This is a genomic window from Verrucomicrobiia bacterium (assembly GCA_036405135.1).
Taxonomy (GTDB): domain Bacteria; phylum Verrucomicrobiota; class Verrucomicrobiia; order Limisphaerales; family JAEYXS01; genus JAEYXS01.
Window position 1 is genome coordinate 1 of sequence record DASWYF010000038.1, and the last position, 57,671, is coordinate 57,671.

Genomic DNA, 57,671 nt, shown 5'->3' on the forward strand with positions numbered 1-57,671 from the left:
AACAGCGTCTTCAGCGCCACCCGCCGCAAAGCGCGTGGTTACCGCTCCTCCACCTACCTCATCACCATGCTCTACTTCCTCGCAGGCAAACTCCGCCTGCCCCAGCACTGAACCCATTCCACTGAAAACAGCGAAGAACCATATTTTCGGGTGTAATTTCTTCTGTTCCAATTTGTTGCGTTTGAAGGGTTGTTTGGTGTGATTTTTAAATGGAAAATTGACGGGGATTTGGTAGTCTTTGCAGTGCTGACAACTCGTTGTCGGTAAAGGCGGGGCAAAGCCAGTTTCTGGTTCCTAGTTTAAAGTTTCGAGTTAGGAACGCGAACGGCTGAAATCCCAAGTCATCAAGCATAGCGATGTGATTTATTGCATTGGTGTGTCCTGCGTTGGTGGGGAGGTGACAGCCTTATGGAGCCATCATGGGATGATGGAGTGGGAAAGTTTTCAGTGTTCAGTTTTCAGCCGGTTGCACCGGTGGCCAAAACGGAAACACGGAAATAGCCCAGTTCATCTCTGGTAGGATCTGTGGGTGTATCGGGTGTTGGATCGGGGCTCGTAAGCTGGAGGGGGAACGGGACGTCGGTGGGCGTAGGATTTTTATGACTCACTGAGGAATCTCAAAGTACCCACTGCGGAACCAGCCGGGTTTAGAACAGCGCCAGAGTCTGGCCTCCCTGTGAGGAGGAGCCATAGGCCAGATACATCAGCAGGGGGCGGATGGTTTCATTGCTCTTTGACATAGTTCCTTAAGGGGAACGCAGAGTTAAGAATGGTGAATGAAGAAATGGGGGCACACCCTCATCCTCAATCCTTCTCCCGTGAGGGAGAAGGAAGATTTGGGAGGGTGCGCTCGCAAGATTCAAAAGTTCTTTGGCTGCGTTTCTGGCTGAATAGTCGGGTGTTTTGTCGGGGTCGGAGTCACCGATATAAAAATCGAGGACGACGACGAGGACGAGAACGACGACGATTGGTTGTTGGAGTGGCTGGCGAGGGTCGGATCTGGAAGGTGCAGACTGGTAGCTAGAGTACCGCAGGACAGGATGCTATCGAGAAGAGGGAGCATTGACCGGACGAGATGGGAAGGCCGCTCTGGGGAATGGATGAATTATGAAGGATGAAGTATGAGGGGGAAGTTGGGAAACATCGAACATCGAACTCCCAACATCGAACATCGAGAGTGGAAAAGTTAGAGCCTCCTTACGTCGGCTGCTACGGTTTAAAGGAAGCCGTACCGCATGCGGGACGGAACTCTTGCGGGAACGTCCAACTTTGGGCGTTCAACGTTCAGAGATGGGGGGAATGGGTCTTATGTGTCCGATAGGACTTATGGGGCTTAGGGGAAATGAAATCGACGACGAGGACGAGCACGATTGTTGAGACTGCGCGAGTGATTACTCGCGCGGGAGGGTGAAGGAGAAGGTGCTGCCTTGGCCTAGTTCGCTTTCGATCCAGACTTCGCCGCCGTGGGATTGGACGATGTGTTTCACGATGGAGAGTCCTAAGCCTGTGCCACCGGCTTCGCGGGAGCGGGCGCGGTCGATGCGGTAGAAGCGTTCGAAGACGCGGTCTTTCGCATCGGCAGGAATACCGGGGCCGTCATCGCGGACGGAGACTTCGATGAGTTTATCATCGGAGGCGCGACTGGAGACTTCCACGATGCCATCTTGCTTGCCGTATTTGATGGCGTTGTCGATGAGGTTGAAGAGGACTTGCTCGATGCGGTCGCCATCGGCGTGGACCATGGTGTCGGCGGCGATGGTGTTGCGGAGAGTGATGTTCTTTTCCGCAGCGCGGGAGGTGAGGTCATCGAGGACGTGATCGACCAGGGGCGCGAGTTCGAAGGGTTGAAGGTTCATGACGATCTGTCCGGATTCGAGGCGCGAGATGGTCAGGAGGTCTTCGATCAAGAAGGTGAGGCGATCGGCGTGTTTATCGATGGTCTGGAGGAAACGCAGAGCGACGGCGGGATCGTCTTTCGCACCGTCGATCAAGGTTTCGGTGTAGCCTTTGATGAGCGAGAGCGGGGTGCGGAGTTCGTGGCTGACATTGGCGACGAAATCGCGCCGGGTGTTCTCAAGCTGGCGCAGGCGGGTGAGATCGTGGAAGACGAGGAGCATGCCCGCGGGGCGGCCATCGCGGTTTAGCAAGCTGACGATGTTCACTTGCAGACAGCGGAGGTCGATGCCGGGGAGTTCGAGTTCGCCACCGGTGATCTGGCCTTCCACGGCAGCGCGATTGAGAAGCTCCTGCAGGGCGTGCATGCGGAAGGCTTCCATGACGGTCTGGCCACGGATGTCGTGACTGACGCCGAAGACGCGTTCAACGGCTTGATTGACGAGGCGGATCTTGCCATCGCGATCGAGGACGAGGACGCCTTCCACCATGGAGTTGAAGAGGGCTTGTTGCTGGGCGTGTTCGTCGGCGAGGGCGAGTTGCTGCGTTTCGCGTTGCTTGGTGCTATCGGCTCGCAGACGATCGAGAGCGCCTTCGAGGGCCTTCATCTGGCCACGGGACCAGACATAGAGGCCCACGGTGCAGGCAAGGCTCAAGATGGCTAGCGCGATCCACATGGTTCAGCTAAATGAAGGTGATCAACCTTCGACAAAGCGGTAACCGACGCCGCGCACGGTGTCGAGATAACGTGCGGCTTTGCCGAGCTTCTCGCGCAGGCGGCGCATGTGGGTATCCACGGTGCGGGTGTCGATGAGGTTGTCGTATTGCCAGACATCCGCGAGGAGTTTTTCGCGGGATTGCACACGGCCACGACGTTGCGCGAGGACGGTGAGGAGCTTGAATTCCGTGGCGGTCAGTTCCACGCGCTTGCCACCGACGGTGGCGAGGTGGCGGGGGACATCGATGAAGAGTTCACCGATGTGGAAGAGGTCGTTGTTGCTCTCGTCATCCGACTGGGTGCGGCGCATGAGGTTCTTGATGCGCAGGCCGAGTTCACGCGGGCTGAATGGCTTGGTGACGTAGTCATCGGCACCGAGTTCGAGGCCGAGGATGCGATCGATCTCAGCCGCCTTCGCGGTGAGCATGATGATGGGGATGGCCGCAGTGCTGGCATCGCGACGGAGGATCTTGCAAACCTCCAAGCCATCGATCTCCGGGAGCATGAGGTCCAACAAAATCAAATCGGGTGCAACGAGGCGGGCTTTCTTCAAGGCTTCAGCGCCATCAGCCGCGGTGACGACATCGTAGCCGGCGGCCTTGAGGTTGAACTCGATCAGCTCAAGAGCATCCGGCTCGTCATCCACCACTAAAATCTTAGGTTTCACTCGAGCCTTGGTTAACATGCGACCAGTAGAGCATCAATGACGTGGGGGTTACAAGAATGTTACAACGGGGTTACGGCGCCTGTAGGCGCAATGACGAATGACGAAATCCGAATGACCAAAGATGAAATTCGAGGATGAGATGGAGGTTTGATTCCCGCTTGCGTAGGGAATGGGCACTTCTATACTCGGCGCCCACGAATTTCATTGAATTAGAAATATGAGCGCTACGCCTATCCGTGTTGCTGTGACCGGTGCTGCCGGTCAAATCGGTTACTCCCTCCTCTTCCGCATCGCGTCCGGTTCCATGTTCGGACCGAACCAGCCGGTGATCCTGCACCTCATCGAGATCGAACCCGCCCTGCCGACTTTGAACGGCGTGGTGATGGAGCTCGAAGACTGCGCGTTCCCGTTGCTGAAGGGCATCGTGCCGACGGCAAGCCTCGACGAAGGTTTCCGAGGTGTGAACTGGGCGTTGCTCGTGGGTAGCGTGCCGCGCAAGCAGGGGATGGAGCGTAAGGACTTGCTCGGTATCAACGGCAAGATATTCATCGGCCAAGGTCAGGCGATCCAGAAGAACGCGGCGAGCGATGTGCGCATCCATGTGGTGGGCAATCCGTGCAATACGAACTGCCTCATCGCGATGAACAACGCGAAGGACATCCCGGCGAACCGCTTCTTCGCGATGACGCGCCTCGATGAAAACCGTGCGAAATCGCAGCTCGCCAAGAAGGCGGGCGTGGACACGACGGCGGTGACGAACATGGCGATCTGGGGCAACCATTCCGCCACGCAGTATCCGGACTTTTACAACGCGAAGATCAATGGCAAGCCGGTGACGGAAGTGATCTCTGACTCCGCATGGTTGCAGAATGACTTCATCTCCACGGTGCAGCAGCGCGGCGCGGCGATCATCAAGGCGCGCGGTGCTTCCTCCGCGGCCAGCGCGGCGAACGCGGTGGTGGACAGCGTGAAGTCCATCGTGACGCCGACGGCGCAGGGCAATTGGGCGAGCGTCTGCTTGGCCTCTGATGGCAGCTACGGCGTGGAGAAGGGCCTCATCAGCTCCTTCCCGGTGCGTTCCAACGGCCAGACGCTGGAGATCGTGCAAGGCGTGCCGGTGAATGACTTCAGCCGCTCGAAGATTGATGCGACGGTGAAGGAATTGCAGGAAGAGAAGGCGCTGGTTTCCGAGCTGCTGCCGAAATAAGTGAACAGACAGTGATTTCCGAAAACGCCCGGAACCGCTGATGGTTCCGGGCGTTTTGTTTGGGCCAAATCACGCCCTCGACAGGCTTGCTTCGCTTTGCCACGCTTTGCGCACCATGAAAAGCCGTTCATTAGTCACGGGTGCCGCGGGGTTCATTGGCGCTCACGTCGCGGAGGAGTTGCTCAGTCGCGGGCACGAGGTGATCGCGCTGGATGACTTGAGCGGTGGATTCAAGGACAACGTGCCAGCGGGTGCGACGTTCGTGGAAGGCTGCATCAATGATACGGCGCTCATCGACAAGCTGTTCGCGGAGTATAAGTTCGATTACGTGTTCCATCTCGCGGCGTATGCGGCGGAGGGGTTGAGCCATTTCATCAAGCGGTTCAATTACACGAACAACTTGCTCGGCAGCGTGAATCTCATCAACGCCGCGGTGAACACGGGCACGGTGAAGTGCTTTGTGTTCACCTCGTCCATCGCGGTCTATGGGCGCAATCAGGTGCCTATGACGGAAGACGCTGTGCCGCAGCCAGAAGATCCGTATGGCATCGCGAAATATGCGGTGGAACTGGACCTGAAGGAAGCGCACGAGATGTTCGGGTTGAATTACGTGGTGTTCCGTCCGCATAATGTTTACGGGGAGAAACAGAACATCGGTGATCGTTACCGCAATGTGATCGGTATCTTCATGAACCAGATTTTGCAGGGCCAGCCGATGACAGTGTTCGGCGATGGCTTGCAGACGCGGGCGTTCAGTTACATCGCGGATGTGGCGCCGGTCATTGCGGAAAGTGTGACGCGTGAGAAGTGTTGGAATCAGGTTTTCAATGTCGGTGCGGACACGCCTTACACCGTGAAAGAACTCGCGGAAGAAGTCGCGAAGGCGATGGGCGTGCAGCCCAATATCAAGCATCTGGAGGCGCGCAATGAAGTGGTCCATGCGTATTCCTCGCACGACAAGGCCAAGGAATGTTTCGGCGACATCATCCAGAACGTTTCGCTGGCAGACGGTGTTCAACGCATGACGAAATGGGTAAAACAGCACGGTAGTCGTTCGGGGAAAGCGTTTGAGGGGATTGAGGTGTGGAAGAACCTGCCGCCCTCGTGGAAGGCGCTAGCCTCAGCAGGGGAAGTGAAGAAGACACGGATTTCACAAATTAACACAAATTGAATTCGTGAAAATCAGTGCAATTAGTGTCGGTTTGTTCCGTTTTAGTTTAGCATGAAAATAGCGATTTTGGGCATCCGCGGGTTGCCTTCGAGTTACAGCGGGTATGAGACGTTCATCGGGGAGCTGGCTCCGCGATTGGCGCATCGCGGTCATGAGGTGACGATCTATTGCCGGAGCGCATTGTATAAGGAGCGGCCGGAGACGCATCTGGGCATGAAGATGATCTATCTGCCCAGCATCGAGCATAAATTTCTCAGCACGCTCTCGCATACGGCGTACGCGACATTGCATGCCAGCTTGGGAAATTATGACATGGTGTTCGTGGTGAATGCGGCGAATGGCATGTTCGGTTTCATCCCGCAATTATTGGGCAAAGCGTGCATTCTGAATGTGGACGGCATGGAGTGGTTGCGGCCCAAGTGGAACACCGTGGGCAAGTTTGTATTCAAGAATTCGGCGCGGCTCGGTACGTGGTTCTACGATGAGATCGTGACGGATGCGGATGAGATGCATCGCCTGTATGCGCAGGAGTTCGGGATCAATTCCACCTACATCGCTTACGGTGCGAACATCGAGAATTCCACCATGCCGGAAGTGCTGAAGGAATATGGTCTGGAGCCGCAGAATTATTATCTTATCGCGAGCCGCTTGGTGCCGGATAACAACGCGGACCTGATCGTGGAAGCATTCGTGAAGAGCGGTTCGCGCAAGTGGCTGGCGATCGCTGGTGGGGCAGATTACAAGGGCAATACGATCGAGAAAGCCTTCTTGGATAAGTTGAAAGCACTCTCCAATGGTCGTGTGAAGTTCCTTGGTCATGTGGGCAAACCGGGACATGTGAAAGAGCTGCACTGTAACTGCTACGGTTACATTCACGGTCATCAATTTGGCGGTATCAATCCTTCGCTGCTCAAGGCGTTGGGTTATGGGAATCTGATTTTCGCTCTAAATACACCATTCAATTCCGAAGTGCTCGCGGCGGGCAAGCATGGGGTGCTTTACGAAAAGAATTCGGACGATTTGGCGGAGAAGATCAAGGCGACGGAGGCGAATCCTGAACGCGTGGTGGAGTTGCGTCGCACGGCGCCAGAACGCATCAAAGAGCGCTTCACGTGGGAGCAAATCACGGATGAGTATGAGGCGTTGTTCCGTAAGTGGAGTGATGCAAGATAGGTCGGTAAAAGTAAATTGAGGACGAAGGGTATGACGAGCACGAGGACGATTTAGACGCATGAAACCAGTGTTGCTGATATTTGAGCAGAGGATGATGGGGGACGCCATCATGAGCCTGCCATTTGTACGTGCGGCGCTGGAGGGATATGATGTCTATGTGACGTGCACGCCCGCCACGGCGCCAGTTTTTGAGATGGTTTTACCGGCAGACCGTATCATCCCGTGGACACCACCGTGGCTGGCGGATGAAGGCCGCTACGACAAGAAGCGTTGGGCGGAGAGCGGGGTGAAAGAATACACCCGGAAGCTCAAGCAATTGCGCCCGCAGGTGGCCGTTTCTGTGTGGGCGGATACGCGGGTGCATTGGCTCATGGCGATGTCCGGGGCGAAGAAGCGCGTGGGTTTTCCAATGGTGAAGCAGAATTATTATGCGAACCATCTGGCGTGGAGGCAGCGGCAATTACGTTTGGGGAAAGTGCTGTATTATGCCGGTTCACTGGCGATGTTTCGTCCGCTGCTGAACGTCTCCATTGAGCGTCGTAATGAGCAGCAACATCATGTGGTATGCTGGCAACAGATTGCGCAATCGTTGTTGTTGCCTTGGAGTGATGCTGCACCGTGGCTTACACCTCCCGTCGCGACATTTCCCGATGAAGTACAAAGCGCCATCGATGAAGCAAGGACGAATCGCCAGCCGATCTGGATGGTGCATGCGGGTGCTCGTGTAGAGGCGCATCGTTGGCCAGTGGAGAATTTTGACCGCGTGTTGAGAGAGGAGTTGCAAGCCGCCGGTGCGAAGGTGATTTTACTGGAATCGCCCGAAGTATCTTGGCCGGGGACATTGAAGCATACGTTCCCCAGTTGCCGGACGAGAGATATTTTCAGCCTGTTTGCGACCATGGCGCAGGCGGATGCGCTCTTGTGCAATGACACGGGGGTGGCACATGTGGCGGCAGCTTTAGGCAAGCCTGTAGTGGCGGTATTCACGGCGAGCAATCCGGATTGGTTTGCACCATGGGGCAGTCGTCAACGCGTAGTGCGGAGACAGGTGTGTGAATTCCATCCGTGTTTCGGACACTGCCAGCAGCCGAATTTCATCTGTCGTGATGGTGTGACGGTGGAGATGGTGAGCAAGTCGGTAAGGCAGTTGCAGGGAGAGCTTATTGCTAAATGACCAATGGCTAAGCCCGAATGACAAAGGAATGACAAATGGCCAAATCCTAATTGGTCATTGGACATTGATTCATTCCTTGGGCATTCAGATTTCGTCATTTTGTCATTTCGTTACGAGGGGTGCCTTGTGGAATGCAGAGGAATCATGCATCTTGGCCGCAACTGTATGGCCGCAGCTGATCTAGCGACGGAGCCTGAGCAGCCGAAAGCGGCTGCTGGTCCGTCATTTTTAGAAGAGTTAAAGGATTGCTGGCACCAATTTCCTGAGAAGGGGCTGTTCTTTGGGTTGATTATTCCCTGGCTCTTGTTGTTTCAGTTCTTAGGGAATTCCACATTCGGGTATGTGAATTCACCCTCGCTCTATCTGTGGCTTGAAGGGGCTTACAATTCTCCATTTCAAGACGACGATCACGGACCATATATCCCGTTTTTGGTGCTCGGGCTGTGCTGGTGGAAGAGGAAAGAGCTGCTTGCAGCTCCTAAACGATTGTGGTGGCCAGGGTTGATCATTTTAGGAGCAGCCTGTCTTTTGCATGTCTTGGGTTACATCGTGCAACAACCGCGTCTTTCGGTGGCCGCTTTGTTCATGGGGATTTACGGATTGATCGGGGTGACGTGGGGACCGGCATTTTTGCGGGCGATCTTTTTTCCTTACTTTCTCTTTATGTTCAGCGTGCCCATTGGCTCCCTGAGCGGGATGGTCACATTTCCGCTCCGCATGGTGGTAACAAAGGTTGCAGTGGGCATCGCGCAATTTTTGGGGGTGGGCGTGATTCAGGATGGTTCGCGCATCCTGGATGAAGCCGGGAAATTTAACTATGATGTGGCGCCTGCCTGCAGCGGTATACGCAGTCTCGTGGCCATGTTTTTGCTGGCGACGGTATATGCCTTCGTGATCTTCAAGCAATGGTGGCCAAGGCTGATCGTGATCGGCATGGCGATGCCGCTGGCGGTCCTGGGCAATGTGGTGCGGCTGACCACGATCATTTTGGTGGGCAAAGCCTTCGGGCACGATGCCGGTGTGATGATTGAGCAGAAGTTTGGGTTTGTGACTTTTGCCGTCGCTTTGGCCGGGATGTACGGGATCTCCACGGTTTTGGAGAGAGTCGTGTTCAGGAAAAAGAAAACCAAGGAGACTCCTGTATGATGCGCCAGCACATGATCATGGGGGGGGCAGCCTTGGGCCTCATGCTTTTAACTGCGGGATTGATCCATCGTCTGCAAGGCAAACAGCAACTGGGTGAACCCGGGGTCACAGTGGTCAAGGCCAATACGGGCAGCGGCCTGGAGGTGGTATTGCCGGAGCGGGTTCTCGACTTCGAGAGCGAAAAGCACGGGCCATTGCCAGAAGAATTGGGCATGCTGCCCAAGGACACCACCTATGGAAGGCGGATTTACAAGGCCCCGGACGGGTTCATGATCGCCGTCAGTGTGGTGATGATGGGGACGGACCGGACGAGCATACATCGCCCGGAATTCTGCCTGACGGGACAGGGGTGGAAGATTGATCAAACCGCCACTGGCGTGGAAAGCGTCAAACTGAAGGAAGGCCACATTCTGGAATATAACCGGATGCTCTTGGACAAGGCATTGCCCACAGCAAGCGGGGATACGCTCCAAGCGCGGGGCCTCTACCTCTACTGGTTTGTGGCGGATGGCCGTCAAACCCCGGGGCAGGCACAGCGTATGTGGTGGATGGCCGAAGACCTCTTGCGGGCAGGCAAACTGCAACGCTGGGCCTATGTAGCCTATTTCACCTATTGCTCGCCGGAACAGGAGCCGCAGGCATTGGAGCGGTTAAGACGGTTCATCACCGCTTCCTCACCGGAGTTTCAGATATCTGCCGGAGCGGCGAAGACCAGGGCGGATGACTTGCGTAACAACGTACTTTCAACGATGCTAACGCATAGCGAAATGCAAGGTCAGCCGTAAACGCCATGTTCAGACGCCAACACCAACTGCGCTCCTCCGTCCACCTCGTCTTGGATGCGGGACTGTTTGCGATCGGATTCTGGCTGGCGCATTTCATCCGTGCTCACGTGCCCATTGAAGTGTTCGGTGGCGCGGCAGAGATCCAGTCTTTTGAGCATTATTTCACGGTATTCTGCCTTTCCGCGGTGATCGGCGCGGTATTGCTGGAGGGGCAGGGGTTCTATGGGCGGAATGATCTTGCTTCACGGGTGGAAAAATACTGGAAACTCTTCAAGACCTGTGTGCTGGCGGTTGTGGCTTTGGTTTTGGTGCTGTTCCTGCTCAAAGCTCAGCTGGCGCGTTCCGTGATCATCCTTTTCGGGGTCACCAGCTTTGCCTTGATCTGTTTGAAGGAGGAAGTGGTTCGTTGGTGGGCTTTGTCAGAATATGGGCGGGCACAAACCGCGCGGCGCATCATTTTGGTGGGTGGTCGTGAAGATGCCACCAAGCTGGAAGCCGAATTTGGCAATCAGTTGCCCGGCGGCATTGAGATCGTGGCCCGGCTTTATCTGGACGAGCGGCCGGTCGAGGATTTGATCCCCTTATTGCATGAGCATTCGGCCAATGGCGTGATCCTGAGCGCCAAACATACGGTTTTCGGCGAAGTGGAGAAAGCCATCCAGCTGTGCGAATTGGAAGGCGTGGAAGTGTGTTTGCTGGCGGATTTCTTTAAAACGACCATTTCCCAGACGGCCTTGGATGATTTTATGGGCCGCCCGGTGATGGTGTTCCGCTCGGTGCCGGAGACATCCTGGCAGGTGTTGGCCAAGCAAGTGCTGGATTTCGTGCTGGCAAGTGTGGGATTGCTTGTGCTTCTGCCCCTGCTTTTTCTGCCCTTGGCTGTGATCATCAAGTTTACCTCCAAAGGACCGGTGTTCTTCCGTCAACGTCGTTGCGGCCTCAATGGCCGTCCGTTCATGATGTGGAAGTTCCGTTCCATGGTGAGCGACGCGGAGGCGAAACAGGCGGCTTTGACCGCCCAAAATGAGATGTCAGGCCCGGTCTTCAAGCTCACCAATGACCCGCGCGTGACACCTGTGGGACGGTTTATCCGGAAATGGAGCATTGATGAGCTGCCGCAGCTTTTTAACGTGCTGGTCGGGGAAATGAGCATCGTGGGGCCGCGTCCTTTGCCGGTGGATGAGGTGAAGAGATTCGATGACCTGGCCCACCGCCGTCGTTTAAGCGTGAAGCCTGGGCTGACCTGCCTGTGGCAGATCAGCGGGCGCAATAACATCAATGATTTCAAAGATTGGGTTAGGCTTGACCTCGAATACATCGATAACTGGTCATTATGGCTTGATTTCAAGATTCTCTGCCTGACCATTCCCGCCGTGTTGTCGGGCAACGGGGCGAAGTAAAAAAGTCGTATCCTCAAACGCTGCTCAACTCAGAAGCATATTCTTTATGGCAAAAGCTAAGAAAGCGGTTCAACGCACCAAAATTCCGGTATCTGTGGTAACGGGTGGTGCAGGGTTTTTAGGCTCTCACTTGGTGGATTTGCTGCTCAGCAAGGGGCATAAAGTCATCGCCATTGATAATTTGGTGACCGGCTCGGTGGACAACATCGACCACTTGGCGGGCAATTCTAATTTCCGCTTCATCCAGCAGGATGTGACCGAGTTCCTGTTCCTTGACAGTCCGGTGGACTACGTCTGGCACTTCGCTTCACCCGCCAGCCCTATCGACTATTTGGAACTGCCCATCCAGACCTTGAAGGTCGGTTCATTGGGCACACACAAGGCGTTGGGTTTGGCGAAAGAGAAAGGAGCCCGCTTCCTTATCGCTTCCACTTCTGAGACCTACGGTGATCCCTTGGTGCATCCTCAGCCGGAAGAGTATTGGGGTAATGTAAATACCATTGGGCCAAGAGGTTGCTACGATGAGGCGAAGCGTTTTGCCGAAGCCATGACCATGGCCTATCACCGCCAGCATAAGATGGAGACACGCATTGTGCGCATCTTCAATACTTATGGCCCGCGCATGCGTTTGCGGGATGGCCGGGTGGTGCCTGCCTTCATTAGCCAGGCTTTGGGGAACAAGCCCGTGACGGTCTTCGGAGAGGGTAAACAGACGCGGAGCTTCTGCTATTGCGCGGACCTCATTGAAGGTATCTACCGGCTCATGATGAGCGATTATCCGTTGCCGGTGAACATTGGCAACCCGCACGAGATGACGATGCTCGAATTCGCCCAGCAGATCATCAAGATTACCGGTTCCAAAAGCCGGATAGTTTTCAAGCCCTTGCCGCAGGATGATCCGAAGCAACGTCGCCCGGACATCACGAAGGCAAAACAACTCCTGAAATGGGAACCCAAAGTGCCGTTCGCCGAAGGTATGCAGCGGACGATCGAATATTTTAAACCGAGAGTATGAGGAAAATGGAAAAAATAAGGCTTTTTAGGGGATTTTTTGTAACGTGTGAGCTGTTCTAATAGACAGGTTCAACCAGTATGAGACGGATTTGGACGGCTAAAGGTTCAAAATTATTCAAACGAAACAGATTTTTCGTTTGACCCCCTAGTTGCTTTCCAGTTACCACCACTCTCGAATTTCGCAACCCCTCAGATGCAATAGGGATACATATTGTGCCGGGTTGTATTGTCGGCGGAAACAGCAGTGCGAACTAAATGCTGAAAACGAAGTCATTTTTGTGCGGTGATTTTGGGGCGGGAACCCTCAAACTTGCCGAGTTCGAGCCAAACGAAACGGGGACACTGCGCCTCCTGCGCTACGCGGTCAAACCGCTGGGCTTGGAGGGGTCGCAAGACTCAACGCGTGCGGCCGCGCTTATCCAGGCACTTCAAACACTGCTGAAGGAAAAAGGTTTCGTCTCCCGCCAGATCAACGTCTGCGCCGCCGGCTACAACGTTTTCTCCAAATTCGTCAAACTGCCGCCGGTCGATGCCGCCAAAGTCACCCAGATCATCCAATACGAGGCGCAGCAGAACGTTCCCTTCCCCTTGGAGGAAGTAGTCTGGGACTACCAGATTTTAGGAGCTAACGCCACGGGTGAACTGGAAGTGTTGCTCGTCGCGATCAAGAGCGACACCGTGGAGGGCCTCTTCAACATCGCCGAGACCTCCGGGCTGCAGATGAACCTGGTGGATGTCTCCCCGGCTGCCCTGTGCAATGCCTACCGCTTCAACTACGGCGAGCAGGAAGGCTGCACGATGCTCTTGGACATCGGTGCCAAGACCAGCAACGTCCTCTTCTTCGAGAAGGGCAAGGTTTTCTCCCGCAGCATCAATATCGGTGCCAACGCCATCACGCAGGATTTCGCCAATGAGGCGCGCTTGCAGTTCGATGAGGCGGACCGCATCAAGATCGAGCAAGGCTTCGTGAGTCTCGGTGGTGCTTACGAGGAACCGGATAATCCTCATCAGGCCGCGATCTCCAAGATCGCACGGCAGGTGATGACCCGCCTGCACATCCAGATGAACCAGACCATCCAGTTCTACCGCAACAACCAGGGTGGCTCCGCCCCGGCGCGGCTTTATCTGGCGGGTGGTGCTTCCATGATGCCGTATGCCGCGCAATTTTTCGCGGAAAAGCTCAACATCCCGGTGGATTACTTCAATCCGCTGCAGAACGTGGAGTACGATCCGAGCATCTCGCTGGAGGAACTGGCGACGGTCGCGCACTCCTTCGGTGAAGTCGTCGGCTTGGGTGTCCGTAATCTGGCGCAATGCCCGGTGGAACTCAACCTGATGCCCAAGAGCCACCTGAAGCGCAAGGCCTTTGACCAAAAGAAGCCTTGGTTGATGGCGGCGTTGTTCAGCCTTGTGCTCGTGGTTTTCTCTTACGGCCTTTTCTACAAACAGCAGGCCGGATTGAAGAATGCGGAGATCAAGAAGCTCAACGAGCGCATCAATCCTTTGCGGAACATGAAGGGGCAGCTTGACGCCCAGTTTGGTACGTTGAAGACACAGTACCAATTGGCCAATGAACACGCCATGTTGCTTGACGACCGTTATTACACACCACAACTGATGAACAGCCTGCAGTCCATGCTGTTGCAGTATGAAGCATCTTCCTCCAACGCATTTGGAAAAGATACGGGTGTCTGGATTGAAAAATTCACACCCTTGTTGCCTACGGGAGCGGCTCCTGTGGGTGGTGGTGGCCGTTTTGGTCCGGCGGGCGGTGCTCCCGCTGCACCCGGTCAGCCGGTAGCCACCCCGCTGCCGACACCCGCCGCTCCAGTGGTGGTCGGTTACTATGCAGTCACTTTCCGGGCGGCCAACCTCAACAGCCTGGCGCCTGATGCCAACCGCCGTTTCGCTTTCGCCCTGCAAGAAGTCGTGAAGACCAACACGCTGTTCCTGCCGGATTACACCAAACTGGATGACAAGATGGAGGAGGTCGATCCTGCCGCCAAGTCATTCTCTTTCTCAATGACCCTGCAACTTAAGCGCCCTGTCCGCCTCCACTGATACGTTTATGCGCTGGATTAAGAGAAATATTTTTCTGCTGATAGGGATTGTGCTGGCGCTGGGCCTGATGGCAGGCGCGATCGTGTTTCTGGTTTCGACGATCCAAGCTGATGTCAAAGCATCCAAGTCCCTCAAGTCGGCCCAAAGTGAATTGATTTCATTGATGCAGTCCCAGCCGTTCCCGGATCAGGCCAACCTGACTCTGGCTCAGCAGGAGACGCAACGGCTGGTCCAGTTCATGGCTGGCGTGCAGACCAACATCACCTATCCGCCAGTCCCGAAGATGACGAGCCAAGAGTTCTCCTCTTATCTATTGAACACCGTGGCGGACCTGCAAAAGGGAGCTGAGCAGGCGGGCGTGCAGTTGCCGGCTCCGCGTTATGCCTTTTCCTTCGAGCCGTTGGTGCAGCAGGTCAATTTTGATGCGGCCAGCATCGAACCGCTCACCCGCCAGCTCATGGAGGTGAGAGAGCTTTGCACCAATCTTTTCCAAAGCCAGATCCACAAGCTGGAATCCTTGCGCCGCGTCCGTGTTTCCACACTGGATCCGGCCCAAGGTCCGCACTATCTGGACAAGGCGGTGAATCCGGCAGCCTATAACAACCTCGCCTCGGTCACTCCTTATGAGATCGTTTTCACCGGTTTTTCCACGGAACTGGCCGGAGTGCTGGAGCGCCTGCAACGCTCGCCCATCTTTTTCTCGGTCAAGCTGATCAACATGGAGACCATGAAATCAGCCGCACCGGTGGCCGCTCCGGTCCCGACGGCAGCCGCACCCGCTCCAGCTGTGGGAGCTGCGGCCAAGGGCAAAGCCAAGGCCGCTGACTCGACGCCGGTGAAAGACGAGATTTATCTGTTTGAACAGCCTTTGAAGATACACCTCTTCATCGAAGTGGTCCGCCTGAACCAAGCTCAAGCCGCAAAATAAACCATGCAGTTCCTGAAAAAACATTACGAGAAGATCATTCTCTGCATCGTTTTGCTCGCACTCGCAGTCGCGGCGGTCATGTTGAGCATCAAGGTGAGCAATGTGAAGCGCAGCTTGGTCAAGGCTGGCAAGACAATTGACAGCTACCCGCGAGTTCCCCTGAAAGCGGTGGATTTGACGGCATTTCAAAATTCTCTGGCCGTCCACACGAATGCTCCGGCGCTGAGCATGACCAACCGGCACCTGCTGTTCAATCCGGTGCGCTGGTATAAGAAGCCGGACGGCAACATCATCAAGGTTTCCACCGGCTCGGAAATCGGCATCGGTGCGCTGCAGGCAAGTTCCATCCGTCCGTTGAAGCGCATCGTCAGTCTTGAGAGCGCTTCCGGGACCGGCGAGAAAGCCCGTTACAACATCGGCATAGTCAAGCAGGCGGGTGCCACACCGGCTGACCGGCGCAAGATCACTCAATTCGCCTCGTTGAACGAAAAGAACAAATATTTCATGCTTAAGGAAGTGCGTGGGGATGTGCCGATCGAGGCCACCCTGGTCCTCGTGTGGCTGGAGGATGAAACAAACGATGAACTGCTGGTATCAAAAGCGATGCCCAGTGAGAAGACGACCGATTACGTGGTGGACATGGCTTACCCGCCGGACAACCAGGAGTTCAAGGGCAAGCGGGTCAATGAAAGCATAACCATCGCAGGAGAAAATTACATTATCATTGCTATCACGGAGACGCAGGTAGTAATGTCCGCCGAACGCAACCAAAAACGAACGATTGTCCCGTTACGCGCGACACCATAACGCAGATTCCTTGTCTTTATTGGTATGAAACTCAGTACAATCCGGATCACCAAGTTCGCCTCATGTGTGGCGTTTCTCGGCGTATTTTTGGCGATGGCACCCATCCACGCCCAAGTCGACCCTGCGCAGGTGGCAGCCGAAGAGGCGGCCAAGCGTCAGGCCACTTTGACGCTGCTGGAGGAAACCTTGAAGCGCGCGGCCGCACTGCAAAAGGAGGGCAATCTGGCAGATGCAGCCTCGCTATATGAGGAATGCCTGAAGCTCGTGCATCGTTTGGGCGGCACCGATGTCGATGCGCAAAAGCGGCAGGCTTTGGCGGGCCTCACGACCACGCGTTTGGGCATTGCGCGCAAACATTTCGAGAACCAAGAGTTCGTTGAAGCGGACAAACAGGCATCCGAGCTGTTGAAGTTTGATCCCCAAAACAGCCAGGCCAAGGAATTCAAGGCATATAATGCCGAAGTGGCCGCCAAGACCCGGCCCTTCATGCCCAGCAAGGAAACTTTGGCCAAGGTGCCAGTGGTAAAGGCGGAGAAGGAAGAAGTGTCCATCATGGTTCAGGACGCCAAGCTGCTTTACGAACTGCGCCGTCTGGAAGAGGCGGAAGCTAAATTGCGCGAGGCGATCAAGCGGGATCCGGCCAACCATGCGGCCTTCTACTATCTGAACCTGATCCAAGAAGCCCGTTACAGCGACATGGCCCGCAAACGCGACTATGAACAGCGCGTGCGCATCGTGGACGTGGAGAGAGCTTGGGAAATCCCCACCAGCCGGGATGCCCTTCCGGTGCCCAATCCCTATGTCCGCACCAATGTGGCCCAGACCGGCACCAAGAACCGTCAACGCGTTCTGGCCAAGCTGGATCAAATGGTGATCAAGGAAGTGTTTTTCGACGGATTGCCGCTCTCCGAAGTGGTGCGATTCCTGCAAGAGGAATCAGTAAAGCAGGACCCGGAAAAACTAGGTATCAATTTCATCATCAACTCCAACCTTGACGACCAACCCTCCAGCCGTGGCGCTCCCGCGGGATTGCCGGGTGAATTCGGTGGTGCTCCTGGGTTGGATCCTCTGGGCCAGCCGCTGGCTCCTTTGCCCGCCGCCCCGGCGGAAGCAGTGGATCTGGAAACGATGCTGGTCAAAATCAACCCTCCGTTGAAAAACCTCCGCATGATTGATGCGTTGGATGCCATCACCAAAGTGGCCACTCCGATCGCAGGTCGTGGCTTGAGTTTCATGGTCGAGGATTATGCAGTTGTCTTCCGTCAGCGCGTGGTAGATCCGCCGCAGATGTTCACCCGCATCTTCAAGATTGATCCGAACACGTTCCGTCAAGGTTTGGAGAGCGTCACCGGTCTGACGGTTGATACCCTGTCCAGTTCAGGCGGTGGCGGTGGTGGCGGCGGTGGCGGTCGTGGCGGCGGCGGTGGTGGCCGCGGCGGTGGTGGTGGCGGTCAGGGTGGTGGTCAGGGCGGCCAGAATGGTGGTGCTGATCCGTTGGCTATCCCGCGTGTAGCTGTCACCACAGGCGGCCAAGGCGGCCAAGGCGGTCAGGGTGGCGGTGGTCAAGCCGGTGGTGGCTTGGGTGGTCAAGGTGGCGCTGGTGGTGCAGGCGGCCAAGGCGGCGCTGGTATCACAGGTGTGACTACGATTGTTCTCACGGAACAGATTCAGGCACTCGCCCGTCAGTTCTTCGCGGCTGCCGGTGTGAACCTTGCTTCCAACGCTGCCGGTGGTGCATCCACCCAGATTTTCTTCAATGACCGTACGGGTGTCCTCATGGTACGCGCCTCATTGCAGGACTTGGAGATCATCCAAAGTGCTATCGAAGTATTGAACATCATCCCGCCGCAAGTGCAAGTGGAGGCCAAATTCGCGGAAGTCACACAAAATGACACGCGCGGTTTGGGCTTCGACTGGTTCCTTGGACCTACTCTGATCGGTAGCGGACGCGTCGTAGCGCAGCCGGGCACACAACCTACTTTGACGGGTGCCCCCAGCACGGCTAATCCCACCGGAACGTTCCCGGGCAATCCTTTGTTTGGCACAGCAACGGCACCTTCCGCAACGGATGGGTTCCTGACAGGCGGATTGCGCCAGCAGATCGGTATCGGCAGCCAGCAGGCTACCATCCCGACACTGGCCTCCTTCACCGGTATTTTGACCGATCCGCAGTTCAAGGCAGTGATCCGTGCCTTGGAACAGCGTGATGGTGTTGACCTGCTGGCGGCACCGCGGGTGACTACGGTCAGCGGTCGGCAGGCCCAAATATCCGTGGTGGACAATGTCACGTTGGTTTCCGACGTATCGCTCCAGCAAACGGGTGGTCAGCAAACTGGCGGCTTGGTTGGTGGTGGTACCGGTGCGATTGGCTCTACGGTCACTTATACCTTGGCCAACTTCCCCACCGGTCCCGTGCTGGATGTGATTCCGTATGTTTCTGCGGATGGTTACACCATTCAGATGACCGTAATCCCGACGATCACCGAATTCATCGGTTACGACAATCCGGGTGGTTTCATTCCGCAGGCGCAATCAGTCGGTGGTGCCACGGTGGGCATCCCGCTCACCGCCTTGCTGCCTTTGCCTCGCACACGTCAACGCGTCGTGGTGACATCCACCGTGGTTTGGGATGGTCAGACGATGGTGTTGGGTGGCTTGATTTCCGAGGACGTGCGCAACGTCAAAGACAAGGTGCCGGTCTTGGGTGACCTGCCGTTCCTTGGCAAACTCTTCCGCAGTGAATCCAAATCCACTTCGAAGAAGAATCTGATCATCTTTGTCACGCCGACGATTATCGATCCTTCGGGTAATCGCGTGAACAGCGACCGCGAAATGCCTTTTGCGAGAAACTCGGTGCCTCCGCAGCCGGCTTGGAGCGTGCGCGACAAGAACTATCAATACTAAGCCCGGTTCACGGTCCAATCTGGGAACATGCAGGCGAACGTGAATAATAAAGCGTCAGAAAAGCCGGTGCTCTTGCTGGTCGATGGCCATGCATATGCCTACCGTGCTTTTTACGCCATCCGTTCGCTCTCATCTCCCGACGGTTCACCTACGAACGCCATCTATGGTTTCGTGAAGATGCTCCAAAAAATCCTGCTCCAAAGCGGTGCTACTTGCGCTGCTGTGGTTTGGGATGGGGGATTGGCCGAAGGCCGCAGGACGGCTTTGCCAGACTATAAGGCAAACCGTCCCGAGATGCCTGGTGACCTTGCTGTGCAACTGGATGAGATCACACAGTATCTGGATGCTGCTGGGATTGCCAGCCTGTGTCAGGACGGCTTGGAGGCAGACGATTGGATCGCCCGGCTGGCTCAAGATGCTTTGGTGAGCGGGCATCGGGTGATCATCGCCAGTGCAGACAAAGACTTCTTCCAACTGATTGGACCCGACTTGGGCATGATCAATCCCAACGACAAAGAAGAGCGCCTGTGGTCTGCGGCTGAAGTGATTGCCAAGACCGGGGTAAGCCCCCATCAGATAGTGGACTGGCTCAGTCTCTTGGGTGATGCAGTGGATAATATCCCTGGAGTCCCGGGCATCGGCCCCAAGACGGCGGCGGATTTGTTGAACAAGTTCGGCTCCTTGGATCAAATCTATGCGGGCTTGGATAAGGTGGCCTCAGAACGCCAGAGAAAGGCCCTGACAGATGCGCGAGAAGCGGTATTTCGTAACCGGGAGATGGTGCGGCTGTGGGTTGAAGCCGCACCGACAAGCGACTTTGGGGCTTTGCAGTTCAAAGCACCCAAAAATGACAAACTCAGTGAGTTGTACCGGAAGTGGGGTTTTAAGACGTTATTGCGGGAATTAGAGCAGACTCAAGCAGCCGGGGAATTGCTGCTTTGTTAAATAAAGTTTTGATAAGCAAAAAACGAACGTTGATTGAGTTGACATAAAAATGCCGATGTGTGTAAATACAATGTATTCACATTGCGTGCACAAAGAATAGACAACTAAGCTCAAGGCGACTGTTTTCATCTCCAAGCGTTTTATTTCGATGAATATGTTAACTGCCAAGCTGAATTCGCGTCAGCGCCCTAGCGGCCTGCCGGATTGTGGCACCATGGACCGTGCGAAAAAAGCCGGTGGGAAATCTGCCCTGCGTTGGTGGAGTGGTTTGCTGTTGCTCTCGCAGGTCGCTTGGGCGGGAGCGGCGAATTTCATGCCCTTTGGCGCAGAGTACGCCATCATCGGGAATAAGAAGGGAGCTCAGGAAGAGTCATCAGTGGCTCTGGGGGCGAACAAGGGAGCAGTCGTCTGGCATGATAATCAAGTGGACGCAGACGGACTGGGGATTGGCATGCAGTGGCTGGATCAATCTGTATCCGGCAGCTTTGGCAGTTTCCGGGTGAACACGACCGAGACCGGCAATCAGGAAAAGCCGAAGGTTGCGATGCTGAATGATGGGGGGGCAGTGGTGGTCTGGCAGGGGGGAAGTGAAGTGGATAAGGATGTATTTATCCGGTTCATGAGTGGTGAAGGCACTTTCTCCACGGGCGAAATCAAAGTGAACACTTTCACTGAGTTGCTGCAAATCGATCCAGATGTGGCCGTATTGGCGGATGGCAGCGTGATAGTCGTTTGGTCCAGCTTCCATCAGGATGGCAGTTACCAGGGAGTGTATGGCCAGCGGTTTACCGCTTCCGGCGGCAAGATCGGCAATGAATTTCAAATCAACCAATATACTCCCAATAACCAGCGCAATGCGACGGTGACAGCACTTTCAGGTGGTGGATTTGTAGTGGGCTGGGTTTCTGAAAAACCCACGCAAACGGTGACGAATCCGAACCTGACACCTGCTGAAGGCGGCCAATGGGTGCAACAGGTAATCAGCCGGATTGAGATATTGGCCCGTCGCTATGATGCGCAGGGACTTGCGTTGGGTAACGAGTTTCAGGTCGATGCCGGAAACACCGTGGCTTCCCTTCCCAATGCTTGCGCTCGCGGGGATGGCGGCTTCAGCTTTGTGTGGAATCAACACGTTGCCGGCGAAGATTGGGATATCTACTCGCGCAGCTACAATTCTGCCGGGCAGGCTTTGTCGGAGCCTTTCCGGGTCAATGTGGTGAATGATGGCAAGCAATCCTCGCCGCGTGCAGTTGCCTCCGGTGACCAGCTGTTCGTCGTTTGGAACAGCATCCAGACCACGAGTTTCTGGGATGATGTCAAAGGCCGGTTCATAGGGCTCGCCTCAGCGGGCTCCGAGATCGAGTTCCGGGTGAATTTCGAGGAATACAGCATTCAAAACCAGCCCGCTTTGGCCATCAACAAATCAGGCCAGGCTGTAGTGGTGTGGACAACTTTTGTCGGCGGGGAGAACAGTGGCGACATCCACGCCCAACGTTATAACTCAGTAGTACCGTTGCCAGCGGGACCCACACCAGTCGTCTCCGGACGTGACAGCTCATCCATCGTAGTCAGCTGGTCCCCATTAGTTGGTATGGGGGTAGCCAGTTATTATGTATATGTGGATGGCAATCCCAGCCCGATGGTCGTTGATGCGAACACCACGCAAGTGACGATCAACGGCCTGCAACCGTCGACAACCTATTCCTGGCGGATTGCCTACCGGTTGAACGATAACCGTGTCTCACCGCAATCAGTGGCCGCGACCGGACGCACTTGGGGTGTGGACAGCAATGCGGATGGCATCCCCGATGAGTGGCAGATTGCGAACTGGGGAGCTACTGCTTCCAAGTGGGGCGCACCGGGCGAAGACAGTGATGGTGATGGTCTGAGCAACTACCAGGAATTTTTGGCCGGAACAGACCCGCGTGACGAGAACAGCGCCTTGAGGACACAGGTTCAGGTCGTGGAAGGGGCTTTCTACTTCAAGTGGAACACCACTCCGGGCAAAGTTTACCAGATCCAACATTCATCTGATTTCCAGACGTGGACTGACGTGGGAGCACAACGTATGGCAGTGTCTGGTGAAGACAGCGTGTTTGTGGATCAATCCGCAGGCATTGGCTTTTATCGCATCATCTTGGTCCGTTAGAGGTAGCTATGTTGAAACGTTTTACGCTGTATTTGGTGGCGCTGGCCAGCCTTCTGGTGACACAGAATGCTGCCCGGGCCTTTTCTCTGCTGGGGCCGATCACAGGGAATCCTGCGATATCCACATGGCAGATCTTCGCAAACGGTTACAATTTCGGCACCGACATTGGCGGTGTCATGAACCGCGGTGAGGGCTATCGCTGGAATGTGCCCGTCTTGTACGTGGCGTTTGATGATTCCTTCATAGAATATTTCGGCAACCGTGGCGTCTCCGAGGTGGAATCGGCATTGTACACGTTCAATACGATGACCAATTTTTCCTTGATGAGCAGCAATCTGAACGAATTCCCGCTGCGCACCACCCGGGTGAACTTCCGTGCGCAGGCTCTCGGATTGCAGGACCTCAAATCGACCACTATGAGGGCGATGGTGGAGGAACTCGGCCTGACTCAGCCGGAACGATATGCCTTCACACTTCGTGACCGAAATGTGACGACGTTCAACGGAGTGACCTATACCAACTATCTGGTCATCATGCGTAATTTCGATCCCGTAAGCCATCAGCCGACCGCTTTCGTGAACGGGACGCTCTACACCTATGACTTGAGGGAGGACTATACCCTCATCGGCGCACACGAAGCGGCCGAACGCCCGGTTGATACGTCAGCCTTTACTTTCACTTCCGTGGCTTACTCAGCACCCTTGATTGGGCACTTTTTTACCGGTTTGACCCGTGATGATGTGGGGGGCCTTCGCTATCTGTATGGCACGAACAATATCGCGGGTGAACGGTTGCTGACAGATACGCAAATCGTGGTCACCAACAGCAATCAGTTGGTGGTCAGAACGGGGGATTTGGGCCTGCTGACCCGCCAATCCACCAATACCATCCTGACTCCGCCACAGATGCAACTGGCGTTTCCTGGCATCCAGTTTGCCGCCATCACGACCAATGTCGGGTTGGTCAATCTCACGAGCGTTGTCAGTGGCAATATAGTTATCACCCCGACGGTCACAAACATCTACAGCTACATATATGGCAATGTGGTGACGAACTTCATCACCAACCAGGCCCGTGCAAGCGTTCAGACCATTCTGGTCACTTCCAATCAGGTGGGATTTGTAACGAATGTGCTGGACCGGGTGGAGTTCGTGACCAACGAGGTTGCTGGTACTTTCTACATCATCACCAATGGTGCGTTCGCTTATGATATTCTGGAGCAGATCAATATCGTGACCAATGAGCAGCGGACGATTGTTGTCACAAACATCAGCACAACAGCTTATTTCACGAACACCGCACCGGGCGCCCGTGTGTTGGTGGAGGCGACCAATGACTTGCACGAATTGATCCAGTTCTCCTCCACGAATGCACCGGCTGCGGTGATTGCGAGGTATCCTGGCATCTTGCTCACCAGCACAAACATCTATCTCACCAATCTGGTGCAGGAGACATACTTCTCCTATATCACCAACTTTTATACGGACCCGGCATTTCTCCTTGGTCGCGTCGTGGTCGGCACCAACATGGTCACGAATGTCATTGCTGCTTACAGTTACACCTTCGGCAATGTGGTAACGAACCAGTATTATACCAACGGTTTCATCACCTCGCGCACCATCAACATCGGTTTCAACGGCGTTTCATCGCCGTATAACCCGGCTTTTGGTGTGACGAATATCACCACCAACATCATCACCTCTACCACCTTCCAGTCACACACGAACGGAACCTTCTACATCGTGCCGACGAATCTGGTCGGATACAATGTGCTCGCTACGATGTACGAAAGTCCGACGGCCATCACCAACACGCTGGTCTCCGCCGGCTTCACGTTCGGTGGCCAGACTTTGAGCAATATCATCCAGCAGATCCGTTATCGCACGAATTCAGTGCTGCTGGCTGAGCCGATTCTCCTGCAGAATCCGACGAACATCGTCATTTCCCAGCTTGGCATCCGGCAGGAGTTGGTACGCGAAGTCCTGACGGTTAACTATCGTGTTTTGCCGTTGTATCTTTCCAACTCGGCTGCCATGGGGCCGCACGTTCGGCGTGGCACAGACCGCATCCAGTTCCGCCGGCTCCCTTATGATTCGGTTCTGGCTCGCGTCATCAATCCGGTGACCAATTGGTTCCTCAGCAGCATGACTGTGACTAACGGCACCAACATCCTGACATTGGGCCTGAACGGCATCACAAATGTCTACAGCACTTCGGGATATACAGTCAGCGGCACAAACTATAATCAAATCGAGGTCAGGGCCGTGACCCAACCGGACTTCCTCTACGAAGCGGGAGATTTGGGATTTTTCAGCTCGGATGTGACGGGCATACGCGTCCCCGTTCTCTTCAGGCGCGAGAATACCGCCAACTGGATCAATAATGATACCATCAACGGCACCTCGCAACTGGCCGGCCCCGGTGTGATCACCGGTCCGATCACCATCAGCTACAACAATGTGGGTCCCGCGGTTTCGCACCAGACGCCACGGACACTGGGCCAGACCAGCCCCATCCTGATTCACTTCACATGGGGTACCTATGACGGGTCAGGTGCCGAACCGGTTGTCTACCCAATCGGAACCGGCATTGATACATTGGAAAGCCAAATCTTGAACGGACCGTGATGAATTCGATACCGGAAAAAACTCATCTGAGTCGTATGAAACAGTTTTACCTTACTGTATTGTTGATGCTGGGGGTGGCGGCACCGCTCAAGGCGCAGCAATCCTATTATCTGATCTCCGGCACCGTGTCCAATCCGCCGCCCATCAATGCGACGACGGTTGAGAACATGGGGAACATCACAGCGGTCAACAGCAACTACTTTTATGGTGCTGTTTTCGATTTCCTCAATCTGGAGAACTTCATCAACCGGGGAAACATTTACGCCAGCCCCGGCATTGATTTCAGCAAGATCACCCTCTCTCCGGACGCCCGGGCGGCGAGCACGAGTTTCATCAACGAGCAGAATGTCTATGCAGACTTCCGCCTGCTGATCAATGCGAACACTGTGGAAAACCGCAACGGAGCACTCCTGGCCACTCCGCGCATCGGTTTGCTGGATATCAACGCGCAGTCGGTGGACCTGTTCGGCGGTCGAATTACGGCGGGTGATGGTACGACCTTCGGGAATGTGACAGAAGGCAGCATCTCGATCCGCCGCAATAATAATTTCTTTTACCTGAATCCTGCCAATATCCGCGACGAATATTGGGGCTCGACCAATGGCGGCAACATCAGCCTTCCATTCATGAGCTTCGGCGGTGTCACACCATCGCACCGGACGTTTTTCCGGGGCACACCGCAAGGAAACACTTTCTTCCAATCGCTAGACGTTAATCCGTTCTTTAGCGGCGGTTCTTTCTTCCTGACCAACACGTTTCCCACGAACGGCTACCTCTTCTACGCCTCGACGAATAATTTCAATTTCATCAATAACACGACCATCCGGAACACCATTCAGCTGGTCTTCATACGCACGAATGAATTCAGTCCGGACATCCAGGTCGCGTTCCCCTTCAGCACCAACAGTGCCGGGTTCGATGTCAACGACATCGTGGTCCAGTTCGGAACCTCGGACGTAGATCCTGTCACCGGCCAGACCTTTCAGCGTTATCTGACGCTGCTTGATGAAAGCATGTTCCGGGCGCGCATGGGAACAGGTGGGGCCACAGACACACTCAATCTGCAGGCGAATGATGATCGCCCTGGCTACTTCCGCCCCTTGGCATATACTCTGGTGAGGAGTGATTTTGCCAGCGTTATACCTGCCCCGGTGGGTTTCCCTGTCTTTCCGGGCAGTTCCTTCGCAGTGCCTCCCATTCCCTATGTGGATGTGCTTTTCCCTGGATCCGGTAATTTCGACGACCGCTTTATCACCAATCAGGTCTCCCATGAATATTCTGCTTGGGGATTCGTTGTCAGTCCGCGTGATTTCGGAGGGGACTTGGGCATCGACCCGACCCTGTCTGATGCCACCAATTCACCCGGACGCATCAACATCAGCGGATCATCCTCAGACCTTTCCTACTCGACTCTTGTGGCTGACAACATGATCTCCCTCAGCCTGACGAATGGTGTGGACCTGACAGGGGCAACGCTCTCAGCACCCAACATCAGAATCAAAGTGGCGGGCAACTCCAACACGATCATTTCGAACAACTTCCCGGATAACGTCACCCGCCTGAATGGTCAGGTGGCGGTATGGACTGGTGTATGGCAGATCGACCAACGGGTTACGAACACCTATATCGGCGGCTTTACCGGCTTGGTGGAGCATGCTTATCAGGTGATGATTTTGGACAATACGCTCAGCACCAATGCACCAGTCGTGCTGCGGGATTTCAATGTCCAGTCAACAGAGGTGACATTGGATGATACTCTGACTTTCGGAGGTAACCTGTTGATAGGCGGCAACTGCCTGCACATCCCGGCGACCGGATCGTTCAACTTGAATTCCGAGAACACGGATTTCAACTCGACTGACGCTCCCAATCTCCGCTGCCTCATCAACGAGGGGACTTTCAATGTGCCGCTGTTGATCAACTTGGGGGTGGACCGCAGTCTGCCCTATTCAAACATCGTGAACCGGGGTTCGATGCTTTCTGGCTCTATCCTGATCCGCAGCGAGACCATCACCAACTCCGGCACTCTCTTTGCCGTTGCCGGTTCCTTGGGAATCACTGCCGGATCGAATTACCTGGAAGGCGGTATTTTGGGTGCATTCGGGGGTAACATCAATCTGGCTGGGGACCATCTTTCCATGAGCAACGCCGTTATTTCGGCACCGCAGCAGTTGACAATGCGGTTTACGAACTTCTTCGGTGACAATGGGATCACCAATAACATTTTTGTCGGCAGCGGGTTCAGCCTGTTGACGCATCCAAACAAGGGTGACTTGATGGCAACGCGTCTGGAGACCACCGCCTCCACGACAGTTCCCCGTTTCCATGTCTGGAGGGGCGAAAACCGGGGGGCAACTCCCAGCGGCTATGCGAACAATACGGCCATCCAGCATTTGGTTTTGAATGGTGTGACGAATTGCCAGTTCCACTTCCAAGGCGCGGTTGCCAATTCGGCCCTGTATGTGAACTACTTGGAATTCCAAGGAGGCACGACGAATACCAACGGTCTGCACATCGCCAGCACCTTGGTGGTCAACCCGAACCTGACGATTTACTTCGCCGATTCAAATGTTCCGGAAGATAAACTGACCAATGCCTTCCCCGGTCGTCTTGTCTGGGTAGATCCGGCGATCACAGCCGGACCAATGGTGGCTGTGCCACTCGTGGGCGGACAGTATATGCAACTCACCACGCGTGAATTCCAGACGATGCTCGCCCCAGGTGGCGACTATGATGGCGATGGTGTGGCCAATGATCGTGACGATTCTCCGATGAGCGGCTTCACAGTGTCCAATGTCACATTGGTGAACGTCCCGCAGTTGACGGCTTTCATCAAATGGCAGGCGGTGAAGGGGGTCACTTACACAATCGAGTACAGGGATGGCTTGGGCCAAGGGAATTGGCAGAGCCTCTATTCAATCACAGCGGTTGAAAACAGAGAGATCACAGCCGTGGACCTGCCGCCAGCGGGCGGTCAAAGGTTCTATCGGGTAAGGTTTACGGCTCAATGATTGAAACTGCTGACCGGAAGAAAAATTGCAATCGCCCAGAGGCCGCCAAAGGCGGCAGGCAAAACAAACATGTTGTTTAAAAAGTTTATGTCACCACGTAGTTGTCAGTCCCAACCTTTGGCGGCTGGATGGCAGGGATGGATGCTGTTCCTCTGCTTTCTGACAGCGGTGTTGCCGGTTTCCACGGCCCGCGCCCAGACGAGTGTTAACAATAACATTTCTGGAGCCATCGAACTCGAAGGTAATTTTGGAACAACCACAGGGTCTATCCAGACAGGCGACAATAGGGAAGGTGGCCCGATGCCTCCAGTCGAACCGAACCATGCAGGTGTCGGCGGCAATAAATCGGTATGGTATTACTGGCGTGCGCCTTTCACCGGCAGTGTTACATTCACCACGCACAGCTCAGGAACCACTTTCAATTCGGTTCTGGCTGTTTATGTTTCCAGCGCCGTTCCGGCATCTGTACCGTATTTTCCACCTAATGGTCCTTTGACGGCCACCGTGGCTTCCAATGATGACGTAGTCGCTACCGGTCCTGCTCCGGGCAGTTATGTTCGTTTCAATGCAACGGTTGGCGTCAACTACTTCATTGCCGTTGATATCAACACTTTGGATGCCAGCTCACCCCGAAATTTTACGCTCTCGTGGGGACCTACTCCATCGAATGATGACTTCGCCACTCCGCAAAATCTGGGGAGCGCAGGCTCCGGATTCGTGCAGGGTACCAATACCCTGTATTCTTTCGAGGCGAACGAACCGTCGAACGGCAACGTGACTACGCCCCGCCATTCGGCTTGGTATCTTTGGACGGCACCCGCCAATGGCCCGGTCACTTTCTCCACGGATGCCGGTTCCGCGCTTACCACCTTCAATACCACGCTCGCTGTGTTCACCGGTGTAGACTTTACTTCGCCTTTGGCGGTGGTGGATCAAGATGATAATACTGGTCTTAACAACAGCAGCGTCGTCAACTTCAATGCGACAGCGGGAACGCAATATCGCATCGTGGTGGATGGTGCCAACAATTCGACCGGATTGTTTGCGATGTATTGGTCGCAAGGAACGGCGGCCACGCCAAACAATGACAATTTTGCGAACGCACAGTTGTTGACCGGGGCAGGTGGCACCCGATTCAGCAACAACTTCAATTCTACTGTGGAAGCTGGGGAACCGGCCCATGCCGGTTTAGCTCCCGCTACCACTGTGTGGTATCGCTGGCTGGCACCAAGTTCCGGCAAAGTGGTATTCTCCACCTTCACCCCCAGTGCGGAAACGACGTTTGATACGGTGCTGGCGGTATATCAAGGGACGACTCTGAGTGGCTTGCGCACAATCGTTTCCAATAACGATTATGCCGCCCAGTTGAGTCCCCAAAGTTTCTTGGAGTTTGAGGCGACCGCCGGACAGCTCTATTATATCGCCGTGGGCGGACGCACCTCCAGTTCCACCGGCTTTTTCCGGCTGAACTACAGCTTGGGTGGTTATGCCGGTACCTTTGGCTTCACGCAAAGTGTCTATGAAGCGAACGAGAACGAAGGAACGGCGGCGGCGAACAGCAACATGCGCCCGCACGATATTCCGGGTGCGCGCATTACGATCACGCGCCGGGATGGCTACAGCGGCAGGATGATTGTCAAATACCGGGTGTTGGACACGGCCACGGCAACGAACGGTCTGCATTATTCCTTCCCGGCAACCGATCCGACCTCGGAGGATACGGCTGGCGGCTTTGCCTTCAGGACCTACACCAATTCCGTGATTTTCGATGACTGGCAGACCAGCGCAAGTTTTCTGGTGGTCCCGGCAAACAATGGAAGCCCGAGCGGCCAAGATTTTAATCAGGGAGTTGACCCTACGGTGGGTTTTGCCATTGTCAGTGTCACCCCTGCACCAGGTGAATCCCCCCTGATCATTCCGCCCTCCGTGGATGTGTTCCGTAATACTTCCCGCCTGGAGATCTACGATGATGATACCTTGGCGAACATTGAAAAAGTTCACCTTCAGGTGAGTGAGTCTCAGACCCAGGCTACGGTGCGCGTGTTCCGCCGGACTAACCCAGCGGGAAATGCTACCCGATATCAGATCAACGGTAATCACCATACCTACCGCAACAGTCCAAACAACGCTGCTGCTCCGGCGAACAACGCCTTTTCTTTGTCTGCCGGTTCTGATTACGCGAAACCCAGCACTCCTAACACCATCCCTGATATCGATTTCACCACGACCGCCGGCGTCATCGACTGGCAAGCTGTAGGCGTTCAAACAGATATCAATATTCCCCTCAATAACGATTTGTTGGTCGAGTTCAACGAGGATTTCCGTTTCGACCTTTGGAATAATACGGCTGGTGGTGAGGCCCGCACATGGGGGCAAACGGATCATTGCTATGTCACCATCGTGACGGATGACAGCATTACGGCTGAACAGGCGGCTGGCGCAGTAGATCCCTCCTACAACCGGGATTACTTCAACCTGACCACGCCTCCTTTCAACCCGACTCCGGGTGCCAATGACATGGTGCATGCCGTGGCTGTTGACAGCAATCAACAGGCGATCGTCGGTGGTGACTTTACCGCTGTCAATTCAGATACCCGGTTCCCTCGCTTGGCGCGCATGACGGCTGCTGGCGTGGTTGATCCGGCTTTTAACGTTGGCACGGGCCCTAATTCATCGGTTTTGGCGATCAAGACGTCTGGAACCTCCGTGTTCATCGCCGGTAAATTCACGTCTTACAATTCCATCCAGCGCAAAGGCGTCGCCAAGATTCTGCCTTCAGGTGCCATTGACGGTTCATTCAATCCTCAAGCTGCGGTAGCCGATCCGTTTGCCACGCCGATCCGGGCTATCGATGCCTATCCGGCCGGCACCAATACGGACAGCGGCAAGCTGATCGTGGCCGGTGATTTCACTGAATTCAACGGCGAACAATTGAACCGGATCGCCCGCTTGAATGCCAACGGCACGCTGGATACCGCCTCGTTTAATCCGAATGGCGGCGCCAACGGCCCTATTTATGCGGTGAAAATCATCACCGGAATCAATCCTGCCTTGGAAGGGAAGATACTCGTAGGCGGTGACTTCACCACTTTCGGTGGATTGCCCCGCCGTGGTATTGTCCGTTTGAATTCCAATGGTTCAGTGGACGTGAACTTCAATCCTGGCAACGGTGCCGATGGTATCGTTTACGCGGTCGATTATACTGCGGATGGTGGCGTGATCATCGGCGGTGCCTTCGGCACGGTTGATCTCCGGAGCCGTTCGCGCGTGGCTCGTTTCACCTCCACTGGTGCCTTGGATCAGAACTTTGACATCGGCAGTGGTGCGGATGACACTGTTTACAGCGTGGTGGTGGAACCAGTATCCGATCGCATCCTTTTGGGCGGTCTATTCCGTTCGTTCAACCAAGTGCGTCGTGCGGGCATGGCACGCTTGCTGCCAAATGGCTATCTGGACACCGAATTCATGGAGATCGCTTACAACCACTATGCTGGTTTGCACATGCGCTTTAGTCCCTATGCGGAGGCTAAACCATTCGTCCGTAGCATGGCGTTGCAAGCGGATGGGAATATCATGATCGGTGGTTCCTTCCAGCGGGTGGGTGGCGGTAATCGCAATACGGTGGCAGAGACGCAAAGCCCCACACCTTCGTTGCTTTCTCCTTGGCGCGCGATCCGGGCTGGTGTGGAAGTGCCCATCGTCACGCCCACATGGATTCACCGCGATGACGTCCGTAATCGTTACAACTTTGCACGAGTCATGGGTGGAAACACTCCTGGACCGGGTAACATCGGCTTTACCCAGACGAACTACGCTGCAGATGAAAAGGGTGGCCAATTTTTCATCACCCTCTCCCGTGAAAACACGGCTCCTAATGCACTGAGCGAAGGTTTCGTGTCCTTCAGCACGTTTGATCTGGCACCTGGGCCGGGAGTTGCTGTGGGCGGTTCAGACTACGGAACGACCAACAGCCTGCCACGCTGGCAGAATACTTGGCCGGGAAGTGCGATTGTACGCATGGTGTCTGAATCCCAAACCGGGCCGAATAATAACGTTTTGCAAGCCACCCGTGTTTACGTGGGTATAGTAGATGATGCGGCCATCGAAGGTGATGAGTCATTCCAGGTTCAACTGACCAACCCCAAACCTGATCTGTTGCTGGGCGGCACGATTGGTGGCCGGTCACCTTTCTATTGGTCTTCTTCCGGCATCCTTGAAGGTGAAAACATACCTATCGGTGTAGCATTGGGCCGGACCACGGCCTTGGTGGATGTGATTGATGATGATTTTGAACCGAGCTTCATCGCATTCAAACAGACCAAATACAGCGTCACGGAAAATGGTACGCAAGCAGTCATTGAAGTAGTGCGTTCGGGTAGCACTGCCCGTTCGATCTCGGTGGACTATCTGGCAACCGAGCATCTGGGTGCTGCTTCTCCCGCTCCCTATTTTGAGTATGAGCAAGCTGCCTCCGCCGGTCTGGACTTTACGGGTGTCTCTGGTCGTCTGACCTTCGGGCCAGGCCAGACTTCGGCGACCTTTACGGTCCCGATTTTCAACGATGTCACGGCGGAAGGTGATGAAAGCATCAACCTTTACCTCTTGAACATCAGCCAAGGAAGCAGTTTTGCCACCAGCGCACAGACATTGGATAATACTGTCGATACGGGTACAGAGACCCTGACGGCGATCGCTCACGGATTATACAATGATTCCTTGGTGCGTTTCAGCACTTCAGGCGGTGCTTTGCCGGGAGGTTTGTCTCCCAATATCGATTACTACGTCATCGTGAAGACCCGTGACACGTTCCAAGTCTCCACTTCTCCTGGTGGCACGCCCGTCAATTTGACCTCCAACGGCAACAATGCCCAAGTAAATACCATCCTCAGTTTGGCGCGTTTGGACATTTACGACAATGACTTCTCTGCTGGCGCTTTTCGTTTCAGCACCACTACCCGGTATACGACCTCCGAGAATGGCGGCTCTGTGGTGGTCACGGTGGAACGAACCGGTGGTAACGTCGGTCAGGTGGCGGTTGATTTCCGCACTTTGAACAACACTGCCATCGCCGGGATGGATTATGTGACGAACTTCACCACCCTCACATGGAACAGTCTGGATTCCACCCCCAAGACGATAACCTTGACCATTCTGGACGACTCTGCTGCGGATGGGGTAGACAAGTCGTTCTTGTTGCAGTTGTCCAATGCCCGTCGTCTTTCTGGCTCTGGTGTGGCCCCGCAACTCGCGGGTGTGAATCCGGTTCCAGTGCTGATCCAGGAGAATGACCGGTTTGGCGTCATCGGTTTTGCGCTTAACCAGTTCAATGTGAGCGAAGGTGGTGGCAAGGCATTGATCACGGTGACTCGAAGCAATGGTGTAGCGGGGCAGCAAGCCGTGACGTACACAACTGTGCCTTCTGGTACGGCTCGTCCGGTTTACCGGATGGATGCCTCACTCGCCACGTCAGTGAATGCAGCGGGCAACCGATTGCTCATCACCCGTCATGGGTTGGCCAATGGAACTTTGGTGCGGTTCACTTCCGGCACGCCTCCAGATGGTACGCTTGTGAATGAAGATTATCTCGTGGCCAATGCCACGACGGATGACTTCCAACTGTTGGATGCGGATACAGGTGTCATACTCGACATCGGACTGGCGGCGACCAGTGATACAGCGCAACTGAATGCCTATTACGCGTTTGATGCCAAGAATGCCGCGGTCGTTGTGGATGCTGCAGATGAAATCGTCTATCCGGGACATCCGTTCCAAAATGGTGACCAGATTGAATTCAGCACCGTGATCGTCAATGGTCTCCCGGTGGGCGTGAATTCTGGACAGACATATTATGTTGTCGGCCGTGACAATAACAGTTTTCAGGTGAGCTTCATACCGAATGGAAGCCCGGTTTCCATTGCGCCGTCCACCGCTGTAACGGTATCCGGCACGGCTTACACCGTCATACATGTAAACGATCACTACTATGTCCATACGACTGGGACACTGCTCTTGGATCCGTTGGTGACCAGCACGAACTTCACCGTTGATCTGGTGGACAATCTGGTCCAAAACCCGAACATCAACAGCACATTCAACCGCACGGTCGTGCTACAATTGACGGATTCGGGAGATGCGGGCGGCATCGATGCATCTATTTTGCGCATAGTCGATGACGAGAACATCAATGAACCTGCCGGCGCAGTGGATACCACTTACAATTCGGATGCTGGTCCTGATGGTTTTGTGTATGCCATGGCCCTGTTGAGTGATGAGCGCCTGATCATTGGCGGTGATTTCACCTCTGTGAATGGGTTGGCAAGCGGCCGTCTGGCCCGCCTTAAGACGGATGGCAATCTGGACTCGGGCTTCAATGTAGGCACCGGTGCCAATGATTCGATCCGGTCCATCATCATTCAAGATGACAGCCGGATGCTCATCAGCGGTCTTTTCACCGATTATAACGGTTTGAGCCGGGCGCATGTGGCCCGTGTGAACATTGACGGCACCTTGGATACTTCATTTGATCCGGGTTCAGGGGCCAACAATCCGATTTATGCGTTGGGTCTGGTTCGTTCCGGAAGTCTCAAGGGCAAGGTGATAGTTGGCGGCAGCTTCTCTACGATGGGCGGATTTGCCCGTCCGTATGTGGCCCGTCTGGACACTAACGGTGTGGTGGATCAGACATTCAACACTGGCAGCGGCCCGAATGGGACGGTTTTTGCCACGCTCGTGCAGGATGACGGCAAGGTGATCATCGGCGGCGATTTCACCACGGTTAATCTGAAGCCGGCTCCTTATTTGGCCCGCTTGAACACGGATGGTTCGCTGGATACGAACTTTACGGCGAATATCAATTTCAATGCATCGGTCCGCTCTCTGGCACTGCAGAGCGACGGCAAGATGGTGGTGGGCGGTTACTTCACCGTGACCAACCTGCTCGGTGAAACGAACAGATACATCACCCGTATCAACACAGATGGCAGCAATGACTTCAGCTTTAATCCCGAAGGCGGCGGTGATGCTCCGGTCTTGGCGCTGGCGTTGCAATTGGACGGTAAGATATTGGTGGGTGGCGATTTTCAGAAGTTTTCCAATGTTACACGTCGTCGTCTCACCCGTCTTAACCCGGATGGCACCAAGGACGTGAATATCAATTTCGGCACCGGTGCGAACAATTTCGTTTCCGCACTGCAAGTGCAGCCTTCGGACGGTCGCCTCATCGTGGGCGGCGGTTTCACCCGGTTCAATGATGAGGACAAGAACTATCTTGCCCGCATTTATGGTGGCGTTTTGGGCGGCCGTGGGGCGCTTGAATTCGCTGTGGCGGCCATGACAATCTCCGAGAGTCAGACAAATACTTTGGTGACTGTTCGCCGCACAGGCGGCACGGAAGGAACTGTTCGGGCCAATTATTACAGCCGGACCGGCACCGCCACTGAGGATATAGATTACCTGGCCTTGTCGGTGACGAATGTGGTTGAGTTCGCACCAGGTGAGACAGAGAAGCAAATCTCAGTGGTATTGCTGCCAGACAGTTTGCCTGAGGGCTTGGAAACCCTTGATCTGGTGTTGTCGGCCTTGGATCCGATGGATCCCTTCTATGCTCCTTTGGGCAATCAGCCTGAAACGACTTTGAGCATCGCTGATAATGATAGCGAGATCGCGTTCGGACAGTTGCAGATGAGCGTGTCTGAGAGCGATGCGACGGGCCAGTTGCTTGTGCCTATCATCCGTTCATTTGCGCTTGATGGCACGGTCACCATCCGTTTGGTTTCCAGCAATTTCACGGCCACGGCGGGGACAGACTTTGTGGGGATTAACCAACTGGTCACGTTCCAACCCGGTGAAACCATCAAGAATGTGGCTGTAAATATCCTGCCGGACATCATTGAGGAGGGTAATGAAATCTTCTATCTGCGGCTGGAGAAGAACCCGCTGGATCCCGATGGCCGCATCTCCACGACTGCATTTGAAACGGAGATCACCATCATAGATGATGATTTCTTCCCCGGAACTATCCAGTTCTCGAGCGCCTTGTTCAATGTGGATGAAAACGCCGGTTTCGCATTCCTTACCGTCGTCCGCACTAACGGCAGTTCCGGTCTGGTCACGGTGAACTATACCACCGGTGATGTGAATGACGCCGTGGGCGGTTCGAGTACCAACCCGCCGAACGATTTCCTGCATACCAATGGCTCGATAGCGTTTGCTGATGGCGAAATCATCAAGACGATCCGGGTGCCGATTCTGCCGGACAGCAATACCCAGGAGACCAATGAAATCTTCCAGGTGACTTTGTCCGGCGCCACCGGCGGAGCCTCATTGGGATTCCCCAATCCGACCACGGTTTCCATCGCCAACAACAACTCTGCCGTGTTCGGCACCTTCGTCTTGCAGATCAACCCGACCATCAATGAAGGCGATCCGGCATTGTTGGTTTCCGTGCTGCTGAACAACCGCATTACGAATGCGACCGTGATGGTGGACTATGATACCTTGCCTGGAACGGCGGGAACCAATGATTTCACACCGACGACTGGCCAACTGACCTTCGTGGACGGTGTAAGCAGCAATGGGTTCTTGGTGCCGATCCTGAATGACGGACTGGTGGAATCCAACGAAGTGTTCCAAATCGTGTTACGGAATGCGCAACCTTCAGGGGGACCTTCCATCGGAACACTTTCCAGCAACGTGACCATCGTCAGCACCAACATGCTGGCTGGCACAGTGGTATTTACCCAAGCCCAATATACGGCTGATGAAGGTGCGGGTGTGCTGCAAGTAGTTCTCGCGCGCACAAACGGCTACACTGGCTTGATTGCTGTGGATATCACTTTGAGCGATCTGCAGGCCAAGGGGTACATCAGTGGCTCGCCGGTTGGTTTTGACTACACCAATACCACCACAGTTACACCTATCATCGTGACTTGGAATGACGGGGACATTGACGACAAGACGGTCAACATCCCGTTGATCAATGACAGTGTGGTGGAGGCCGATGAGGGCTTCCGCATCGTATTGAGCAATCCTATCAATGCGATTCTCTCGGATGTTACCAATGCCTTGGGATTCATCTTGGATGATGAGCTGAAATCAGGCGCCGTGGATCCCGTATTCACTGCATCGGCCAATGGTCCGGTTCTCAGCTTGAGCATCCGTCCAGGTGCCAGTCTGGGAGATATCACCCTTGGCGGTGATTTCACCAGACTTGATGCCTTGGCCCGCACGAATGTGGCCCAAGTATCGATTGATGGCACCGCTTACACCGGATTTGATGCCGGCAGTATCACCTTGGGAGGAACTGGTGCGGTGGTGCGTGCCGTATCGGTTTACACCAACGGTAATGATGTGGGGAAAGTTTTGATCGTTGGCCGTTTTGATTCCATTAATGGTGTGCCGCGTAACAACATCGCGCGTTTGAACAATGACGGATCCTTGGACACCACCTTTGACCCGGGCTTGGGTGCCAATGCTCCCATCAACGCCTTGGTGGTCCAAGCGGATGGCCGAATCCTCATCGCCGGTGACTTCAACCGTTATGATACATCCGACCGTAACTTTGTGGCCCGTATCCTGAGCACGGGTGCCATTGATCCGGCATTTGATCCTGTGGCCGGAGCCAATGGGCCGGTCAACGCGCTGGCATTGCAGAGTGATGGGCGGATTGTAGTGGGTGGCGACTTCTCGAAGTTCAATGGCTCGGACAGTCCCCGACTGGCGCGCCTCCTGACATCGGGAGCGATGGACACGGCATTCTCAACGGCATTGGGTAGCGGTTTTGATGGGGCGGTATTCGCGCTGGCCATGCAATCGGATGAGCGCATCTTGGTGGGTGGTGCTTTCACCGTGTTCAATGGTGGCAGTGCACCACGCTTGGCCCGCTTGAACAGCAATGGCACGGCGGATACGGTTGGCTTTACCGGCATCGGAACCGGCTTCAATGATTCTGTGTTTGCCATCACCCTGCAGAATGACCGCAAGATATTGGTGGGTGGCAATTTCACCAGCTTCCAGGGTGTTCCGCAGAACCGTATCATCCGCTTAACGGCAACGGGTGCTCGGGATACGACCATGAACTTCGGCAGCGGGGCCGACAGCTTTGTAAGCAGCATGGTCATCCAGCCCGATGGCAAAGTTGTTATCGGCGGCGGATTCCAGACGTTTGATGGCCAGGTCAGGCCTTACATAGCCCGGGTAAACAACGGCACCAATACGGGGGCGGGCGTGTTGCAGTTCTCGGCGACGGACTTCCCGGTCTACGAGAACGGAGGTTCCGTCACGCTTACAGTGAAGCGCATCCTTGGCTTGGAGAATTCCCTTTCAGTCGAGGTGGCGTTCATTGATGGCACCGCTTATCAAGGCACCAACTACCTGCTGCCTTCCATCCGCACGCTGGACTTCGCGGAAGGTGAAGCGGTGAAGACACTGGTGGTGAACATCCCTGATGACCCGGAGGGTGCCGTGGTCAACCCGGTGCGCCAGTTCACGGTCCGGTTGATTAATGCGACCAACCATGTGACGCATGCCACGGCTGATATCGTCTCCAGTCGTGACTCGGCCACGGTCAGCATCATCGACAACGAAACGGTGATCGGTTTCCAGACCAGCAGTTTTGTGGTGGCTGAGAACGGTTTGAATGCAGTGATCAATTTAGTCCGCACTGGTGGCAGCAATGATCCTGTCACTTTGACGTTCGAGACAGCCTTGGGAACGGCCACAGAGGTTTTGGATTACCTCGCCGTTACCAACACGGTGGTCTGGCTGGCGAACGACATGACGCCTAAGACAATCCTCATACCAGTGGTCGAAGATGCCTTGGTGGAAGGGATAGAAACAGTAAATCTTCAGATATCAGGGTATGGCGGACCGGTGTTGGCGGGCCTCACTAACGCGGTCCTGAGCATTCTGGATAATGATTTCAGTTCCGGTATCATCGCCTTTGAGTCTGCGGCTTACCGCACAATCGAAGGCCAGACTGCTCAGATATCGGTTGTCCGCACAAACGGCAGTTCTGGAATCGTTTCCGCCATGTTGACTGTCAGTAATGCAACGGCACTGGCCGGGTCAGATTATCTCACAACCAATATCCTCGTCACCTTCGCCAATGGTGAAAGCCGCAAGGTGGTGGAAATCAATACGAAGGATGATGCTTTGCAGGATGACGGTGAACACTTCCTCATCCACTTGGGCAATGCCAGCGGCGGAGCTGTCTTGGGACTTTCTGATGCTACGGTCTTCATTGATGACAATGACGTGACCATCGGGTTCACCCAAGCAGCACTGAATGTCACTGAAAGTGATACGACACTGTCCCTCACGGTCACCCGTTCGGGGCTGGACGCGCGGACCTTCATCGTGGATTACACCACGGCGAACATATCGGCCCAAGCTGGTCTGGACTATGTGCAGACTAATGGTGTGGTTGTTTTCGGCCCGAATGAATACAGCAAGGTTCTGGAAGTGCAGGTGAAGGATGACTATATCATCGAAGGACCGGAAAGTTTCCGTGTGCTGTTGAGCGGAACGAACCTGAGCCTGCTGGGCTTCACCCAAACCACGATCAATATCGATGACAATGATCTGGCGACGGATTTGGAGGTGCTGGTCAAGGTCAACAACCCGGTGAAGACCAATACCACCGTGCGTTATTCGTTGCTTGTCACCAACTATGGTCCGAGTGACATCAGCGGTGTGACGCTGACCAATATCCTGCCTGCCTCATTGCAACTCAGCTCGATCAGTGTGACCAATGTGACAACGAACGGCAATGCCTTGATCTTTGACCTGCCCGTGTTGCCCAAGGCATCCGGATATCTGGTTGAAATCGAGGCATTGGACACAAACGGTATCATCCGTTCTGTGACGAACATCGCGGCCATTGGCCTGCCTGCCCTAACCAACGATCTCGATCTGGCAAACAATACTGTGACCAACGTCACGGGATTGCGCGGCCCTGGGCCTTATCTGGCGATTGAATCCCTGAGCATCACCTCGGAGACGCCAGGACCGGCCAACGGTGCGTTTGATCTCAACGAACAGGTGAGCGTGAACGTGACGTTCCGCAACTTGGGCGATGTCGCAAGCACCGCTGCCGCAGTATCTCTCGCGGGCACTGGTGGTGTGGTGACCAATGTGGGACCGCAAAATGCCACCTTGGGCAGTCTGGCTCCGAATGCCTCGGCGGTTCGCAGCTTTACCTTCAACTCCACAGGAACCAATGGCGGTCTGCTCACGCTGACCTTCAACCTGACTGATACGGGTGGCATCAACTACGATCCGGGCATCCTGCGCTACCGCTTGGGCAGCTCGGTTCTGACCGGCTCCACCAACCAGATCGTCATCAATGCGATGGGACCCGCCACACCATATCCTGACCAGGTTGTGGTGTCCGGCATGGTCGGAATTCTCGACAAAATCTCGCTGACTCTCAGCAATCTGTCGCATGACTTCCCGGCGGATATAGACATGTTGCTGGTGAGTCCGATGGGGCAAGGTGTCATCGTGATGTCAGATGCGGGCCAAGGTTTCCGTCTGACGAACGTGACCTTCTCCATCAGTGATCAAGCCACCTTGGTCTTGCCGCAAAGTGCCCGTATCACGAACGGGTTCTCCTATCGTCCGGCTGATTATGATGTTTCGGGTGATTTGGATGACTTCGGTCCTCTCGCACCAGCAGGTCCGCACTTCTCGACGTTGTCCGCCTTCCGTGGCATCGACCCAAATGGTGTATGGCGCCTCTACGTGTATGATGATACGACGGGTGATGCCGGTGTCATATCCAACGGATGGTCCTTGAACATCACCACCGTGTTCCCGGCGAACCCGAGCGCGAATTTGATTGTTACGGGTACGCAGACAGCGGGACCATTGCTGGTGGGGGCTGATCAAACCTACACCTTGTTGGTGACCAACCGCGGTCCGGCCACGGTGAACAGTGTGATGCTCACGAATACCTTCAGCAGCGGCTTCACATTTATCACGGCCAGCAACACAGTTAACGGCACGGTCACGCTGCCGAGCAGCCGCGTGGTCCTCAACCTTGGCACCATGACCAACGGCCAGGTGATCACGAATTATGTGACGGTGCGCCCGACGGCCTCTGGTTCGTTCACGAACATCGCTGTGGTGGGTATCGCCAGCACAGAAACGGATCCGTTCTTGGGCGACAATGCCTTGGTGTTCGCCCAAACGGTGGGTGCCAACGCGGACTTGGCGGTTGGTGTCACTACTACGCCGGTCGGCACTGTGGCTTTGGGTAACAATCTTACCTACAGCGTCACATTGACGAACCTTGGACCTTCTACGGCGACGGGGGTGACACTGACCAATGTGTTGCCTGCTGGTGTCAACTATGTGTCTGGCTCCGCCTCTCAAGGTGTTGTCACCCGTTCCGGCAGTTTGGTCACGGCAACGCTCGGAAATGTCGCCGTGAATGCTACTGTCCAGCTGACCATCGTTGTGACGCCTACGGCAGCAGGCAGCCTGACCAATACGGTCACTGCCGCTTCTACGGTGTCGGACAGCAATGCCGTCAACAATGTTGCGGTGACAACTACTACGGCTGTAACTGATTCGGCCGATCTGGCCATCTCGCTGATTGGCACCCCAAATCCGGTGACGCAGGGCAACAACATCACTTATACCATTGCGCTGACGAACCGCGGTCCGTCTACCGCGACGGGTGTGGTGATCACGAACCCGGTGCCTGCCTCGGTGACGCTGCAATCCTTCACCACGCCGCAAGGCACGGTGGCGAACGTGGGCGGTGCCGTAGTCTTCACCTTGGGCTCCGTGCCCACGGGAACAAACGTGACGATGCAAGTCATAGTGACGGCAAACACGGCGGGCGCGGTGAATAGCACGGCGTTTGTAACCGCCGGGGGCACATTTGATCCGGTGACGGCGAACAATTCATCCACGATTACTATCGCGGTTCAGAATCCTTCGGCGGACATCGACTTGGGAGCCTCCACCTTGCTGAGCGAAAGCATCACTCCCGTGAACGGTGCCATCGATCCGGGTGAGACGGTGACGGTGAGCTTGGAACTGGTGAACAAGGGTGCTCTGTCTACGGGGAATTTGGTGGCCACTTTGTTGCCAACTGGCGGTGTGGTGACCAACAGTCCTCAAGTGCAGACCTACGGTGCCATCGCCTCGGGTGCTGGTGTCGCCCGCAACTTCACCTTCACCGCCAATGGCAACTTGGGTGATACGCTCAGTGTCACGCTGCAGTTGCAAGATGGCGCATCGAATCTGGGAACAGTGACTTTCACCTTCCAATTGGGTGAGACGGAGCGTGTTGGCTCTGCCACGCTTATCGCTGGCGTGGACGTCGGCCCGGCTGTCACCTATCCGTCCGTTATCACTGTGAGCGGTGTTTCAGGGACTATCCTGAAGGCGACGATTACATTGAGCAATGTGTCGCATACCTTCCCGGATGACTTCGACTTGTTGCTGGTCAGCCCGACTGGCCGCAAGGTCTTGCTGATGTCCGATGCGGGCGGTGGCTTCGCGATCAACGGGGTGAATATCACGCTGGATGACAGTGCCGCCGCATCACTGCCAGATTCTGGTACGATCACGGATGGCGTTTACAAGCCGTCCAACTACCTGAACTCGCCAGTGGATCAGGCATCAACCAATGATGTATTTGCCGCTCCGGCACCGGCTGGTCCGTATGCGGCGAGCTTGGCCGACTTGGTTGGCAGCAACCCGAACGGCCAGTGGAGCCTGTATGTGGTCGATGACCAAACCGGCAATATCGGCAGCATCGGTGGCTGGAGCCTGAGCATTGTCACGGTGTCGACGCTGACACCTTCAGCGGATGTTGCTTTGACGGTGATTCGCTCCCCGGAACCGGTCACAGCCCGCTCGAACCTGACCTATACGGTCACTGTGACCAACAGCGGCCCGAACGGAGTTTCCGGTGTGTTGGTCAGCAATTCGCTGCCAGCGGGAGCGCAAGTCGTTTCTTTGGCTACGACCCAAGGCACCATCATCACGAATGGTGCGGGTGCAGTTCTCTGGACGATTGGTTCAATGCCGGCCAATGCCCAGTATCAGGCGGCCATTGTGATCACTCCGGATCTGCCGGGCAGTATCACGAATGTTACCACGGTGACGCATGCCGATCTCGAACTCAATAACGCGAACAATACGGTCACAACGATCTCCACAGTGCAGGGCGTGGCCCTTTCTGGTGGTTCGATCAGCGTGACTCCTGGAAATGTGTCCCTGATGCTGGTCGGCCAGCCGAATGTCACTTACATCGTCGAGGCAACGAGCGACTTTGTGACGTGGGTGGAAGTCAGCCGTCAATCAAGTCCGGATGGCATCATTGTGATCAATGATCCGGCGGGCAGCAGTGGCGGGCTGCGGTTCTACCGCGCGCGCCAGCAGTAAGGCCGATTCTCAACGCCGCCGTGGATACCACGGCGGCGTTTTTGTTTAATGGCATCAGTTTATGCTTGGAGTTCCTTTGGCAATCATTACTTTTGCCGCTGTTCCACATCGAAATTTTTTAAGCGATGCGCTGTCTTTCCATGAAAACATTGCGTAACCGTGCGACCGGATTTTCCCTGGGTTCCTGCCTTGCTTGTTTGCTTGTGCTTGGCCTCGGACTCCATGTTAACGCTCAAGCGGAGGGTGTTCCAAGTGCGGGCTATGCCAGCAAGTGGCAGGACCACAGCTCTCCGGCGCCGATGACTTCATTCAAAAATTGGGCAGAACAATATTCAACGGCCGCTCCGGCAGTGCAGGGGGGGATGGAGAATCAAGGTGTGAATCTGGCCCGCCAGCGCCGTGCATTGTTGGAGTCAATGATCAAAACAAATCCGGCATTGGCGATCTCATTGAGTGTTCCTGTGAGCGTGCGAGACCGTCTTCCGGCCAACGTGCAGGCAGAGCTGGAAACGAAGGTATCCGGGCAGGGCGATCTCCAAGTGCTTTGCGCGCTTCCTTCCCGGTTGACCCGAATCCCTCAGCAGGGCGTTTTTACCACGGTGACGTTGAACGGCACCGTTTACAACGCGTATACCTATGGACGGCGTTCCGGCCAGACTACCAAGATCGGCGTGCCGCTTCACGGTATCGCGGTTGGCTCCCTGCTTGCCTTGCATGAAAGCCCTGTTCGTGAATTGGAACCGGGTGAGTTTCAGGTGTTGAATCTGCCAGCGGTCAATCTGGCGGACGGTGCCGCCAGTGGAGTGACGGCGGTGATCGGTGATCAGGTCTATACCTTTGCCAGCAGGGGGCAACTTCAGGAAGCCGCCCGTCAACTGGAAGAGGCTGAAACAGGTTTCAGCCCCGCGCCCAAGCAATCAGCCGCTTCAATTCTTCAGCCTGGCACGACTGCAGCCGCCGTTCCCAATCTGGGCAGTCCATGGACTGAGGGCCTGAAAAACGTTTTGATCATCCGGGTTGATTTTTCTGATGTGCCGGGAGACCCGCGGAGCCGCGGGGCATCGCCGACAATTTACACCGCAGCCTACGTCAAGAATCTGGCGGATACGGAGGTGAATCCATACTACATCACCAGTTCCTACGGAAAGACCAGTCTGACCAACACGGTGACCAGCCAGCTCTATCGCATGCCCAATCCGGCGTCATTTTACGCGACGAATTTCAACGTGGATGCGATGCATCTGCATGCGCGCACTCTGGCTTCGTCCAACTACAATATCGCGAGTTACGACCGTATCGTGGTCTTGTTTTCCCCATTGGAAAATCTAGCCAATTCGACGATCACCTTTGGCGGCCTCGCTCAGCTTGGCGCTACGAATCTGTGGGTCAATGGGGAATGGGATTTCCGCATCTACTCGCATGAGCTGGGGCATACATACGGCTTGATTCACGGTAATCTGTGGCAGGTGACGGGTGCCAACCCGGCCAACTTGGGTGGCACCAGCGTGGAGTACGGTGATGATTTTGAGACCCAAGGTGCGAACTTTGCGGACACGCCGCTGGTGGATTTCAACCCGTGGTTCAAGAACATGCTGGATTGGATTCCGAACACGAACATCATCACGGTGACTTCCAACGGCACCTATCGTGTCAGCCGCTTCGACCATTCGCCGGGCACTGGTATCTTGGCGCTGAGAATCCCGAAGGACGGCACCCGCAATTACTGGGTGGCTTGCAAACGCTCTTTCACGAACAACACCTCGATGAACACAGGCGCGTATATTTTTTGGGGTTACAATGTCAATGCCAACAGTGACCTGCTGGATATGACCACACCCGGAGTGGGAGTGCAGGATGCTGCGTTGGGGCTGTCGCGCTCCTTCGTGGATACTAACGCGAACATCACCATCACGCCGGTGGCCAACGGCATTGTGGGCGGTGTTCAATATCTGGATGTGCAGGTTCTGCTCGGCCCCAATACCAACGTGGTGACCATCGATGCCGACAATCCTCAAGTGGTTGAAAACGACACGGGGACGACCAACATCACCTTCAATATCGGTCTTTCTGGCCCGACCACCTCACCTGTGACTGTCAATTATCTCTTGAGTTCGGTGACTGCGGTGGTGGGAACGGATGTCGTAGCAACGAATGGCACGGTCACCTTCAATGCCGGTCAAACCAATGTTACAGTGACGGCGCAGGTGATCGGTGATTTGGAGGTCGAGGTGAATGAGTATTTCCGCCTGACGCTAACGAATGCTTCCATCAACGCGAGCATCTTCCAGACGGGCGGCATCGGCACAATCATAGACGACGATCTGGAAGGCGTGGTTGACTTGATTGTGAATCCAAATACCAACGCGCTGCAACTGGTCTCCGCGTTGATCAACACGAACAGCGGGCTGATCGTGCGTGGGGTCCAGTTGAAAGCACACGGCACAGGCAGCAGCCTGAGCGCTGGCACTTATCAGCTGGTAGGGCCGACAACGCCACATACATATGGGCTCACACGTCCGGGCATTGTCCTGTCATCCGGTGATGTTGATGACTATGAAACCGGTCCCAATTACATAAACGGTCTTACGACAGCCTTTAATGTTCCTGCGGATTCGGCCCAAGAAACTCTCTTGGACAAAATCACCGGTGGTGGTTGGGATCATTATGATGCCACCCAGCTGGATGTGTATTTCGACGTAGCACCTGGCTCGAACAATGTGACGTTCCAGATCGTCTTCGGTTCAGAGGAGTATCCGGACTTCGTCAACTCCCCGTTTGTGGACGGGTTCGGCATCTTCCTGAACGGGACCAACATCGCCTTTGAGAATCTACGACCAGTGAACATCAATCATCCTTCCTTCACCCCAGTGGCGGGAACCGAGCTTAATGGATTGTTGGCACCCGGTGGACAGGCTGTGCTGACTTTCTCGACCTTGGTTGTGCCCAATTCCGTCAGCAACCGCCTGACATTTATCGTGGCAGATACTACGGACGCGTCTTTGGACACGACGGTCTACATATCATCTCTGGCAGCGGTCGAGCCGCCGCCATTGCCGATCGCAACAGTATTTGATGCTTTGCCGGTGATCGAAGGCAACTCCTTCACCAACATCGCATTTGAAGTGCGGTTGTCGTTAGTGTCCACCCAAAAGGTGACGATGTCTTATTTTGCTGCGAACGGCAGCGCCAAGCGCGGAGAGGATTTCTTGAACACCTCTGGAACGCTCACCTTCCTGCCGGGTGTGACAAATGCCTTCATCAATGTCCCGATCGTGGGCGATCTGTATGATGAACCTGACGAGGGGTTCTCAGTGGTCATTTTCTCGCCAACGAATGCCTACATCGGACGTGCCCAAGCCTTTTCATCCATCTTGGATGATGATTTGCAAGCGGCGAAGATCAGCGTTGCGGATGGCACTATCACAGAAGGCGATTCGGGCACCATTGATTTTTCATTCACCGTGAAGCTGTCTGAGCCAAGCGGGCATGTGGTGAAGGTGAATTATGGAACGGCCCCGGGAACGGCTGCGGTGGGGCTGGATTATATCCCAGTGTCGGGGACGCTGGCTTTTGAGCCGGGACAGACGAATCAGACGATCACTGTCAAGGTGGTCGGGGATACAATCTTTGAAAACAGTGAAACGTTCTTCCTTAACATATCCAGTCCTGTTTTCGCCACGATTGACGACAACCAAGGACAGGCGACTATAACGGACAATGACGTGGCACCGGCGGTCAATGTGGCGGATGCCTCGGTGGCTGAGGGAGATGCCGGCACGGCGAGCCTTACCTTTAATGTGACGCTCTCCAATCCGTCTGCATCGGCGGTGACGGTGAATTATGCGACGGCCAATGGGACTGCTACCACGGCCGATTCAGATTATGCTGCCACTTCAGGTGTGTTGACATTTACGCCGGGCGAAGTGCAGGCGAGCGTGACCGTGCTGGTGAATGGAGATCTGGCGGAAGAAGCGAACGAAACGTTCACGTTGAGTCTGAGCGGTGCAGTAAATGCCACTGCGGGAGATATGTCTGCCACTGGCACGATCCTTAATGATGATGGACCACATCTGTCCATCGCCTCCGTCAGCGTGCGCGAAGGGGCTGCGGCCACGACGACCAACGCGGTCTTCACGGTGACGTTGATCAAGCCGGATGCGGATACAGTATCGGTGGAATATGAGGTCATCGCTGGTACTGCCACTGCGGGAGCGGATTATGTCACCACCAGCGGCAGCCTGTCGTTCCCGAGCGGAATCACCAGTCGCGAGATCACGGTGGTGGTAAACGGGGATGATGGCGGTGAAAACAATGAAACCTTCACGGTCCGGTTGAAGAATGTGGTGAATGGAACAATTGCCAATAGTGATGCGACGGGGACTATCATTGATGACGATACCATTGCAAACCTGACAGCAGGACTGCATCTGCCCTCCACCAATATCTATGTGGCCCATCCTTTCACGGTGACATTGACCGTCACCAATCTAGGGACGTTCGGCGCGACCAATGTCGTGCTCGAGCATCCGTTGCCAGCCGGTTTCCAATTGCTTTCCTCGACCTTTGCTGCCGGGGCCGGCACAGTCAGCCAGACGGGTGGCACAGTTCGCGGTGTGGTGCCATTCTTGTTGGTCGGCCAATCAGCCCAGCTTTCATTACAGGTCGTTGGCAACACGGCTGGCAGCACGGAGTTTGTGGCGAATGTCAGTTCCACGCAATTTGACGAGGATCAGAGTGATAACTCTGTGAGCCTCGATAAGGAATTGCTTGTGCCGACGGTTGCCATCCAGTCCGCCGGGAGCCTGCTGGTCGCTGAAAGTCTGACGCCAGCCAATCGTGGTCTGGATTCCGGTGAGACGGTGACGATGACCTTCTCATTGAGGAACGTGGGTAATATCGGCACCACCAATCTGGTGGCTGTATTGCGAAATGAATCTGGTGTCACCACTGGTGAACCCGCCAAGGTGTATGGCTCTATCTCAGCGGATGGGACGGTTGTAGGAAGGGACTTTGTGTTCTCTGTACAAGGTGCAGGCGGTTCCACTGTTTCTGCGGTGTTGGATATTTATGACCTGACGGGAGGAAATACTAATTCGTTGGGCAGTATCACTTACAATTACCAGCTGGCCGAGAGCGTTACAGCTACCGGTGGTGCGGTGACGATCCCGGCGGTTGGCCAGGCAGAGACCTACCCGACCACGGTGAACATTGCCGGTTTACAGGGGCGTGTTTCGAAGGTGACTGTGCAGCTTGCCGGCATCACACATGGGTTCCCGGATGACTTGGACATTCTGCTGGTGGCACCGAATGGCAAGGGAGTGGTGCTTATGTCGGATGCGGGCGCGGGATTGGATTTGGTGAATGTCAACCTGACCATTACGGACAGCGCGACGGCCAGCCTCCCTGATTCGGCCAAGATCAACAGCGGTGTATACAAACCCACGAACCATGGCGGCAGTGATACTTTCCCTCTGGCACCGAGCGGGCCTTACGGTACGAATCTCGCCTCCTTTACTGGCATTGTGCCGAATGGCGACTGGCAGTTATACATCGTGGACGATGGTGCCGGAGATGGCGGTTCCATCACGGGTTGGAGTTTGATTATTGAGACGACCATACCGGCTGATCCGGTGGCGGAACTGGTGGTCAGCGGCATCGTTTCTCCGAATCCGTCATACGTGGGGCAGAACTTCACCTACACCGTGGCAGTCGCCAACATGGGGCCGGCAGCGGCCACCAATTTGCGTTTGACGAGCATGCTGCCGACGGGTGTCACGTTTGTGAACGGAGTGCCTGCGCCAGCATTGGTTTCGGGTAGCGAGGTGAGGTTTGACTTGGGCGCCCTTGCGGTCGGTAACACAGCGACGGTGACGATTGAAGCGGTCAGCAGCGGAGCTGGCACGCCCACGAATATCGTGAGTGTGGTTGCAAATGAGATCGATCTGCAGCCGGGCAATAACACAGCGGCGATCGGTCTCCGCGTGAACCGGGTGACGACTCTCTCTCCAGATGCCGGTTCAAGTTCTGGTGGCAATTTCACCTTGAATCTGGCCGGCCAGCCTGGCTTGACATATGTAATCGAAGTTTCTACGAACTTGGTGAACTGGACCCCGATCTTCACCAACACTACGTTGAATGGTGCGGTCAGCTTTACCGACACCAACTCGATTGGTAAAGGTCTGCGGTTCTACCGTGCCTTGGAGCAATAGTCTGCAGTTCAGGATAATCTTAAAAAATCAAAAGGCCGCTCCAAGGAGCGGCCTTTTTGCTTTTGAAATGATTCAAACTGACTATTCCACGATCTTCAACTGATAGGGCGGGGATACTTTACTGTCGTTCAGCCGGGTGGGAACGGTTGTGTATTTGAAGTCGAATTTGTAATGGTAATTCAGGAACTTGCCGTCATTCGCGACGGGGACCAAGGCTTCCCATCGGTTGGTGAGGAGCTGGGTTTGCCGCATGGCGTATTCGTTGGTACCTACGATGACCTTTGGGGCGATGGTATCATAGCGTATGCTGCGCTGGTTGCTTCGCCATTCAGCCTCGATGAGGTACAGGCCGGAATTATTGCGCGGTTGCTGTTTCGGCGTGAGGTTGACGATGGAACTGGAGGTGCAACCGGTCAGGCCCAAGGCCAGCAGCCCCAACGTCAATGCTTTGCTAGTGAAACCCATATTTCAGCCAAGCCTGTCATATGGGGCGAAGTATTGTAAAGGTGGATTTGGCCTTAGAGGGTTGGGAATGTTAAAATTACCCAAAAGGGATGGAAAAACCGGTTGACCATGATCGCCGCTGGCCGATACCTTTCCCGCTCAATTTTTGGTCATATATGTTTTCATTTATTAGACGGCATCAGTATCTGGCGATGGTTTTTATCCTGCTGGTCATCGCCAGTTTCGTGATATTCTTCACCGACCGCTCGCACTTGGGTGGTGGAGAAAGCGCTTCGTTTGGATCTATCGACGGTCGCCCGGTCACCCGGTCTGAGTATATGAATGCGCGTAATGAGGCGATGCTGACGCATTTCTTCCGTTTCCGTGACTGGCCGAGGGCAGGTTCCATGGCGGAGCAAATGGGCTGGAAATTGGAGCAGCAAACCATGGAGCGCATCATGCTCGCCCGACGCCTGAAAGAGGGTAATATGATTGTGGGCGAGGAAGCGGTGGCCAAACAGGTGGCGCAGCTTTTTCGCGGAGACGGTCAAACCAGCATCCGGGATGCTTACAACAACTTTATCGAGCAACGCCTCAAGCCGCAGGGATTGACAGATGCGGATTTCCGCCGCTTTTTGCAGCACGAACTGGGCGGAGCGCAATTAGGTGCTTTGCACAGTTCAGGGGGACGCTTGGTGACGCCTGCGATGGCGGAGGCTGCCTATCGTTTTGAAAACCAGCGGGTGGAAACCAAAACTGTATCCTTTCAGGCTACCAATTATGTGGCCAAGGCCAAGGTAGGCATCGACCCGGCAGCGTTGACCCAGTATTACAGCAACCAAGTGGCAAATTACAATTTGCCCACGCGGGTGCAGGTTTCCTATGTGACTTTCGAATCGATAAATTATCTGGCCGAGGCCGCATCACTCATGGTCAAGAACACCAATCTGAACGCGATCGTGGAGCAGATTTACAAGCAGCGCGGCAGTAATTCCTTCACCGATGAGAAGGGCGTGATTTTGTCTGCAGACAAGGCGAAGGAAAAGATCCGCGATGAAGCACGCACAGAGGAGGCATCCCGTATCGCCCAGCAAAAAGCCTATGAATTTGCGGCTGAACTGCAGGAGATGGAGCCATTGTCCGCTGGCAACCTGGCCGGTCTGGCCGGGAGGAAAGGTTTCAAGGTTTTCGAGACGGAACCGTTTTCCGCCTTGGACGGCCCCAAAGGCATCAAGGAGTCTTCGCAGTTTTCCCAGCAGGCGTTTGCGCTGAACAACCAGCAGCCGTTTGCGCCGGAGCCGGTCCGTTCAGGGGATGATTTTTATGTAATCGCCTTCAAGAACCGGTTGCCTTCCATGCCACAGCCGTTTGAAGTGGTGAAGGCAAAGGTGGAGGCGGATTATGTCCAGCATCGCGCGATGCAGCTTGCCCGTGAGGCAGGAATCAATTTTGGCCAGGCGGTGACAAATGGACTGGCTGCCGGGAAAAAATTCACTGATATCGCCAAAGAGCATAAAGCATCGGTTGTGAATGTGGCTCCGTTTGGTCGTCAAAGCGGTGCGGTCCCGGAGCTGGAATCGCTGCGTATTTCGCCGTTCCAGTACCGTTCGTCAGCCTTTGCGCACAAAGCCGGTGAGAGCAGCGGTTTTGTTTCATCCGGAGACGGGGGGTTTGTGTTGTTGGTGGAGAAGTTTCTGCCGGCGGATGAGACCAAGATGAAGTCGGAATTCAAAGAGTATCTTACCACGCTTCGCTCCCGGCAGGCCAGCCTTGTTTACAACGAATGGATGACCGGCCAGTTGCTGAACGCTGGCGTGGGTTCGGAAAAGTAGCCTGAACCAGTGCAAAGTTTATGAGCAATCCGGCGATTCGATTGAGTGCGCCGGAGTTGCGCCTCTCGTGGGAGATCCCAGTTGTTTACGAAGATGAACATCTGCTGGCGGTGGACAAGCCCGCCCAGTTGCTGAGTTCTCCGGACCGCTACGATCCGAATCGCCCCAACTTGATGCGTCTTCTGCATCAGGGGATTGAACGTCAGGCACCTTGGGCCAGGGAACGCGGTCTCACCTACCTGTCTAACGCCCATCGTCTTGATTTTGAGACCAGCGGCGTGATCTTGCTGGCCAAGAACAAGCCGGCGCTGGTCGATCTGGCCAATCAGTTCGGTTCTGAGAAAACCGGCAAAGTCTATGTGGCACTAGTCCATGGCACGCCATATGAGCGCGAGTTTCAGGTGGATCAGAAACTGGCTCCGGATGACCGGCGTCCCGGCTTGATGCGGGTGGCTCCAAGGCAGGGAAAGAAGAGCCTCACTAAGTTCGAGGTCCGGGAATTGTATCGCGGCTACACGCTGATGCGTTGCCTGCCGAAAACGGGGAGAACTCACCAGATCCGCGTGCATCTTTGCTGGGCACGAATGCCTATCGTGGCGGATACAGTGTATAGCGGACAGCCGCTTTATCTCTCGCAGATCAAGCGTGCTTATCGGCCAGGGAAGGGGACTCAGGAGAAGCCTTTGATGGGGCGTGTAGCATTGCACGCCGAGTCTTTGACATTTACCCATCCCGTCACCAAGACGGAGGTGACAGTGGAAGCGGAGTGGCCGAAGGACCTGAAGGTGGCGGTGAAATATCTCCGTCAATTCGTCGGTGGTGCGTCACTGATGGTGCGCCCGCCAGAGAAGAAGAACAAGTTTGTAGGCGATGATGACGGCCATGCCGAGCATGAAGACGCCGGAGACGTGGGAGAGGCGTAGCAGGGTGCGGTCGGAGAATTTGCCGTGTCCCAGCGATACACCGTAGCTAAGGATGGTGAACCAGGAAAGCGCGCCGCACGCCACGCCCAAGACACAGGAAGCCTTGCTGCGCAGAGTCGGAGCCACCAGTTCATGGGAGATGAATGAGGCGGAGATGGTGATCCAGAAGAGGAGGATGGCAGGGTTGGCCAGTACGCGGATAAATCCCGTCAAGAACGCTGTGGGGTGATGGATTTTTCTTTCGATGCGTTCTTCCAGACGTTCCACTGATTCTGGATTTACGCTTAATTTTTTTGCCCTTAAAAACTGGATGCCCAGATAAAGCACCAGGATAAAGCTCACCAGTTCCAAGCAGGAACGGAGGAGTTTGGAGGTGAAGAGTTCTGAAAAGCCAGTGAAGCCCACGAAACTATAGATGCTTTCCATCACCACGGCACCAAGTCCGATGAAAAATGCCCACCGGAAACCGCGCTGAGCACCTTCCTGAACAATGGTGACATTGATCGGGCCCACGGGGATCGAACTGATAAATCCCGTGGCAAATCCTGTGACGAACGCCAGTAACATTGGCGGTATGCGCAACCAGTCCATCATTTGAAATCAAAATCCCGGCCTGTCCTTCAAGCTGATTTCTCAGGGCCGGTATCCTCATCCTCCTCATCTTCAATATCACGGCGCATCTGTTTGGAGATGCGCGGGCGAATGAATCCGTAAAGCAGATACAACACAAAAAACAGCGGTAGCACCACCGGCAAAAGTTTATCCCATAAGAAGACAAAAAATGCGATGATCAAGATGATGGCGACCATTTTGTGGAAGGGCCGTTTGGTGCGCCAGTTGATTTTCTTAAACGAAGGGTAACGGACTTCGCTCACCATCATCAGTGAGAGGAAAACCAGGATGAACGGCATCACATAGCGCCAGTTGCCGCCGATGAAGGCCTTTTCATCGATCCACATGATGAACAGCGTCAAGGAGGCGACCACGCCAGCAGCAGCAGGTATGGGAAAACCGGTGAAATCATCGGAAGCGGGCCGGTTGGGCATTACTGCCAGACAGTTGAAACGGGCCAGCCGCAAAGCACCACATATGAGATACATGGCGGCGATAAACCAGCCGATCTGGGCATTGTTCACAAACACATCGTGCAACACGATGCGATGCACCAGAAAGGCAGGTGCCACGCCGAACGAGACCACATCGGCCAGCGAATCGAACTCGCGTCCAAAAGGACTTTCATGCCCACCCATGCGGGCTACTCGGCCGTCCAGCAAGTCGAAGATGCACGCGAGCAGAATGAAAAAAAGTGCCTGACGGATATTGTCATATGGGGCGGTGAGATCCGCCTCGACGATGCGTGTGATGGCCAAGAAACCGCAGAAAAGATTGCCTGCCGTCATCAGGTTGGGCAGGAAATAAATCTTCAGTTTCTCCGGATCCTCCGTCGGCTCTTTTTTTACATCAGGCGCAGACATATCTGGGGAGGAGCTTCATGAGAGGCTCCAGCCGTGTTACAAGTTCAAGATATGCGCGGTTCATGCGCTATGCAAAGACGTATTTTCCATTGCTTTTTCTTTTCGTCTGTCAAACAGCCGCTAGATTGGGCGCGATTTGCAGCCGTCATGAAGAACATCGTTTATTTCGATCTCGAAACACAGAAGTCTGCCGAAGAAGTCGGCGGCTGGAACAACATCCGCGACATGCGGATGAGTGTGGGTGTCACTTACAGCACGGCACGTGGTGATTACCGCATTTACGGTGAGAAGGAAGTGAACGAGTTGATCAAGGAATTGATGCGCGCTGACCTTGTCGTGGGCTTCAACAATCTGCGTTTCGATTACGAAGTGTTGCACGGCTACACGGTGATGGATCTGAAGCAGATCCCCACACTGGATATGCTGGTGGATCTGCAGAAGGCATTGCAGCACCGTCTGTCCCTAGATTCAGTCGCACACGCTTCATTGGGTGTGGAGAAGACTGCTGAAGGCTTGCAGGCCATCAAGTGGTTCCGTGAGGGCAAGATGATGGAGATCGCGGAATATTGCTGCTACGACGTGAAGATCACGAAGCTCGTGCACGAATACGGTGCTTCAAACAAACAGGTGTTTTACAACAACAAGTTCGGCACCAAGATGTCCGTCGGCGTGGGCTGGTAAAAGCCGCCGACTGTTAGCGACGGGGTGACAGAGCTGTATTGGCGCGGCGCAGCTTGTTAGAGAGGTCCATGGCCACATTGCGCATGACCACCATGCCCAAGTGTGGCTCGCGCTGGACCAGTTCGCTGAACGCACTGCGCTGAATCACCAGGAGAATGCTCGCCTGGCTCGCCACGGCGTGAGCGCCGCGGGCAGCACCATCAAGGAAGGCGAGTTCGCCGAAGATCTGGCCGCTGGTCACTGAAGCGATCGGGGCGGAATTTTCTTCCAATACGATGTCCACCTGGCCGCGCATGACGATGAACGCTTCCTTGCCGGAATCACCCTTGCTGAAAACGCGCTCTGCCGGTCGGTAGAGTTTTTGAGTGAAGAGGCGGGCGATCTTGCGCAATTCGCCATCACCCAGACCTTCGAAGATGGGCAGGCCGCGCAGCAGATTGATGATGGCGACGCCGATCTTCTGGTCTTGGAAGTTGTAATCGACGATCTTGACGATGCCTTGGGCGTGTGTGGTCAGAGAGGTGTTCTCGAGCGCGTAACCCATGTTCAGTTTCACGAGCTTGACCACGTCTGCATAACGTTCCGCCTTGGAATAAAAGGCCGGCAGATAGGCGATGGGGACGAAGCCGAGCTGTTCGGCGCTCTTCAAGAGGCGGGGTGCGGACATCAGGATGTCCACTTCAATATAGACGGCGCTAAGCTGGTCTTGAGCCACTTTGACCACGTGATGGAGCATGGAGCCCATCGAGAGATCGTCTGAGGAGAAGGAATCTGTGATGCGGACGCACCGATCCTGTTCATCCAGATAGAAAGCGATGCCAGCGACCACTTTTTCATCCCTCTGACCCAAGTAGGTCCGAAGCTGGGAAGGATTGGCCATGCGTAGGTAGCCAAGACCGCGGTTGTATGATCCCGAGATTTCAGGCGAAGGATTGGCCGATTCGGCCTGCATGCGCCAGAGATCGAAATCATCCGCAGTCGATTCGTGGAAGGTAAGTTCCGTCTTGAGCGGATAACCTGTGACACCATCACGTACGGAGATGGGGGTGCTGGACTGGATGCGGTCCAAGACTGCTTGGGCCAATTCGCTGATCTGTGGCAGTGAATCGGACAAGGGCAGACGCGTGGAGAGGACTTCACCGAAGAAATGGACGTAGAACAGCACGCCTTCACGGGAGCGATGCAGGTGCTTGAACGGTTGGTAACCGACGCAAACGTAACCCTGCTTCTCGAAAAGGATCTGCTGGCTGTTATCCGAGGCCAGAACGCGAACGACGATCAGATGCTTCTCTTTGGCGCTGAGGTCTTCGATATGGCGCAGGAGGCCTTCAGCGGCACCGTTATGATGGCTTTCCGGGCGGAAAAGATTGCGACCCAGATTGGTGACGGGATTACCGGTCGCACCTGAAGGTCCGAGAGTGGAGATGGCTGCCTGGATTTTACCATCCAATACGGCGACGTAGGTGCGGTTCTCGCTACCGGGTTGAAGCTGACTGGTGACCCAATTGATGTCGTAGACCTCGGCAGCGGGGAAGTCTCCCCCGAGCGCAGAGCGCAGCAAATCAAGCCATTGTGGTGCGTCTTGAGGGGTTGCTTCTCGGATGTTTAATCCCATGGGAAAGAAAAAGGTTAACCAGCGCTGTATCCGTTTAAACGGCGCATGAAAATTAGTGGTGCCCGCGACAGGACTTGAACCTGTACGATGTTACTCACTAGAACCTGAATCTAGCGCGTCTGCCAATTCCGCCACGCGGGCACATTCCGTAATCTGTCGCCGAGCTTTCTTACGAGTCCGGTCTCAAATGACGTGCGGGTAATTATGAGAATGAGCGGCTTTGGAGCAAGTGAAATTCATACGTTTTTATTGTCAGGGCCTTTCGACCCTGAAAATTGTTGTGAGCCGTTTTTTTGTGCAGGTGATGCTTGGGGCGAGTTTCACGCGCGATGTGTGAAACTCCCGCTTCTTTTGGATTGGTACGCGTGGAAAAGGCCGTTTTTCGGGGTGGCACAGACGCTGCTAATAATTTTTCAAATGAATGTTGACACTGTCTGTTAAGTACACAAATAGTGTCGCTCGCAACCCAGTAAAACCATGAACCAACCTATGTATACTCGTCGTAATCGGGCATTCACGCTGATTGAGTTGCTGGTGGTGATCGCGATCATCGCGATTCTCGCCGGTATGCTCCTGCCTGCGCTCGCCAAGGCCAAAGCCAAAGCCCAACGTATCAAGTGCTCCAGCAACCTGAAGCAGGTCGCCCTGTCCTTCAAGATGTTTGCTGGTGACAATGAACAGCAATTCCCGGGCAAGCTGGACGTGAACAAGTTCGCCCAGTCCAACCGCATGGCCTACCGTCACTTCCTCATGATCTCCAACGAGCTCGGCTCGACCAAGATCCTGATCTGCCCTGGTGACGTGATCCGTCAGCCGAACGTTTCTCAGATCTTCGGTGTTGATGATTCTCCGAACAACCTCTTGGGTCTCGCCAGCCAGTCGAACAAGTCGGTGAGCTATTTCGTGGGTGTTGAAGCTGACGAAACCAAGCCGAACATGTTGCTGACCGGTGACCGTAACTTGGGCACGAACAACCTGATGGTGTTCGCTTCCGGCACTAACTATTACACGGTGCTGACCTCGGTTGACGCTGCTGCGAATCCGGAAGCTCAGTGGTCTGAGCTCGCGACCAACAACATCGCGCCTCACCACGACAACGCTGGTAACTATGCTCTCGCTGACGGTTCCGTTCAGCAGGCCAGCTCTGATCGTTTGAAGGAAGCTCTGCGTCTCTCCCGCCAGTCATACGGCGCGAACGCGAACCGCATCAACTTCCCGCATAGCGATACGACTGGTGCGCCCTAATCGGCCCTTATCAGTCTGATTCTTCAAGAGGCACTCGCAAGAGTGCCTCTTTTTTTGTCTTATTT

28 protein-coding genes and 1 tRNA gene are annotated in these 57,671 nt (G+C 54.9%); 22 read left to right on the plus strand and 7 right to left on the minus strand.

What is annotated here, in order from left to right; genetic code table 11:
- Positions 1-1,391: 1,391 nt before the first annotated feature.
- Both VGH19_18665 and VGH19_18670 read right to left on the minus strand, forming a co-directional pair.
- Positions 1,392-2,570, minus strand: coding sequence for an ATP-binding protein (locus VGH19_18665; GenBank protein ID HEY1173399.1), 1,179 nt, complete (start codon positions 2,568-2,570; stop codon positions 1,392-1,394).
- A gap of 21 nt (positions 2,571-2,591) precedes the next feature.
- Entirely contained in the window at positions 2,592-3,296 is a 705-nt protein-coding gene (locus VGH19_18670; protein ID HEY1173400.1) for a response regulator transcription factor, read from the minus strand.
- Positions 3,297-3,495: 199 nt separating this feature from the next.
- Here VGH19_18670 and VGH19_18675 point away from each other — a divergent pair, with 199 nt between their 5' ends.
- The 18 genes from VGH19_18675 (at position 3,496) to VGH19_18760 (ending at position 49,391) form a co-directional block, all read left to right on the plus strand.
- Positions 3,496-4,485 carry a malate dehydrogenase gene (locus VGH19_18675; protein HEY1173401.1) on the plus strand — a complete coding sequence of 330 codons (990 nt, stop codon included), beginning with the start codon at positions 3,496-3,498 and terminating at the stop codon, positions 4,483-4,485.
- Between the two features lie 115 nt (positions 4,486-4,600).
- The gene (locus VGH19_18680; protein HEY1173402.1) at positions 4,601-5,656 is read left to right on the plus strand and encodes an NAD-dependent epimerase/dehydratase family protein; all 1,056 of its coding nucleotides are present in this window, start codon (positions 4,601-4,603) and stop codon (positions 5,654-5,656) included.
- 51 nt (positions 5,657-5,707) lie between these two features.
- Positions 5,708-6,829 (plus strand): glycosyltransferase, encoded by a 1,122-nt coding sequence (locus tag VGH19_18685; GenBank protein ID HEY1173403.1) that lies wholly within the window; start codon positions 5,708-5,710, stop codon positions 6,827-6,829.
- 58 nt (positions 6,830-6,887) lie between these two features.
- Positions 6,888-8,003, plus strand: coding sequence for a glycosyltransferase family 9 protein (locus VGH19_18690; GenBank protein HEY1173404.1), 1,116 nt, complete (start codon positions 6,888-6,890; stop codon positions 8,001-8,003).
- 144 nt (positions 8,004-8,147) lie between these two features.
- A complete protein-coding gene (locus VGH19_18695) occupies positions 8,148-9,149 on the plus strand; it encodes an exosortase/archaeosortase family protein (GenBank protein ID HEY1173405.1) in 1,002 nt (333 codons plus the stop codon).
- Positions 9,146-9,934, plus strand: coding sequence for an exosortase-associated EpsI family protein (locus tag VGH19_18700; protein ID HEY1173406.1), 789 nt, complete (start codon positions 9,146-9,148; stop codon positions 9,932-9,934). Before VGH19_18695 ends, VGH19_18700 begins: the two co-directional genes overlap by 4 nt.
- A gap of 5 nt (positions 9,935-9,939) precedes the next feature.
- Positions 9,940-11,334 (plus strand): sugar transferase, encoded by a 1,395-nt coding sequence (locus VGH19_18705; GenBank protein HEY1173407.1) that lies wholly within the window; start codon positions 9,940-9,942, stop codon positions 11,332-11,334.
- A 46-nt stretch (positions 11,335-11,380) separates the two neighbouring features.
- The gene (locus tag VGH19_18710; protein ID HEY1173408.1) at positions 11,381-12,349 is read left to right on the plus strand and encodes a UDP-glucuronic acid decarboxylase family protein; all 969 of its coding nucleotides are present in this window, start codon (positions 11,381-11,383) and stop codon (positions 12,347-12,349) included.
- Between the two features lie 254 nt (positions 12,350-12,603).
- Positions 12,604-14,409 carry a type IV pilus assembly protein PilM gene (pilM, locus tag VGH19_18715; GenBank protein HEY1173409.1) on the plus strand — a complete coding sequence of 602 codons (1,806 nt, stop codon included), beginning with the start codon at positions 12,604-12,606 and terminating at the stop codon, positions 14,407-14,409.
- 7 nt (positions 14,410-14,416) lie between these two features.
- Positions 14,417-15,337, plus strand: a complete 921-nt coding sequence (locus VGH19_18720; protein HEY1173410.1) for an Amuc_1100 family pilus-like protein — start codon at positions 14,417-14,419, stop codon at positions 15,335-15,337.
- Between the two features lie 3 nt (positions 15,338-15,340).
- On the plus strand, positions 15,341-16,144 hold the full coding sequence (locus tag VGH19_18725) for a hypothetical protein (protein HEY1173411.1): 804 nt from the start codon (positions 15,341-15,343) through the stop codon (positions 16,142-16,144).
- 24 nt (positions 16,145-16,168) lie between these two features.
- On the plus strand, positions 16,169-19,048 hold the full coding sequence (locus VGH19_18730) for a hypothetical protein (protein ID HEY1173412.1): 2,880 nt from the start codon (positions 16,169-16,171) through the stop codon (positions 19,046-19,048).
- 39 nt (positions 19,049-19,087) lie between these two features.
- Positions 19,088-19,993, plus strand: coding sequence for a 5'-3' exonuclease H3TH domain-containing protein (locus tag VGH19_18735; GenBank protein HEY1173413.1), 906 nt, complete (start codon positions 19,088-19,090; stop codon positions 19,991-19,993).
- Positions 19,994-20,141: 148 nt separating this feature from the next.
- On the plus strand, positions 20,142-22,142 hold the full coding sequence (locus tag VGH19_18740) for a fibronectin type III domain-containing protein (protein HEY1173414.1): 2,001 nt from the start codon (positions 20,142-20,144) through the stop codon (positions 22,140-22,142).
- Between the two features lie 8 nt (positions 22,143-22,150).
- Positions 22,151-24,769, plus strand: a complete 2,619-nt coding sequence (locus VGH19_18745) for a hypothetical protein (GenBank protein ID HEY1173415.1) — start codon at positions 22,151-22,153, stop codon at positions 24,767-24,769.
- A gap of 35 nt (positions 24,770-24,804) precedes the next feature.
- On the plus strand, positions 24,805-27,780 hold the full coding sequence (locus tag VGH19_18750; protein HEY1173416.1) for a hypothetical protein: 2,976 nt from the start codon (positions 24,805-24,807) through the stop codon (positions 27,778-27,780).
- A gap of 87 nt (positions 27,781-27,867) precedes the next feature.
- The gene (locus VGH19_18755; protein ID HEY1173417.1) at positions 27,868-43,182 is read left to right on the plus strand and encodes a Calx-beta domain-containing protein; all 15,315 of its coding nucleotides are present in this window, start codon (positions 27,868-27,870) and stop codon (positions 43,180-43,182) included.
- Between the two features lie 299 nt (positions 43,183-43,481).
- On the plus strand, positions 43,482-49,391 hold the full coding sequence (locus VGH19_18760) for a Calx-beta domain-containing protein (protein ID HEY1173418.1): 5,910 nt from the start codon (positions 43,482-43,484) through the stop codon (positions 49,389-49,391).
- A gap of 81 nt (positions 49,392-49,472) precedes the next feature.
- Here the strand turns inward: VGH19_18760 and VGH19_18765 are convergent, their stop codons facing one another.
- On the minus strand, positions 49,473-49,856 hold the full coding sequence (locus VGH19_18765; GenBank protein ID HEY1173419.1) for a hypothetical protein: 384 nt from the start codon (positions 49,854-49,856) through the stop codon (positions 49,473-49,475).
- 155 nt (positions 49,857-50,011) lie between these two features.
- Here VGH19_18765 and VGH19_18770 point away from each other — a divergent pair, with 155 nt between their 5' ends.
- Together VGH19_18770 and VGH19_18775 are read left to right on the plus strand one after the other, a co-directional pair.
- Positions 50,012-51,667: a SurA N-terminal domain-containing protein gene (locus tag VGH19_18770; protein ID HEY1173420.1), complete on the plus strand. Its 1,656-nt coding sequence runs from the start codon at positions 50,012-50,014 to the stop codon at positions 51,665-51,667.
- A 20-nt stretch (positions 51,668-51,687) separates the two neighbouring features.
- Positions 51,688-52,590: an RluA family pseudouridine synthase gene (locus VGH19_18775; GenBank protein ID HEY1173421.1), complete on the plus strand. Its 903-nt coding sequence runs from the start codon at positions 51,688-51,690 to the stop codon at positions 52,588-52,590.
- Here the strand turns inward: VGH19_18775 and VGH19_18780 are convergent.
- Both VGH19_18780 and pssA read right to left on the minus strand, forming a co-directional pair.
- The gene (locus VGH19_18780) at positions 52,492-53,157 is read right to left on the minus strand and encodes a LysE family translocator (GenBank protein ID HEY1173422.1); all 666 of its coding nucleotides are present in this window, start codon (positions 53,155-53,157) and stop codon (positions 52,492-52,494) included. The two genes, VGH19_18775 and VGH19_18780, sit on opposite strands and share 99 nt — an antisense overlap.
- A gap of 53 nt (positions 53,158-53,210) precedes the next feature.
- Positions 53,211-54,065, minus strand: a complete 855-nt coding sequence (gene pssA, locus VGH19_18785; protein ID HEY1173423.1) for a CDP-diacylglycerol--serine O-phosphatidyltransferase — start codon at positions 54,063-54,065, stop codon at positions 53,211-53,213.
- A 147-nt stretch (positions 54,066-54,212) separates the two neighbouring features.
- Between pssA and VGH19_18790 the strand changes: the two genes are divergently transcribed.
- On the plus strand, positions 54,213-54,746 hold the full coding sequence (locus tag VGH19_18790) for a ribonuclease H-like domain-containing protein (GenBank protein HEY1173424.1): 534 nt from the start codon (positions 54,213-54,215) through the stop codon (positions 54,744-54,746).
- A gap of 13 nt (positions 54,747-54,759) precedes the next feature.
- Here the strand turns inward: VGH19_18790 and VGH19_18795 are convergent, their stop codons facing one another.
- Complete coding sequence (locus VGH19_18795) at positions 54,760-56,361, minus strand: cyclic nucleotide-binding domain-containing protein (protein HEY1173425.1); 1,602 nt, start codon at positions 56,359-56,361, stop codon at positions 54,760-54,762.
- Between the two features lie 56 nt (positions 56,362-56,417).
- A tRNA-Leu gene (locus VGH19_18800) sits at positions 56,418-56,502 on the minus strand.
- A 348-nt stretch (positions 56,503-56,850) separates the two neighbouring features.
- On the opposite strand from VGH19_18800, the gene VGH19_18805 reads away from it, so the two are divergent.
- Positions 56,851-57,606, plus strand: coding sequence for a type II secretion system protein (locus VGH19_18805; GenBank protein HEY1173426.1), 756 nt, complete (start codon positions 56,851-56,853; stop codon positions 57,604-57,606).
- The last annotated feature ends 65 nt before the right edge of the window (positions 57,607-57,671 follow it).

What these genes read in the sequence shown, in the direction of transcription:
- VGH19_18730 (HEY1173412.1), top strand. Translation starts at nt 16,169, where the DNA reads ATGAAACTCAGTACAATCCGGATCACCAAGTTCGCCTCATGTGTGGCG.
- VGH19_18725 (HEY1173411.1), top strand. Translation starts at nt 15,341, where the DNA reads ATGCAGTTCCTGAAAAAACATTACGAGAAGATCATTCTCTGCATCGTT.
- VGH19_18760 (HEY1173418.1), top strand. Translation starts at nt 43,482, where the DNA reads ATGACTTCATTCAAAAATTGGGCAGAACAATATTCAACGGCCGCTCCG.
- VGH19_18780 (HEY1173422.1), bottom strand. Translation starts at nt 53,157, where the DNA reads ATGTTACTGGCGTTCGTCACAGGATTTGCCACGGGATTTATCAGTTCG.
- pssA (HEY1173423.1), bottom strand. Translation starts at nt 54,065, where the DNA reads ATGTCTGCGCCTGATGTAAAAAAAGAGCCGACGGAGGATCCGGAGAAA.
- VGH19_18720 (HEY1173410.1), top strand. Translation starts at nt 14,417, where the DNA reads ATGCGCTGGATTAAGAGAAATATTTTTCTGCTGATAGGGATTGTGCTG.
- VGH19_18765 (HEY1173419.1), bottom strand. Translation starts at nt 49,856, where the DNA reads ATGGGTTTCACTAGCAAAGCATTGACGTTGGGGCTGCTGGCCTTGGGC.
- VGH19_18680 (HEY1173402.1), top strand. Translation starts at nt 4,601, where the DNA reads ATGAAAAGCCGTTCATTAGTCACGGGTGCCGCGGGGTTCATTGGCGCT.
- VGH19_18805 (HEY1173426.1), top strand. Translation starts at nt 56,851, where the DNA reads ATGTATACTCGTCGTAATCGGGCATTCACGCTGATTGAGTTGCTGGTG.
- pilM (HEY1173409.1), top strand. Translation starts at nt 12,604, where the DNA reads ATGCTGAAAACGAAGTCATTTTTGTGCGGTGATTTTGGGGCGGGAACC.
- VGH19_18670 (HEY1173400.1), bottom strand. Translation starts at nt 3,296, where the DNA reads ATGTTAACCAAGGCTCGAGTGAAACCTAAGATTTTAGTGGTGGATGAC.
- VGH19_18695 (HEY1173405.1), top strand. Translation starts at nt 8,148, where the DNA reads ATGCATCTTGGCCGCAACTGTATGGCCGCAGCTGATCTAGCGACGGAG.
- VGH19_18675 (HEY1173401.1), top strand. Translation starts at nt 3,496, where the DNA reads ATGAGCGCTACGCCTATCCGTGTTGCTGTGACCGGTGCTGCCGGTCAA.
- VGH19_18755 (HEY1173417.1), top strand. Translation starts at nt 27,868, where the DNA reads ATGTCACCACGTAGTTGTCAGTCCCAACCTTTGGCGGCTGGATGGCAG.
- VGH19_18700 (HEY1173406.1), top strand. Translation starts at nt 9,146, where the DNA reads ATGATGCGCCAGCACATGATCATGGGGGGGGCAGCCTTGGGCCTCATG.
- VGH19_18710 (HEY1173408.1), top strand. Translation starts at nt 11,381, where the DNA reads ATGGCAAAAGCTAAGAAAGCGGTTCAACGCACCAAAATTCCGGTATCT.
- VGH19_18745 (HEY1173415.1), top strand. Translation starts at nt 22,151, where the DNA reads ATGTTGAAACGTTTTACGCTGTATTTGGTGGCGCTGGCCAGCCTTCTG.
- VGH19_18750 (HEY1173416.1), top strand. Translation starts at nt 24,805, where the DNA reads ATGAAACAGTTTTACCTTACTGTATTGTTGATGCTGGGGGTGGCGGCA.
- VGH19_18665 (HEY1173399.1), bottom strand. Translation starts at nt 2,570, where the DNA reads ATGTGGATCGCGCTAGCCATCTTGAGCCTTGCCTGCACCGTGGGCCTC.
- VGH19_18685 (HEY1173403.1), top strand. Translation starts at nt 5,708, where the DNA reads ATGAAAATAGCGATTTTGGGCATCCGCGGGTTGCCTTCGAGTTACAGC.
- VGH19_18690 (HEY1173404.1), top strand. Translation starts at nt 6,888, where the DNA reads ATGAAACCAGTGTTGCTGATATTTGAGCAGAGGATGATGGGGGACGCC.
- VGH19_18705 (HEY1173407.1), top strand. Translation starts at nt 9,940, where the DNA reads ATGTTCAGACGCCAACACCAACTGCGCTCCTCCGTCCACCTCGTCTTG.
- VGH19_18775 (HEY1173421.1), top strand. Translation starts at nt 51,688, where the DNA reads ATGAGCAATCCGGCGATTCGATTGAGTGCGCCGGAGTTGCGCCTCTCG.
- VGH19_18740 (HEY1173414.1), top strand. Translation starts at nt 20,142, where the DNA reads ATGAATATGTTAACTGCCAAGCTGAATTCGCGTCAGCGCCCTAGCGGC.
- VGH19_18770 (HEY1173420.1), top strand. Translation starts at nt 50,012, where the DNA reads ATGTTTTCATTTATTAGACGGCATCAGTATCTGGCGATGGTTTTTATC.
- VGH19_18790 (HEY1173424.1), top strand. Translation starts at nt 54,213, where the DNA reads ATGAAGAACATCGTTTATTTCGATCTCGAAACACAGAAGTCTGCCGAA.
- VGH19_18795 (HEY1173425.1), bottom strand. Translation starts at nt 56,361, where the DNA reads ATGGGATTAAACATCCGAGAAGCAACCCCTCAAGACGCACCACAATGG.